Here is a 42,717-nt window from a genome sequence, read left to right as displayed (position 1 = left end):
CGACGCGGCGGCCCGCACCGCCGCGCTGCGCTCCGGCGGCGTGAACTGGATCGAGTACCCGAACCCCGACGACCTGGACAGCCTGAAGGCCTCCGGCGCGCAGATCCTCACCAACAGCTACGACCACCTGTGGTACTGGATCCTCGACACCGCCAAGGGGCCGTGGGCGGACGTGCGGGTCAGGCAGGCGGCGAACTTCGCGATCGACCGGCAGGCCATCGCGGACAAGCTGCTGCACGGCACCGCCGACCCCGCCTACCAGGCCGCGCCGCGGGCCACCGCCGCCTATGACCCGGCGGGCAACCGGTACTCCCACGACCCGGACAAGGCGCGGAAGTTGCTCGCCGAGGCCGGCTACCCGAACGGGTTCAGCACCTCGGTCACGGTGCCCACCGGCGGTTCCGGCAACCTGCTGCCCGTCCCGATCACCGAGGCGCTGCAGCGCGACCTCGCCGCCGTCGGCATCAAGGTGGAGATCCGCACCACCGACTGGACCACCCTGATCGGCGCCGAGGCCAAGGGGCAGGTCGCGCTCGGCTCCGACGCCATCGCCCAGTCCACCACGCTGTTCCAGTCCGAGGCGCTGCTGCCGCTGTTCGTCGGCTCCAACAGCCCGTTCTGGACCGGGCATTACGCCAGCCCGGCGGTCGACGGGCTGATCGCCGCAGCCGCTGCCGAGCCGGACCAGGCGGCCCGGCAGGCCGACTACCGCAGCGCGCTGCGGAAGGTCACCGAGGACGCCCCGTGGCTGTTCGTGGTCAACGACCGCAACCCGCGCGCCCTCGCGCCGACCGTCCACGGGCTCGTCCAGCCGCAGTCCTGGTTCCTCGACCTCACCACCGTCCGGGTCGGGAAGTGACTGGCAGTCAGGCCAGCGACACAGAAGGGTAGTTGATCGACCATGCAGAACCACCGGTCCGCGCCGGCCTGGGGCATCACCCTGCCGCTGCCCGGACTCACCATCGACCGGCACCGCTTCCTGGTGGAACGGCTGCCGGAGCTCGGCTACAGCGACGTGTGGAGCGCGGAGGGCGGCGGCACCGACGCGTTCACGCCGCTCGCCGCCACCGCCGCCTGGTCGCCGCACCTGCGGATCGCCACCGGCATCGTCCCCGTGCACACCCGCGGGCCCGCCGTGCTCGCCCAGACCGCCGCCACGCTCGCCCAACTCGCGCCCGGGCGCGTCCTGTTGGGCATCGGGGCGTCGGTGCCCGCGCACGTCACCGACATCAACGGCATCCCGTTCGACGAGCCGTTCAAGCGCACCCGCGACGTCCTGCGCTTCCTCACCGCCGCGCTGCGCGGAGAGCACGTCGCCGGGGAGTTCGACACCTTCTCCATCACCGGCTACCGCCTGCCGCACCCGCCCACCGAGCCGGTCAAGGTCATCCTCGGCGCGCTGCGACCCGGCATGCTCCGGCTCGGCTTCACCGAGGGCGACGGGGCGATCACCAACCTGCTCGGCGCCCAGGACCTGCCGAAGGTGCTCGACGCGGTCGGGCCGCAGCCGCCCGGCAAGGAGCTCGTCGTCAAGGTGTTCGTCTGCCCCACCGAGGACACCGCGTACGCGCACCGCGCCAGCCGGCCGTTCCTCGCCTGGATCCTCAACCGGGAGCCCTACCGCAAGTTCCACCAGTGGCTCGGCAACGGCGAGTTGCTCGCCGAGACGCACAAGCGGTGGGCCGACGGCGACCACGAGGGCGCGCAGCGGGCGCTGCCCGACGAGGTGGTCGACACGCTGTTCCTCAGCGGCTCGCCCGAGGAGTGCCGCGAACAGATCCTGCGTTACCAGCAGCCCGGCGTCACCGCCATCCAGCTGTACGTCTCGCTGCCGCCCGAGGTGTTCACCAGCCGCACCCGACTGCTCGACACCCTCGCCCGGCTCGGGCCCACCGCGAGGTGACCGCCGCCTGTTCCGCCGCGGGCCGCGGTCCCGCGGCCCGCCCACCACCTCGATCCGTCCGACCTGGAGACCCTCGATGGAACTCGAACTGCGCGGCGGCGTCCGCGCCGCCGCTGTGCTAGGCGACACCCCCGCCGAACGGCAGGCCCTGCGCTGGGCGCCCGACCCGCGCGACCGCACCGCCGACCCTGCCCACATCAGCCGCACCGCAAGGGAGTTGGAGGAGGACGGCCTGGACAGCGCGCTCGTCGTCCAGTCCTCCTCCTGGCCCGACCCGTGGCTGGTGGCCGGCTGGGCGCTCGCGGCCACGAGCCGCCTGCGGATCGCCGCCGCCCACCGCATCGGCACCACCTCGCCCACCACCGCCGCCCGCGCGCTCGCGACCCTGGACCGGCTCTCCGGCGGCCGGATCAGCGCCCACCTGATCATCGGCTCCAGCGACACGGACGTCGCCCGGGACGGCGACACCCTGCCCAAGGCGGAGCGCTACCGGCGCGCCGAGGAGTACCTCTCGGTCCTCACCCGGTACCTCGCCACCGAGACCGATCTCGACCACCACGGCGAGTACTACACGCTGCGCGCCTCCAGACCCGGCCTGCGGCCCGCGCCCCGCGGCGAACTGCTCTCCTTCGGCGGCTCGTCGCCGCAGGGCGTCGAACTCGCCGCGAAGTACGCGCAGGTGTACGCCGTGCCACCGCTGCCGCTGCCCGACACCCGGCGGCGGATCGCCGAAGCCCGCGCCGTCGCCGCCCGGCACGGGCGCACCCTGCGCATCTGGCGGCACGTCACCGTCGTCCTCGCCGACACCGACACCGCTGCGCAACAGCACCTGCGGCGCCTCCGCCGCGACGCGATCCGCCTGGCGGCGGGGCCCGAAGCGGCCCGTCATCTCGACGCCGTCGCGCTCGACCGCGACCGCGAGCGGGGCCTCGCCGGCCCCGACCAGATCGCCTCCTACATCCGCCGCAACCTCGCCAACGCCTACACCGGCTCCCCCGCGACCGTCGCGTCCCGCATCAACCTCCTGCGCGCGGCCGGCGTCGACATCGTGCAGCTCGACCTGCCCACCGAGACCGCGCAGGACCGGGCGCTCCGCCGGGAGTTGGTCAACCACCTGCGCAACCCGCTGGCCGCACGCCGGAGTTGGTGAGAGCGGCCTGCGGCCTGCCTGCGGCCGGCGAGGGTGGATTCAGGGGTGGGGCGGCGCGCGGGAGTTGGTGGGAGCGGCCTGCGGCCGACGCGGGGGATGGAATCAGGGGTGGGGCAGCGCGCCGGAGTTGGTGAGAGCGGCCTGCGGCCTGCTTGGGGTGGGTGCAGGGGTTTCGGCCTGCGGTCGGCGCGCGGGGGATTCAGGGGTGGGATGGCGCGGAGGAGTTGGTGACAGCGGGTTGGGGCCTGCCGGAGGGGTGGGTGCGGGGTTGTGGCCTGCGGCCGGCGAGGGTGGATTCAGGGGTGGGGCGGCGCTCGGGAGTTGGCGGGAGCGGGCTGCGGCCGGCCAGGGGGTGGATGCCAGGGCGAGGCGGGGCAGCAGGGGCGGTGAGGGTGGTCAGTGGCGGGGGAGGGTGCAGGTGATCTGTTTGCCGAGGGGGGTGGGGGTGACGGTCCAGCCCGGGGCGAGGGCGTCGAGGATCCAGAGGCCGCGGCCGGTGTTGGCGCGGGGGTTGTCCGGGGGCTCGGTGGAGCGGCAGGGGAGGGCCGCCGGTTCGGGGTCGTGGACCTGGACGACGACGTCCTGCTCGGTGTGGGCGAGGAGGACGACGACGGGTGCGTGCGGGCCGCACAGGCGTACCGCGTTGCCGACGAGTTCGCTCGCCACCAGCCGGGCGGCGTCGGCGAGTTCCTCGGTGCCGCCGGCCGAGGTGACGGTTTTGAGGACGTGGGCGCGCATGTCGACCAGGTGTGCGGCACTGGCGTTCATGTGCAGGACGAATCCGTCGGGGCGCGGCGAGAGGTAGAAGCCCTGGGTGGAGCCGGACTTGTGCGGTGAGGGGGCGAGGTCTTCGCGGATGGCGGGCTCCCGGGCGGTGGAGCGAGTCGTCGGCCACCAAAGGGTGATGGCTCGCTCAAGGGTTCGGCGGTCGTGTCGGCGTCGGGGCACGCGGCGTTAAGTGCCACGAGGAGCGACAATGAGGTCACTGCGCGCTACCGGGAGTCAGCATGCCTCCATGATTACCGACTGGGCAATATGCCCAGCCCGATTTCCCTCGATCTAGTTGCTGTGCGGTCTCGGCTCGGTGGAGACTGCGGCCCATGGCGAAGAGAAACCCCACGCCCAAGTCGGTTTACCGTCGTCAGCTCGCGTCCCGGCTCAAGGAGTTGAGGGACGAGCGGGAGTTGACGCTGAGTCATGTCGCCGAGGTGGTGGAGGTCAACCAGAGCTCGCTGAGCCGGATCGAGAACGGCGACCGGGGCACCACCCCGCTGCTGGTGAAGGCCCTGCTGGACTGCTACCGGGTCACCGACCCGGCCGAGCGGGAGGACATCCTCGACCTGGTCCGCGCCGACCAGGCGCAGCGTCAGCAGTGGTGGAAGAAGTACTCGGCGGTCATCAACACCACGCAGTACGGCGGCTATCTGGCGCTGGAGTCCAGCGCGACCAGCCTGCGGTCGTACGAACCGCAGCTGATGCCGGGCCTGCTGCAGACCGCGGACTACGCGCGCCGGGTGATCGCCGAGATGCGGGTGGATCTGACGGACCGCCAGATCGACGCGCTGGTCGCGGTGCGGATGGAACGGCAGGAGAAGCTGCTGGACCGTGAAGGCGCTCCGAAGCTCTGGGCGGTGATCGACGAAGCCGCGATAGCGCGGATCGGGAGCAACCGAACTGTTTTCAAAGGGCAGTTGGAGCACCTTCTGGAGCTCTCGCCGCGTCCGGGCATCACGCTTCAGCTGCTGCCGTTCGCGGCCGGCTTCCATCCCGGACTGTACGGATCGTTCATGCTGATGGGTTTCCCGGATTCGAATCCGGAGGTGGTTTGGGTGGAGAATCTCACCAACTCGGTGTACTTCGAGGGATCTGAGGATGTGGAGCGCTACACCGAGGTCTTCGACCATCTGCGGGCCCGTGCCCTCGGCCCACCCGAGACCCGCAGCCGGATCAGCAAGATTCTCAAGGAGCTGTAAGAGTTGAGCACCACCAAGCCCGTCCCCGCCGAACTGGACTACTCAGCGGTCGTCTGGGAGAAGTCCCCGTTCAGCGGGGGCAACGACAACTGCGTGGAGTTCGGCGTGGTCGGCGCGTTCATCGCCGTCCGTGACTCCAAGCGGCCGGAGCAGACGCCGCTCGTCTACACGCGCGACGAGATCCGGGCCATGGTTCAGGGCGCGAAGGCCGGGGCCTTCGACCACCTGGTCTGACGGCAATAGGCCCACCGGCCGACGGGCGTCCACGGCCCCGTCCGACCGCACCACACCACAGGCGCGGCCGGACGGGGCCGTTCCCGACGAATCGTCAGTTCGCCCGTACCGGTGAACTTTTGGGCAACCGCCGCCGCATGCGGGAACGAACGGTGCGAGCCGGGTTTCGGATCGTCATAGCCCAGGTAAACAACGCGGATCGACGCCGCCACGAGGCTCCGCGTTCTAACCTGACCGGATGGCAGGTCGATCGAGCACGGTGGTGCTGATGTGCGGGCTTCCCGGAGCGGGGAAGACCACCTACGCGCAGGATTTGGTGCGGCGCGGTTTCGTCCGGCTGTCGATCGACGAAGTGGTCTGGCAGCGGCTGGGGCAGCGCGATGCCGGCCTGGTGCTGGAGGCCGATGCGTACGACCGGCTCAAGGAAGAGGTCCGCCGCCTTCAGCGGGACGAACTGGTCGCACTGGTGCGGGCCCGGCGCGACGTGGTGGTGGACTACAGCTTCTGGAGCCGCGCCGCCCGTGACGACTACAAGGCGTTGGTCGAAAGCCACAGCGGCCGTTGGGAGTTGATCCACCTCAAGGCCGACCGGGCGACGCTGGAGCGCCGGCTCGCCGTGCGCAACGGCGAGCAGGGCGCCAACTCCGTGACGGTGGATCAGAAACTGCTCGACCGGTACGTGGCCGACTTCGAGGAACCGGACGGAGAGGGCGAACAGGTTTTTGTGCAGTCCGCGACCTGAGGCCCCGGAGCCCGGCCGGCGTGGGTGGCGAGGAGCCGTGGCGCCGGCCGGGGTGGGTGGGTCAGGGGTGGCGGGCCGGCCACCAGAGGTGGGGGCCGGTGTGGAGGGTGAGGGCGGTGACGAGGACGGAGCGGACGATCAGGGTGTCGAGGAGGACCCCGAAGGCGACGGTGAAGCCGAGTTCGGCGGCGAAGACGAGGGGGAGCGAGGCCATCGCGGCGAAGGTGCCGGCGAGGACCAGGCCGGCGGAGGTGATGACGCCGCCGGTGGCGGTGAGCGCGGTGCGGGCGGCGCGGCGGGTGCCGAGGGTGCGGGCGTCCTCGCGGATGCGGGTGACCAGGAAGATGTTGTAGTCGACGCCGAGGGCGACCAGGAAGACGAAGGCGAGGAGCGGGAACGAGGCGTCCGTCCCGGCGAAGTGGAACAGGTGGCGGAAGACCAGGGCGGAGACCCCGAGCGCCGCGCCGAAGGAGAGCACCACGGTGCCGATCAGCAGCAGCGGAGCGACGGCCGACCTGAGCAGGACGGCGAGGATCAGCAGGACGGTCAGCAGCACCACCGGGATGATCAGGGCGTCGTCGTGGGCGGCCGCGTCCCGGGTGTCCAGGGCGATCGCGGTCGTCCCGCCGACCAGCGCGTCCGCGCCGGGCACGGCGTGCACCGCGGTGCGGGCGAGGGCGACGGTGCGCATCGCGTCCCGGCTGCTCGGGTCCGCGGACAGTTCGGCCGACAGGAGGATCTGCGAGCCGGCCGGGAGCGGCGGGGAGACGGCCCGTACACCGGGTACGCCGGCCAGTGCCGCGCGGACCGGCTCGGCGGCGTCCGCCCCGGCCACCACGTACAGCGGGTCGCCCGCGCCGGCCGGGAAGTGCGCGGACTGGATCTGCTTGCCGACGGCGGTCTGTGGATGTCCGGTGAACTGCTCGGTGTCGGCGAGGCCGTCCGCGCGCAGCGAGAAGGAGCCGAGGGCGAGCGCGCCGAGGACGAGCGCGGTGCCGATCCAGACGGTGCGCGGGCGGCGGGCGATCGCGTCGCCCAGGCGGGTCCAGACCCGGCCGCCGTCCGGTGCGGCCGCGCCGAACTCGGGGCGGCGCGGCCAGAACGCGCGGCGCCCGCAGGCGACCAGCAGGGCGGGCATCAGGGTGAGCATCGCCAGCCAGCCGACCAGGACGCCGATCGCACAGGCCGGCCCCATGCCGCGGGTGGAGTTGAGCTCGGCCAGGACCAGCAGCAGGAGTCCCGCCGCGACGGTCGCCGCCGAGGCGGTGATCGCCGGGGCACAGCGGCGCAGCGCCCGGGCCATCGCCTCGTGCGGATCCTGATGGACCGCCAGTTCCTCGCGGTAGCGGGCGATCAGCAGCAGCGCGTAGTCGGTGGCCGCGCCGAACACCAGCACCACCAGGATGAACCCGGTCTGCTTGTTGACGACCAGTCCGGCGTACCGGGCCAGCAGGAACACCGCCGCCTCGGCGACCGCCAGCGCCCCGCCGACGGTGACCAGCGACAGCAGCGGCAGCCACGGACTGCGGTAGGTGAGCAGCAGGATCACCACCACCACGATCGCGGTGATCGTGGTCAGGCCGCCGCCCGCGCCGAACGCCTTGATCGAGTCGGAGGCGTACCCGGCGGGCCCCGTGACGTGGAACCCGAGGCCGTCCGCGGGCGCGGCGCCGATCGCGGTCAGCGCGTCCACGCTGCGGCCCAGCCCCTCCCAGCCGTCCTTGCCCTTGCGGAGCTGGACGACCGTCTGCAGGGCCTTCCCGTCCGGCGAGGCGACCGGGCCCTGCACGGCGCCGACCACGGCCCCGACCGAGCCGAACGCCGCAGCGTCGGCCTGTGCTTTCGTCAGATCGGAGGCTGTGATGCCGGTCGGACGGTCGTACAGGACGATCGCCGGAACGGTGTCCGCCGCTCCGAACGCGGCGGCCCGCTGCACCACGGCGGTGGACTCCGCCCCACTCGGCAGCCATGCCGCGTTGTCGTTCTGCTCCGCCTCGCCGAGCCGCCCCGCCAGCAACAGGGCCGGTACCAGCAGCAGCGCCCACAGCGCCAGCACCACCCACTTGCCGCGCCGACCGGCGGGCACCGTCAACCACGCGGCGGCCCGGCTCGGGCCGGAGCCGTTCGCGCCGGACCCCTTCGCGCCGGAGCCGTTCACGTCGGAGCCCTTCGGGCCGGACCCGCGCACGTCGGACCCCTTCACACCGGTGCCCTTCACACCCGCGCCCTTCACGCCACGCCTCCGAGCTTGTCCGGGTTCGACACCGCGTAGATGCCGGAGATCCGGTCGCCGTCCGGTACCAGGTCCAGCACCAGCACCGCGAACGTCCGGCCGAAGGCCGAAAGCACCACCGCCGGCGCGCCGTTGACGGTCCGCCAGTCGAACTCCAGGCCCCGGCCGGTCTTCGGCGCCAGACCCGCCAGCAGCCGCGCCACCTTGGACCGGCCGGTGAGCGGACGCAGCCCCCCGGGGGCCTTCCCGCCGCCGTCGCCCCACAGCGTCACCTCGGGCGACAGCAGCTCCAGCAGCGCCGCCAGGTCGCCGCCGAGGGCCGCCGCCAGGAAACGCTCCGTCACCTGCCGCCGCACCGCCGGCTCCGGCTCGTACCGGGGCCGCCCGGCCTGCACGTGCTCCCGCGCCCGTTTCGTCAACTGCCGTACCGCCGCCGGGCTGCGGCCCAGGATGCCGGCGATCTCCGTGCCGCTGTACCCGAACACCTCGTGCAGCACGAACGCGCTGCGCTCCAGCGGCGACAGCGTCTCCAGCACCACCAGCAGCGCCATCGACACCGACTCGGCCCGCTCCACCTCCGCCTGCCCGTCCCCGACCGCGCCCGGCTCCGCCGCCGGGCCCACCAGCGGCTCCGGCAGCCACGGCCCCACGTACGTCTCGCGCCGCCGGCTCACCGCCGCCTGCTGCGCCAGCGCCCGGTTCACCGCCACCCGCACCAGGTAGGCCTTCGGGTGCTCCACCGGCTCCGCCGCCGCGTCCGCGCGCCGCGCCACCCAGGCCAGCCAGGTGTCCTGCAGCACGTCCTCGGTGTCGGCGACGCTGCCGAGCAGGTTGTAGACCAGGGAGAACAGCAGCTCCCGGTGCTCCGCGTACTCCCGCGTGGCGTCGTCGGAGGCCGTCCGCGCCGCCTGTGCCGCCTGCTCCTCGGTCATCCCGGGTGTCCTCTCCGCTGATCGCTGCCGATCACTGTTGATCGTGTTGGAGGTGAGAGCACTGCCGGACCGCGAAAAGTGACACGGCGGCGCGCAATGTGGCTCAGCTCACAGTGGGGCGGGTTCGGAGCGCCGTGCGGGGAAGCGGTTTCCGGTCGAACGGACGTATCTGCACCTCCAGTAGGCTGACGGCCGCCGGAGACGTCCGGGGGGACGGGCCGCGCGGGGCGAGAGCCGCCGGGCCGTGCCGCCCCGAGGGTGGGGCCGGCACACGGGGACGGACAGGACGCGAAGGACAGCGCAACAGTGAACGGCGCCGAACAGCACACCGGAACGCAGGGCCAGGGCCATGGGCAGGACGGGGGCGGCGCCGTCTGGCGGTACCTCCTCGACGAGGGAACGGACCCGGCCGGACGGGTCCCCGTCCATGCGGTGCAGGGCAGTTGGCCGCCCGGCCCGGACGCCGCGTACCGGCCGCACCCGCGCCACGGCCGCCCGCTCGCCGACCCCGTCCCTGCCGCCGCCCCGCCGCCCGGCCTGCCCCCGCTCGGGGCCGGCCGCCGGCCCGCCGGCCGGGCCCTGCTCGCCTGGCTGGAGGACGCCCGCGGCCCCCGCCTGTGCCGGGTGGCCGGCTCCTCCGGCAGCGGCCGCACCCACCTGCTGACCTGGCTGGCCGCCGCCTGCCCGCCCGACCACCCGCGGCCCGGACGCCGGGTCCACGCGTTGCTGGACGTCGAGGGGCTGACGGTCCGTTCGGCCGCCACCCGGCTCGCCGACCTGCTCGGCCTGACCGCCGGCACTCCCGCCGACCTGCTCGAAGCGCTCCAGGACGGCACCCCGCGCACCGTCGTCGTCACCGACCTCGACCGGGCCGGCGGACCGGGCCTGCCCGGCACCCCCGAGCGGGTGGCCGCCGAACTGCTCGCCCCGCTGCTGTCCGTGCCCTGGCTGCTGCTGGTCGTCGAAGCCGCCCACGGGCCCGCCGCCGACCTGCTCACCGCCGCCGCCCCCGGCGGCGCCGTCCTCGACCTCGACCAGCCGCAGTGGACCGACCCCGCGCAGTACGCCGCCTGGTGCGCCCGGCTGACCGGCCATCAGGTCGACCCGGCCACCACCCACCCCAGCCCCGGGCTCGCCCAGCTCGCCGCCCGCACCCTCGGCGCCGTCCTCGACCCGGCCCGGACGCCCGCCGAACGCGCCACCGCCCTCGCCGACACCTGGTGGACCGCCCTGCCCGAGGCCGAACGCGGCGCGCTGACCGCCCTGTCCACCGCCGACGGCCCGCTCAGCACCGAACTGTGGGCCACCCTCCCCGGCGCAGGCGGCGAACAGGTCGTCAAGTCCGCCGCCGACCTGCTGCCCCCGCCGCCGATGGCCGACCGCTGGCAGCTGCGCCCCGACGAGGTCGCCCACCGGGTCGCCGCCGACCGGCCGCCCGTCGACCACGGCGCGATGATGTGGGAGGTGGCCGGCGGCATCCCCGTCCGCGCCGACGGCGGCCCCGACCTGGCGGGCAGCGACCCCGAACGCCTCGCGCTGCTGCTGCGGCACGCCTCCGCCGCGGACCCGGCCACGCCGATGCTGGACGAACTCGACCTGCTGCTGCACGCCGAACCCGCCACCGTCACCGCAGCGTTCCAGCGCGCCGAGGACGCCGGCGCACCCGTCACCGCCCTCGCCGAGGCCTGGCGGCTCGCCGCCCCCGACCGGGACGCGCTGGCCCGCCCCGCCGACCGCGCGGCCGTCCTGCACGCCTGGCTCACCGGCCGCGACGACCAGTCCGCCGCGCACTGCGCCGACCTCGCCGCCGCCCGCTGGCACACCGTCTGGAACCGCCCCGCCGCCGGCCCCTGCATGACCGCGCTCGGCGTCGGCCCGACGGCCGGCTCGCTGCTGCTCGCCGACGGGACCGCCCTCGGTCTCGCCGACCCCGCCACTGGCGAAATCGTCGGCACGACGAGTGAACTGACGGAGCCTCACCCACGCTCGCTCGCCGCCACCCCCTTCGGCGGGGCGCTGCTGCTCGACGCGTCCGGCGTCCTGCGCCCGCTCACCGTGGACGGCGCGGTCGGCGCACCGTCCGGCGTTCTGGACGCGCTCGGCCCCTGCACGGCCGTCGCCGGCCACCACGACGCCCTGGTGCTCGGCCACCCCGACGGATCCACCAGCCACCGCACGCTCTCCACGGGCGTCACCCACCGCCCCGGGACCCCGCTGCACGACGGCCCCGTCACCGCGCTCGGCGTCACCGACGCGGACGGCGGCACCCTGGTGGTCAGCGGCGGCGAGGACGGCCGGGTCTGGACCTGGATGCCCGGCCGCCCCCCGCTGCCCGCCCCCGTCGACCGGCGTCCCCACCCCGTCACCGCCACCGCCCTCGGCGCCACCCCCGGCGGCCTGCTGCTCGCCGCCGCCTGGTCCGACGGCCTGCTCCGCCTGCGCCGCTGGGGCGAACGCCACCGCGGCGCCGACATCCGCCTCGGCGCGCCCGTCCGGTCCCTCGTCGTCACCTCCGACGGCCTGGTGGTCGTCGCCCTGCCGGAAGCCGTCCTCGCGCTCACCCTGGTCGGATAGCGCGTCGGCCCCGGGCGGACAACGCGTCGGCCCCGGGCGGTCGAGGACCGTCCGGGGCCGGGGGAGCGGGTGTGCTCAGAGCACGGCGCGGGTCACCCGGCGGTACACCAGCACGACCAGCGCGGCCGTCAGCACCAGCAGCACGCCCGACTCGACCAGCTGCATCGGCACGAAGTGCGACACCGGGTGGTACTCGCCCCACACCGTCGGCGCGTCCTGGCAGGCCTGGTAGTTGCGGGAGCAGTCGGCCTCGGACAGCCGGGTGCCGTCCGCGAGCACCGCGCCGCTGTTCACCAGCCACGACTGCGACGGCTGGATGAACATGCCGAGGTGGTTGCGGCTGTTCGGCGCCGAGCCGTGCACCAGCGGGAGGAAGTACGGCCGGGCGAAGCGCATCAGCAGCTCGGCGAGCAGCAGCAGCACACCGCTGACCAGGATGGACGCGATCGTGCGCCGCAGCAGCACGCCGACCGCCGTGCCCAGCGCCAGCCCGAACAGCGACCAGGCCAGTGGGGCCAGGTCGAGCGCGTGGTAGGTGAAGCCCGGGAACGGCGAGTCGAGGAAGAACCGGTGGCCGGCGATGCCGGTGCGCCACACCCAGGTGGTGAGCGCCGACAGGACGCCCGCCGACAGCGCCACCACCACCGCCGGGACGACCAGCCGGGCCGTCAGCCAGCGCGCCGGCGAGACCGACTGCGCCCGGATCAGCTGCACCGTGCCCCGCTCGTACTCCTGGGCCAGCAGCGGCGCGCCCACGAACATGCCCACCAGCACCGGGAGGGCGACCATCGCCGGCTGCACCACGTTGGTGAACACCGTGTTCAGCATGAAGATCCGGGAGTTCAGATCCGCGCAGTGGTTCGGGAGGGCGCACAGGCTGCCGGCGAGGCCGCGGTCGGCGTCCAGCAGCAGCAGATTCATCGTCACCAGGCCGACCGCGGCGACCAGCAGCACCCCGACCGCCACCCGGCGCAGCGGACGGCTCTGCCGCCAGGCCGGCCAGAACGGGCCGCGCGGACGCAGCACGGACAGCCGCGACGGGGCGGTGCTCCCGCGGGACAGCTCGACGGTGGTCATGCGGCGGCCTCGCAGGTGCTGGGGGCGGACGGAACGGGGGCGTCGGGGTTGCGCAGGTAGCCGAGCAGCAGCTGCTCCAGCTGCGGGCGGCTCGGCTCCCACGCGTCCGGCACCGGGGAGTCGGTGCGCAGCAGGCCGGTGACCTGACGGCCCGTCACCCGCCACTCCACCGCGTCGCCGGGCGGGCGAGGCGCGTCGGCGAGTCCGGTCACCAGCCGGTGGCCGTCGAGGATCTCGTCCAGGTCGCCGGCCAGCCGGACCCGGCCGGACTGCACCAGCAGCACGTGGTCGATCGCGCCGTCGAGCTCGGCCAGCAGGTGCGAGGAGATCATCACGGTGGTGGCGCGCTCGGCGGCGTCCGACAGCAGCAGGCCCATCAGGTCGTGCCGGGCCAGCGGGTCCAGATCGGCCATCGGCTCGTCCAGCAGCAGGAGTTCGGGCCGCTTGGCCATGGCCAGCGCCAGCGCCACCCGGCTGCGCTGCCCGCCGGACAGCGAACCCACCCGGGCGCGGGGCGACAGGCCGCCCAGCTCGATCACCCGCTGTGCGCAGGCCTCGTCCCAGCCCGGGTTGAGCTCCCGGCCCAGCCGCAGTGTCTCCTCGACGGTGAACGACGGGTACAGCGGCCTGCTCTGCGTCACGCTGCCGATCCGGGCGCGCAGCGCAGGCGTGCCCGCGGGCTCGCCGAACACCCGCAACTCGCCCTCCGACGGCGCGAACAGATGCGCCATCAGCCCGAACAGCGTGCTCTTGCCCGCACCGTTCGGACCCACCACGCCGCACACCCGGCCCGCCGGAACGGCGAACCCGCAGTGCCGCAGCGCCCACTGGCCGCGACGGTAGCTCTTGCCCAGCCCCACGGCGTGCACCGCGGGCGCGGGGCCCGTGACCTCGGTCATCGCTCCCCTTCACTCCTCGTCTCCCGCGCCACCGGGGGAACCCCCGACTCGAAGCGCTGATCCAGCACGGAGGCCACCAGTGCGCTGATGTCCTCCCGGTCCAGCCCGGCCTGCCGCGCCCCGTCCACCCAGGCCGTCAACTCGGCCCGCAGCGGCCCGTCCTCGGCCGTGCCCGGCCGGGACAGCGAACGGAGCACGAAGGTGCCCAGCCCCGGACGCGGCTCGACCAGGCCCTCCCGCTCCAACTCCCGGTACGCCTTGAGCACCGTGTTGGGATTGACCGCGGTCCGCTCCACCACCTCCCGGGCCGTCGGGAGCTTGTCCCCGGGCTGCAGCGCGCCGAGCCGCAGCGCCTGCTTGGTCTGCTGCACGATCTGCTGGTACGTGGGGACGCCGCTGCGCCGATCGAGGCGGTACTCGATCACGCCGCACCACCCTTTCACTAGTTGATTAGTGGAATGGTGGCGGACGGGGGCGCGGCGGTCAAGCCGACACCTTCGGGAGATGTCAGGGGTGGCGCAGCAGCACCAGGTCGCCGTCGTCGACCACCACCCGGTACCCGAAGCGCTGTTCGTAGCCGACCAGCATCCGCCAGGTGTCGGCGACCGGGCACGGCACGTGCACGCTCGGGTCGGCCAGGTCCACCACCACCCACTGCGGGCCGCCCTCCCGGACGCCGTCCGGCCGCAGCGCGCCGAACGGCGGCTCGGGCTCGCGGCACACCAGGGCGACGTCGGTCCGTCCGGCGAGCTGCGCGGCCAGGTGATTGGTCGCCACCACGCTCGCGCCGTCCGGTATCCGCGCCAGCGCGGCGCGGATCTTCACCACCCGCTCGGACGTCCCCCAGGCGGACGGCAGCACCGCCTCGCGCAGCGGGTACAGCGGCAGCGTCAGGACGGCGGTGAGCGCGGCGAGGGCCAGCGTGCGACGCGCCCGGCGGCGCTCCATCCGGGTGACGGTCTCCACCAGGCCGGCCAGCAGCAGCGGCATCAGCACCGCGCTGTAGTGGTAACTGACGCCCCAGTAGTGCTGGTTGTCGGCCAGCAGCCGCCACGCCAGGGTCGGCGCGCAGATCAGCACCAGCGGCGAACGCAGGCCCGCGAACCCGGCCGTCGCCGCCAACAGCCCCAGCAGCAGCCACTTCAACGGCGGCCAGAACGGCCGCAGCACCACCGTCCACGGCGCGGACGCGGCCTGCCCGGCGGAGAGCTGGCCGCCGTAGTCGAAGCCGCCGTGCGGGTTGAAGGCGGGCACCACCAGCCAGACCGTCACCACCGTCGCCGCCACGCCGAACAGCGCCGCCGCCACCGCCAGTATGCGGGCCCGGCTGCCGGCCGGCGCGCGCCGGAAGGCGAGCAGGGCGACGGCCGTGAGCGTCAGCCCCAGGTCCTCCTTCACCAGCACCAGCGGCAGTGCCCAGCACACCGCCGCGACCGGCCGGCGGCGTCCCAGCGCCACCGCCGCGAACGCCAACATCGGGACTGCGAAGGCGATTTCGTGGAAGTCGTCGCCGACCGCGGAGGCCACTCCCCAGGACAGCCCGGCCAGGCAGCCGACCACCGCCCCGAGTCGCCGCCCGCCCACCTCGCCCGCCCAGCGGGCCACCGGCACCACCGCCAGCGCCATCAGCACCGCCTGCGCCACCAGCAGCGTCCGGGCGTCCGGGAACAGCCGGTACACGGGCGCGAGCGTGGCCAGGATCGGATGGAAGTGGTCGCCGAGCAGGTGGTAGCCCGGCCCCTTCAACGCCACGACCGGCGCCCGCCCGTGCGCGTACGCCCGCACCGCCTGCTCGAAGATCCCCAGGTCGTACGCCTGACTCTCCAACCGGCGGTACCGATTCAGCGAGACGCAGCAGTACACCGCCGCGAACAGGACGCCAAGTCCCCACGCCAGCACGGCAGGTGAGACCCGCGCGAGCACCAGGCGCAGGACGCCGACGGGCGGGGGAGCGGCGGCGGCCGGTGGAGGCAGGGGGGTGGAGACGGCTGAAGGCATCGCGAAAGTACCCTTCCACTAATGAATTAGTGGAAGGGTGGTGGAACCCGAAGCAGCCCGTCAACCCCGGCCGGCAACCGCCGTCGGGGCCTCTGACCTGCCCTGATGCCCCGGAATCGGACGGGGTCGTCCGGTGTGCTGGTCGGCGGCGCTACGGTCGGGGCATGTCAAACAAGATCGCGAGCGCGGGCAGGGCCGACGCGTGGCTTCCTGCCCGCCGGAAGCGGCTCGCGCCGGGGCCGTTCCGTGCGGTGCTCGGTGCATCCGTCCTGGCCAATACGGCGGACGGCGTCTTCCGGATGGGGCTGCTTCTCGTGGCGGCCCGGCTCACGCATTCCAGCAGCGCGTCCTCCCTGGTGATGGTGGTGACGACCCTGCCGTGGCTGATCTTCGGAGTTCCTGCGGGCATGCTCGCCGACCGGACCAGTCGCAAGGTGTCGATGGTCGCCGCCGACGGGGCCCGCGCCGTGCTCATCGCGACGGTCGGCATCGCCGCGGTCGCCCATGTCCTGACGCTGCCAGTGCTGCTGGTACTGGCGTTCCTCGTCGGCATCGCCGAGACGGTGTTCAACACCAGCAGCGAGACCGTGCTCCCCACCATCGTCGCGCCCGATGACCTCACCAAGGCCAACGGCCGACTCAACACCTCCATGCGAGTGACCAGCCAGTTCGTCGCCCCCACCCTCGCCGGTTGGCTGACCGCTGTCGCCATGCCCCTCACCTTCCTGGGCGCCGGCGCGGGCTACCTCGGCTCGATGCTCCAACTCGCCCTGCTGCCGAAGGACGTCGGACGCGTACCGTCGCGAGAGAAGGAGCCCACGAGGATCTGGACCGGGGTCGCCTTCGTGCTCCGCCACCGGACCATCCGGATGATCACCCTCACGGGCGCGCTGACCACGCTCGCGAACACCTCCTTCCTCGCCCTGCTCGTGGTGTACGCGACTTCGGGTCCACTGCATCTCGGCGACGCCGGCTACGGATTCCTCCTCAGCTCCGTCGGAGTCGGCACCGCCCTCGGCTCCCTGACCGCGCACCGCGCCGAACGGCGGCTGGGCAGCGCGCCGGTGCTGTGCGCCTCCCGGATCGGCTGGGGCCTGATGTTCGTCGCGCCCGTGCTGTTCCACGGCCCGTGGCTCTGGGTCGCCATGACCGCGGGCAGCGGCCTCGGCGGCATGTGGGGAGTCGTCACCGTCTCGCTGCGCCAACGACTCACACCGCCCGGGATCCGGGGCGCCGTCGGCGGGGCGTACCGCACGATCATCATGGGATCCATGCCCGTCGGAGCGGCGATCGGAGCCCTCGTCCAGAGCCGGCTCGGAACCCCCGGCACCTTCCTGCTCTACGGGGCCGGGATGGCGGTGCTCGCTGTCCCGGTGTACCTGTCCATGCCCGGGAAGTCGCCCGCGCGCAGCTCACAGCCGGCGGAGCACCTCATCGATGACCGGGAAGCCGGGGCTCAATGAGACGTGGCGAGACCACGACCCTGCGGCTCGACCCACTCCGGGACGATCGGTGATTCCCTGGCACACCGAGCCGGTTGGTCGTACGTCGGCCGCGTCGCGGTGAAGGACGGCAACGGACGGTCCCGGCCCCGGCTCGCCGGGTCGGCGGCGCGACGGGCGGTGGCGACGAGTACGCGGACCGGCCGGAACGCGTGTGCTGCGTGTACAGGCGGGGCGGGAACGGGTAACCAACCTGAAGGCCTCCCCGTTCGATCACCGAGAAGCGCCCTTCACCATGTCCGATTCGCAGGCCACCGCCGGCTTGGTCCTGGAGCCGCAGGCGCGGGAATTCGCCGAGGCCACCGCCAACCCGCCGTACCTGTTCGACCTGGGTCCGGAGGAGGGCCGCAAGGCCGTCGACGAGGTCCAGTCCGGGGAGATCGAGCTGCCGGCGATCGACGAGGAGTGGATCACCGTTCCCGGCGGGCCGACCGGCTGCGGGCGCGGATCGTCCGCCCGGCCGGGGCGACCGGCACACCGTCATGTCCCGTTCCTCCCGCACCCGCTGGAAGGACATCCCCTCCTACGCCATGGTGGCCGGCCAGGACTACAACATCCCGCCGAAGGCCGAGCAGTGGATGGCCGACCGCGCCCACGCCAGGACCGTCACCATCGACAACGCCTCCCACGCCGTCGCCGTCTCCCACCCGGCCGCGGTCGCCGACCTCATCCTCCGCGCGGCCCGCGACACCCGCTGAACCACCACGGGCCGCGTCAGCGACCAGCCCCTGTCAGACCTCGCCGAACCCGCCCGTGACGACGGCGCCGACGAACGCGTCCCACGCCTCGGGGGCGAACGTCAGGACGGGTCCGGCAGGGTCCTTGGAGTCGCGGACGTGGCCCGGGTTGGCGTCGTCCACCTCGATGCAGCCGCCGCCGTCGGTGTTGCTGTAACTGCTCTTGCGCCAACGGCGGTTCGCGTGGTCATGAGACATTGGTGGTCAGTCCTTCCAGTACGGATCCGATCAGTTGCACGGACTCCCGGCGGGACAACGCCTGAGCCCTCAGCAGATCGTAGAGCGCCCGGCGTTCCGCGACGGCCTGGGTTTCTTCGAAGATCGTTCCGGCGCGGCTGCTCTCCTCGTACGCCATCTGGTGACCGTCGGCCAGCGTCAGCAGCCAGAGCGATGAGGTCTCCGAGTGCCCTCCGGCGGTGAACGGCAGCACCTGCACGACGACGTTGGGCAGGGTCGCCGCGTCGAGGATCACCCGCAGCTGCTCGGCCATCACTTCGGGGCCGCCGTACGCCCGGCGGAGAGCGCCCTCGTCCAGGATGAACCAGTACCGGCACTCCGCGCTGCGCATGCGCAGTTGCCGGCCCAGCCGGGCGCGAACCCGCTCCTCGACTTCGCCCTCCGGCGCGTAGGGAAGTCCGATGCGCAGGGCGTGCCGGGCGTACCGGTCGGTCTGGAGCAAGCCGTGCACGATGGGGCTGTAGGACTCGTCGACGACGGCCCGGTCCGCCGTGGTCAGGATCTCCCGGTACTTGGCCGGATGGGCCTCCCGCAGGACGAGCGGGAGGAGGCGGACGAAGAACCCGCCGGTCCCGAACACTCTGTCCAGTTCCTCCGAGAGGCCGTCGGGGACCCGGATGTCGCCGTTCTCCACGCGCGACAACGTGCTCTGGGAGAAGTGGACTTCACCCGAGAGCCGGGCGAGCGACCAGCCGACCTCGGTACGTCGTCGCCTGGTCTCGGCCCCGTAGAAGTGGCGCGCACTTCTGCTCGGATCCACCTCGCGTTCCTGCCAGCCCACGGCTGCTCCTCCATGTTGCGGGACGTTCTGCGCAACGGCACCGAAGCGACCGCACGTTGCGGGATCAGTCCCCAACATGCCGGTGCTGTTCAGCGTAGCGTCGGACGGCGACGCTTGGAGCACGGACGGTGACCGCCGTTCGGTCGGCAACAGCAGTGCGGAGCAGTGAGCATGACGGAACATCAGCCGGACGCCGAGCCCGTCGAGTCCGAGGAGGTGGACCCGCCTGCGGGCGGCGCGGCCGAGGGCAGTTTCGACCTGGCGGAGGCGTTGCACCGGTGCGACTTCAACACCCGGGCCGGCGCGGCCGGGCGGAGGGCGGGGTGATCGGCCTGCCGGAGGAGCCGGGGGCGTCCAGGCCGGTTCGGCTCCCGCTCGCCGTCCGGCTGACCTTGGGTCTGGTCGTTCTCGGCGGCGCCGCGACGGCGGCGTTCCTGTTCGTCGCGGAGTACTGTGCGGACAGTTCGCCGGACGTGCAGGTGCTCGTGTTCGGGGCGCTGTTGTTCTCCGAGGTGCTGGCGGCCATGTCCGTGATGGCGGAGGCGCGGCGGCCGGACGGCGGCGGCGAGCGGCCGTCCTGCTGAGCGGGGCGGGCGGGGCCTCGTCAGCTCTCCCAGTCGACCGAGGCGACCGCCCCGTCCCGGGTGGCCCTGACGGCGAGGATCTGGTCGCCGAGATCGGGTTCGAACGTGTAGTCCAGGACGACCGGAGGCTCGTCGGAGAGGCCGCTCAGCCACAGTCCGACGGAGCTCAGGCGCATGGTCGCCACGAAGGCGTCCGCCCCGACCTCCTCGCCCGCCGCCTCGCGGACCAGGCGGTCGACCGTCTCGCTGCCGTCGAGCTCGTCGAGGTGGAAGTCGATGAAGCCGCGGTCCTCGTGCAGGTGCGCCCGCAGGGCGTGGCGCGCCGCCGTGTCGAGGGCGGGCAGGTCGGTGAGGCGGGCGGCGAGTGCGTCCAGTTCCTCGGCGTCCGGCGCGCTGGAGGGTCCCGCCCACAGGCGGACCTCGACCTCGCCGTCCGCGAGCTGCGCGGTGCCCTGCCAGACGACGTCCGGGTCGTGGAGCGCGCCGGTCTCCAGCCGTCCGAAGCGGGCGTGCTCAATGGTCGTCATGCGGGGGACTCCGCTCGTCGGGGTGGGGTGATCAGGTCGGACTCCGGGTCAACGGATCGCGGAGCGCCCGGTGTTCCGCAACAGTCCGGGCAAAGCGGTTGCCGGGCGGCGGACCGGTCGGATAGGAAGTTTGGATGCTTCGAGGCGAGAAGATCGGGCTGCGGGCCCGGCACGAGGACGACCAGCCGATCCTTCAGCGCGAGCTCTCCAATGACGTGCTGGTCTCGGCGCGGGCCGAGGGCCGGCCGTGGCGGCCCGTCGCCGTCGGGGGGCCGGAGTCGCGGATCAAGGACGACGATCCGAGCGCGGTGGTCTTCGCGGCGGTGGAGCTGGAGACCGGCGCGCTGATCGGGACGGCCAGTGTCTGGGGGATCGACAACCACAACCGGTCGGCGCACCTGGGGCTCGGGCTGCTGCCGTCCTGTCGCGGCAGGGGGTACGGGACGGACGTGGTCGCCGCGCTGTGCGAGTACGGGTTCACGGTGCGCGGGCTGCAGCGGCTCCAGGTCGACACGCTGGCGGACAACCACGCGATGATCCGGGCCGCCGAGCGCAACGGGTTCGTCCGGGAGGGCACCCTGCGGTCCTCGGCCTGGGTGATGGGGGAGTTCCTGGACCAGGTCCTGCTGGGGCTGCTCGCCCGCGACTGGACGGCTGCCCGACGGGGCTGACGCCCGGTCATGTGATCACCCTATGGTCGTTCGTTCCGGGTCGGCCCCGGGTGTCGGCCGCATCCTCTGGGTTGGTGTACGTACGGTTCAAGAGGTTCGCCACCGCTGAAACAGGGTCAGGTGGAGGGCTGTGTTGAAAGAGTCCGACAACGCAGCGATCTTCAACCAAACACAGGGAGCCCCACCATGTCCGGTTGCGGGGGGACCGAGTTTGATCACCGGAAGGACCTTGGCGTCAACGGATCCGCCTGTCCTTCCCCTCGGCGGATGAGGCCCTACACACATCAAGTCCGACAGGAAATGAGGAACCGATGACTGAGTACCGTGGCGGGGTCGATCAGGTGGAGAAGGAGTGCGCAGCCCTCGCGGGCCTGCCCGCATCCCAGCGACTCACCGAACTCGAACACCTCTGCCGGCGGACGGAGAAGATCCTCGGCCTCGCCGTCCTGGACACCGCGAGCGAGGTATACGAGCAGGGCGACGACGCCGCGCTGCACCGCTCCCCGTACGCCTACGGCTACCTGCGCCGCACTCTCGGCTTCGGGACCGAACACCGAACGGACGGCTGACCGTTGTACACCTACCTGTGCCGGACCCGCTGGGGCGACATGGACGCCTTCGGGCACATCAACAACCTGAAGGTGCTGCAGTACGTGCAGGAGGCCGTCTACTGCCTGCTGTACGACGAGAGCGAGGGCCAGGGGTTGTTCGAGGACGGCTTCATGATCGCCCGTCACGAGATCGACTACCGCACGCCGCTCTACCACTGTCCCGCCCCGCTCCCCGTCCAGATCTGGGTGGAACGTCTCGGCAGGGCGTCCATCGGCACCACCTGCGAGGCGCGCCGCGACGGCGAGCTGGTCTTCGAGGCCCGCACGGTCACCGTGCCGACCGACGCCGGGACCGGCCGCAGCCGCCCCCTGCGCGACGCGGAACGACGGCACCTGAACCGCTACCGGGTCCGCCCCATCGGACCGCTCTCCACCGTCTCCCCGGTCGGCCGCGTCCCCGTCCCGACCACCGCCCGGCTCCGGGTCCCCGCCATGGGCGGCCGCGCTTCCTGACCATCCCCGAGGAAAAAATTGGGAAAACCCTTTCTGCTCCCTCGGGGAATGGCGCAACGGCCCGGACCCGGCCCCGTGCAGGACGTCCGACCCGGGGCCGGGCCCGGTTTCAGCAGGAGGCCGGCGGCACGCCGGCGGGGCCCACGGCATCGGGCCCGACCAGGTTCGGAGGCCGCCCCCACCGGCGCGCCGCAGTCGGCTGCGGCGAGGCTCCGGGAGGGGGTGGCGCGGGGGGTGGCGGAGCGGCCCGGGAACGGGGTGGCGGGGTCACCATCGGGTAGTACGAAGGATCGTTCATGCCACCATTGACCACGCGGCAGCCCCCGCCCGCCGAGCAACCCGCTCGGCCGCTCACTCCGCCGGCCCCGCCCGCCACCGCCCCGCGGCTACCCGCCCAGGCGGGTGAACCGGCCCTCCAGGCGGGAGAGTTGCGCGGAGGTGGCCGGCGAGCGCAGCGCGTCGTGCCGCTCCCGGAAGCTCGTGTACGCCCGGCGGGCCTGGTGGATGTTGCCGGCGTCCAGTTCCAGGTGGGCCAACTGGAGCAGCGACACCCCGATGGTGCGGTGCTCCTCCGCCGGCCGGGCCCGCAGCGAGGCCCGCAGGTAGGACAGCGAGAGCTCGGTGGCCCGCAGCGAGTGGTGGACCTGCGCGGCCTGGTACAGCAGCGCGGGCTCCGGGTACCGGTGCGGGCCGCCCTCCGACGCGGACCGGGTCGCCCACTGCTGGGCCGCCTCCAGCAGCCGCAGCGCCTCGTCCGACTGCCGCAGCCGGGCCGCCGCCACCGCCTGCTGCGCCAGCACGAACGCCCGCACCCCCGGCGCCGCGTCCGACGGCAGGTGCTCGGCGGCCGCGTCCGCCAGCCGGGACGCGTACGCCTGATGACCCAGCGCCCCCGCCTGGGTGCTCTGGTCGCGCAGTGCCATCGCCTGCGCCTGCCCGTCCTGCGCCTCCGCCGCCAGCCGGTACGCGAACCGGTAGTGCCGCTGCGCCTCCCCGTGCCGGTTGTCGTCGGTGTACGTCCGCCCCACCAGGCGCACCAACTGGGAGGCGGCGACCAGGAGTTCGCGGTGCCGCAGATCGCCGGCCGAGGAGGTCAGCCAGGGGAGCACGTGGTCGCGCAGGTACCCCAGCAGCGGGCTGCGGGCGATCGCGCCGCCGTACCCGTCGTAGTGCCGCGCCCCGAACGCCGTCATCTCCCGCACCGCCTCCACCTGCCGCGCCCCCACCCGCTCCGGGCCGGAGCGGCGCAGCGCCGGCGCGAACCGGGAGGGCGGCACGGCGGGGCCGGCCGGGACGCCGGAGGGCGTCGGCGGGGGAGCGCTGCGGGGGGCGGGCAGCAGGCGGATTCGGAACAGCGGAGGCTGAAACGTTTCGTCCGAACAGTCGCCGGAATGCGGCCGGGAGTGCAGTCGGCGCAGCCCCGCCAGCACGTCCGCCGGCTCCGGCTCGCCGTCCTCGCCGCCGGTCGGGTCGGCCGGCCGGAGGCCGAGCTCGGCCCGGGCCACCGGACGGCCCAGCCGCCGGGCGAACGCCTCCTCCAGCAGCTGCGGACCCGGGTGCCGGGGCTGGGTGCCCGACAGCCAGTGCGCGACGGTGGTCCGGTCGTAGCCGACGCTGAACCCGCTCTCCCGGGCCACCTTCTGCAGGGCCGCCGCCAGGGCGGGCCCGTTCCATCCGGCCTCCGCCATGCGGCTGCGCAGCGCGAGATTGGGTCCACGGACGTGCGGCATCGACAACTCCTCGGGCGGACCGCCGAGAGGCCGGCCCTCGGATCTCGGGAAGTCGTACGGTCGGCGTCGGCGGCGGATACCAGGTTTCGGAAAGCGCCCTGTTCAACGCGCGGGAGCGGAAATCGGTGCGGCGACGGCGGTACCGGGGCTCACTCCGGGCGGGGCCGGTCCTCCAGCAGGTGACGCAGCAGCGCCCCGGTGTCCAGGTGCTCGTGCTCCGTCCCCGGCGGCACCAGCAGCTGTGACAGCAGCAGGAAGTCCCGGACGGGCGCGGCCGGGGTGCGCAGGACGGCGGTGTGGCCGGGCGTGTTGAGCGCGATCGCCAGCAGCTCCGGGTCGGACTCGGACCGACGGACCGTCACATCGCCGATGCCCGCCCGCCCCCTCAGCCCCTCGGCGAGCAGCTCGCGGCCGAACAGCCAGGTGATCGGCTCGTCCAGGTCGGCGTGGCAGTCCAGGTGCACCGCGTACGGGTCGGCCCGGTGGTAGCGCAGCCGGGCCGGGACGGAGACCCGCAGCCCTGGGCACGGGGAGACGACGACGTCCAGTCGCAGGACGCAGTCCGGGCCGTCGGCGGGGCGGAGCCACGTGCTCGACGTGTAGTGGCGGGTCACCGGGTCTCCCTCGGGTGGACGGACGCGGACGGGGCGGCGGGTGCGGCGGCGTGTTCCGGGGGCGTGGTGCGACTGGACCGGTGCCGGAGGGGCACCGGCCCGGCATGGAGGGGGGCCTGCTGAATCGTTTCGCCACGAACGCCCGTCGGGGCCAGGGGGTCGGCACTCATGTCCGGGGATAACGACCGAACCCGGGGGCGGTCACGGCGCTCGTCGGTCCGGCCCGGTTCGGCGTCCGCGCGCGGCGTGCGGGCGCGGCGCAGGGGGCGCGAACCGTTCGGCGCGCGCCTGGGGTCCGGTGGGCGTCAGCCGATGGCGGCGTGGGTCGCGGCGACGGCGCGGGCGTGGTCGAAGGCGCGCACCGGGTGCGGGGTGGAGGTCCAGGGGTGGGCGCCGCACCAGGGGCCGAGCTCGCGGAACTGCTCCAGCGCCAGCGCGGGCTGCCGGGAGACCAGCGCGAAGTGCGCCAGCAGGTGCCGCAGCAGCGGGAGTTGGTCGTGCCGCGGCGGGACGGCCGCCAGCGCCGAGGCCACGGCGGGCAGCAGCTCGTGCAGCCGGCCCGCAGCGGGCAGGCCGAGCGGGCCGTGCCGCTGCTCCAGCTCGGTCAGCGCCTGCAGGTACAGCCCGGGCAGCACCGAGCCGGGCGGGGCGGTGCGGACCGCGTGCTCGGCGAAGCGCAGCATCCGCGCGTCGCTGCCGTGCCACTTGCCGCACCAGTACTGCATGGCCTGCCAGTGCCCGGCCACGTGGTGCGGGGCGCGGGCGGTCAACTCCTGCCACAGCGCGCGGAATCGGCGGTGGCTCAGCGGGACGCCGCGGGCCGTGGTGATCAGCACCACCCACGGGCCGGGGTCGCGCGGGTCCAGCTCGGCGGCCTCCCGGGCGGCCGCGTTCGCCTCGGCCAGCCCGGCCTTGAACCCGGTCGGCCCCTCGGCGTCGCTCGACCGCCCGGTCGGGGCGCGGAGCGCGAGGGCGCTGTCCCGGGCCTCCCAGGCCCGCTGCACCAGCAGCCGGGCGTACACGGTGGCGGCGGCGCACGCCTCGGTGCCGGACGCCCGCCACTCGGTCAGCCAGGCGTCGCGTTCGGCCGCCACCCGGGTCAGGAAGTCCAGCCGGGACCACCGCTCGTCCCAGTCCTCGCCGGCCGCCGCCACGTACGCCGCGGCCGCCCGCCAGCCGCCGGCCAGGCAGGAGTCGGCCAGCGCCTCCAGTTCCTTGCGCCGCAGCAGCGGCAGGGGCGGTCCCGCGCGCCCGGGGTCCAGCTCCGCGCTCGGCACCAGCCCGTACCGCCCCGGATCGAACCCGTCGGGGGTGGGGGCCGTCGGCGGTTGCGCCGGCGCCGGCGCCGGGATCCCGCCGTTGTTCCACCGCCGACGGGTCAGCAGCGAGAGCAGCAGGGCGATGCCGAACACCAGAACGGGGGTCATGTCGAGAATGATCTCCCACCGCCGCCGGCCGCCGGGTACGGGGCCGTGTCCCGGCGGGGTCCGGCCGGGGGCTACCGTGGGGGCCGCGCACGGGTGGTGTTCGTCCGACGATCTGTCCGGAACGCCCGTCCGTTACCCCGGTCCCGTGAGTCACGACAGCGACGACGAGCGACAGCGACGACAAGCGACGGCAGCGACGCCGGCGACGAGAGCGAGCCCCTGATGCCCCTTGCGGCCCCCGATGTGGCGCGACTGTTCACCCCGGGCAGCCAGTACGAGCTGGGAGGCGACCGCACGGCCACCGTGTTCGCCCTGCCCGAGGCGCAACTGGCGCTGCCCACCGGGCGGTTGGTGGCGTGCGACCCGGTGGCGGGCCTGGTGGACGAGAACGAGCCGTTCCTCGCCGTGGTGCCCCCGGGCAGCTACCCCGTCACGCTCGCCGTGGTCGAGGTCCGCAACGCGTACGGCCCCGGCTCCTCGGACACCCGGATCGCCGCCGCCCGGCTGCGGATCGGCGAGCAGGCGGCCGTGCGGTGGCAACTGGCGCTGAGCGAAGGCCAGGACGAGGAGCGACTGGGCCCCGACGACTTCTTCGGGTACGGCGTCGACGCGGGCACCGGCTGTTTCCTGGACGCCTCCGCCGTCGGCCCGATCGGCGAACTGGTCGAGCAGGACGCCGACCCCGTCATCGACGCCATACACGACGCCCGCCACCGCCCCGCCGTCGTCACCGACCCCGGGACCGGCCACACCATGGCGGCCTTCACCACCGGCTGGGGCGACGGCCACTACCCGACCTGGGTGGGCCGCGCCGCGGACGGCCGAGTGGTGGGCTTCGTCAGCGAGTTCTTCGTCGTCCCGCAGCCCGGACGGGGCCCCGTGGCGGGGTGACCGGTCCGCGGGACGACGCCGAACCCCGGGCGGCTCAGCTCGGGACGGCTCCGAACCGGGCGCGGACGGCGTCGACCACCGTGGGCGGGGCGGTCTTCGTGGAGCCGGCGGTGTAGGGCGGCTGCGGGTCGTACTCGGTGAGCAGCTGGATGCCCTGGGCGGTCTCGGCGCCGTGGATCCGCCCGACCAGGTGCAGGGCGAGGTCGATGCCGGACGAGACGCCCGCGGCGGTCGCGTACTTGCCGTCGAACACCACCCGCTCGTCCACCGGTTCGGCGCCGAACGCGGCCAGCGCCTGCGGCACGAACCAGTGGGTGGTGGCGCGGCGGCCGGTGAGCAGCCCGGCGGCGGCCAGCACGATCGAGCCGGTGCAGACCGAGGTGGTCCAGGTGGTGGTGGCGTCGACGGCGCGCAGCCAGTCGAGCACCTCGGGCTGCTCCTGCTGCACCTGCGAGCCCGGGCCGCCCGGGACGAGCACCAGGTCGGCGGAGGTGACTTCGTCGAGGGCGGCGTCGGCGGTGAGCGCGAGGCTGCCGAGGTCGGCGCGGACCGGTCCGCGCTTCGCGGCGGTGAACACCACCTCGGTGTCGGGCATCCGGGCCAGGATCTCGTACGGGCCGACGGCGTCCAGGGCGGTGAACCGGTCGTAGAGCAGGATGGCGATCTTCATCAGGTGCCTCTCCGTGATGGGTTGACGTTCCAGGGACCGACGCTCCGTCACGACGCGGTGCGGAAGCGGCGGCGGTAGTCGACGGGGCTGACGGCCAGCGTCCGGGCGAACGCGCGACGCATGGCCTCCGGGTTGCGGTAGCCGCTGCGGCGGGCGACCTGTTCGATGCCGTCGTCGCTGTCCTCCAGCCGGCGGCGGGCCACCTCCAGCCGCACGCCGTCCACGTAGCGGCCGGGGGTGGTGCCGGTCTCGGCGGTGAAGACCCGGGCGAACTGCCGCGGCGACAGCGAGGCGCGACGGGCCAGGGCTTCGACGGACAGGTCGGCGTCCGGGTGGTCGGTGATCCAGCGCTGGACGTCGCGCAGCGGCCGACGGACGGCGAGCTGGGCGGCCAGCTGGGTGGAGAACTGGGCCTGGCCGCCCGGACGGCGCAGGAACATCACCAGGTGCTGGGCGATGCTCAGCGCGAGTTCCCGGCCGAGCTCCTCCTCGACCAGCGCGAGCGCCAGGTCGATGCCGGCCGTGACCCCGGCGGACGTCGTCACCCGCCCGTCCCGGACGTGGATCGGATCCGGGTCGACCGTGACGTCCGGGAACCGACGAGCCAGCGCCTCGCAGTGCGCCCAGTGCGTGGTGGCCCGCCGCCCGGCCAGCAGGCCCGCCTCGGCGAGCAGGAACGCCCCGGTGCAGACGGATGCCACCTTCTCCGCGCCCGCAGCCAACTCCGCGATCCGGCCGACGAGTTCGGCCGCAGGCTCCCGGGTGCCCGGCCCGCCCGGCACGAGCAGCGTGTGCGGCGGCGCGGCGGCCGCCAGGTCCTCGTCCGGCATCAGCCGCAGCCCGCTGCTCGTCCGCACCGCGAGCCCGCCCGGCGAGGCGGTCCGGATCCGGTACCCGGCCGCCGCGAGCACCTCCAACGGGCCGGTGACATCGAGGCTCTGCACCCCGTCGAAGAGCACGAACAGCACACTGCGGTCGGTCATGCGTCCAGCCTCGCAGCGGCCCGCGATGGCAGCAATGACGCATGCCCCACCTTTTCTGCCATGGCCGGGCCTCCGGGACAGGACCCGGCAGGTCCGGCCGTCGGGGGTGGCGGGGCGTCAGGCGGGCCGGCGGTTGCGGCCGTGGGCGGCGAGGGCGTGGAAGGCGGCCTTCGGCTCCCAGGGCAGGCCGGGGTGGGTGGTGGAGGGGCGGCCCGGCGGGAGGGGGCGGACGATGCCGAAGGAGGCGCGGTCGAAGTCCCGGGCGGGGTCGTCGGAGCCGGGCAGGTGGTAGTGGGCGAAGGTCTGCACGAAGGCGGCGTCCAGGCCGGACTGCTCGAAGACGGCGAGCAGGTCGAGCAGGTAGGCGGCCTGCTCCTGCTCGTCGCGGGTGAGCGGCTCGGCGAACCGGACGGCGTGGCCGTGCTCGTCGAAGACCACGGCGCGGTCGCCGCGGGCGCCGAGCGCGGCGGCGCCGGTGAAGCTGCCGCAGCCGAACTCGGTGACGGCGGCGGGCCGGCCCTGGCCGGTGAGGGCGCGCAGGCCGGGGGCGAGCTGGTCGGCGTTGGTGGCGTCGCGGTAGCCGGCGTCGGTGGCGACCACGTCGAACGCCGTCCAGTCGACGCCTTCGAAGGGCAGTGAGGCGTAGCCGACCCGACCGCCGAAGCGGGGCCGGACGGCGGCCAGGACGCGGGCCAGGAAAGCGTTCACCGAGTGGTGCAGCGAAGGCAGCAGGGCGCGGAAGCGGTCCTGGTCGGCGAGCACGCCGGCCCGGGCGAGGTGGTCGCCGCCGGGCAGGAAGCCGTCCGTGAAGAGCGAGATCTCGGAGCCGGTGAGCAGCACCACCTCGGCGCCGCCCGCCCGCAGCTTCTCGGCGCGCTCGGCGCAGTCGACCAGCAGGTCGAACAGCTGGGGTTGGGTGAGTCCGTTGGTGAACGGCGAGAACCAGACCTCCAGCCCGGCGTCGGCGGCGTACCGGGCGGCGGTCTCCAGCCGGTCCGGCTCGGCGCCGGTGATCCGCACCGCGTCGCAGTGCAGTTCCTGACGGATCACCAGCATCTCGCGGCGGACCGTCCCGGGGTCGAAGGGTTCCCGGGTGGTGGTGTCGGCGGTGCTGCGGAAACCGGTGTCGTAGGTGATGCCGAAAACGCGCACGGCGAAGCCGTCCTCTCCTCGCGAAGTAGGGTACGGGACGTACCTTACGGCGAATTGGGTACGGCCGGTACCCTGTTCCGGCAGGGGCGTAGCATGCGCTCGGAGGCCGGCAGCGGGCAGCGGACGGGAGGTGGCGGGTGGCGGCGACCAGGCGGCGCGGCGCCGAACTGGAGGATGCGATCCTCACCGCCGCCGGCGAACTCCTGCTCGAACAGGGCGTGGCCGGGCTCACCATGGACGAGGTCGCCCGCCGGGCCGGCACCAACAAGAACGCCCTGTACCGGCGTTGGCCCCACCGCACCGCGCTCGGCATCGCCGCGTACCGCCGCCTCGCCGCCGCCGAGACCCGACCCCCCGACACCGGCAGCCTCCGCGACGACGCCCTCGACCTGCTGCGCCGCGCCAACCGCACCTGGTCCTCCCCGTACGGCGAGATCCTGCGCGGCCTGCTCGCCGCCGCCGGCGGCGCACCCGAACTCCTCGCCGAACTCCGCGACCCCGACCGCCCCGACCCGCTCGACGAAGCCTGGCTCACCGTCCTCACCCACGCCGCCACCCGCGGCGAGGCCCCCGCCGCCGCCGTCCACCCCCGGGTCGCCGCCACCCCCATGGCCCTGCTGCGCACCGAATACCTGCTGCGCGGCGTCCCGGCCGTCCCGGACGAGATCCTGCGGGAGATCGTCGACGAGGTGTTCCTGCCCCTGGTCCGCGGCCGCGCCTGAACACCCCGGCGGACGGCACGAGCCGGTCGACACTCTGCTCGGGCTGCTTGAACGCGGGCGCGGGGCGAGGTGGTTGTGGGCGAAGGAGGACCGGGAAGCCGGAGCCGAACGGGAGGTGCTGCGCCGGTATGTGCGGAGTGGTCGGTGGTGGCGGGGCGTGCTGGACACTCTCGGTGAGCGGTGGCCGGTGCCCTGGTGGGGCGATCTCGCCGAGGTCGCGGTGGGCCGGCTCGACGGGGCCGAGCCCGACTGCCCGAGTAGTGAACCCTGGTTGAGCTGGCGGGAGTTGGTGCCTGAACGGCGGAGGTCGGTGCGGCACGTGAAGGCGCTCGCCCCGGGGAACGCCCGGCTGCTTGCGGTGCTGGCCGACGGCGGGAGTTCGGTGTCCGCGCGTTCGGCGGCCGTGAGTGCGCTGGCCTGGCGGCCGCCCGTGCCCGAAATCCTGCCACTGGTGCCGGAGTTGTTCACCGCGGTGCCCGCGGAACTCGGTGCGCGGCCGTTGCCGCGGCTGGGTCGCGTGGTGGAGCGCCTCGGAGTGCTCGCGGTGGGGGAGGCCCGGGTGTGGGTCGTATCCGATCGGCCCTGGCTGGCCCGGCTCGGCCTCGCTGTGCTGGCCGACACGGCGAGGTGCGTGATCTCCCGCCGCTGGTGGCCGAGTTGGAACGGCAGTGGGCGGCGGGCCAGTGGTGCGGGTCGGACGACCTGGCGGACGGCCTGGCCCGGTTCGGCCCGGCGGCCGCCGATGCCACGCCGGTGCTGCGGCGGTTCTGGGAGCAGACTCCGCACAGCTATGAACGGCCGTCGTACTTACGGGCGTTGGCGGCGATCCGGCCCGGCGCGACGGGCGCCGAGCTGACCGAGTCGCTGTGGGACTGCGAGGAGCAGTCCCGGCTGTTCGCCGTCGAGCATGCGCCCGACGGGCCGGAACTGCGGTGCCGGCTCGCCGAGTTGCAGGGGAGCCAGGTGGAGTCGGAGGAGCTGTGGGCGGCGACCGCCCGGAGGCTCGTGGGCGGAAACCGTTGACGGGCAGCCGCGGATGGGAGACCGCGACTGCCCGTCAACAGGTGGGGGGTGGGGGCTAGAACTGAGTGGCCACGGTGACGTTGGTGAAGTCGGTGGCCGCGTACAGGCTCAGGTACCGGTAGCCGGCCTGCGGGTTGGTGACGGTGATCGTCTGGGTGGTGCTGTTCGGGGTGGTGGAGGACGCGGTGAAGGCGCTGGGGGAGGCCCAGGTGGCGTCGTTGTAGTACAGGTAGGCGGTGCCGGTGCCGCCGGTGGTGGTGATCTTCAGGGTGCTGGTGCCGGCGGGCAGGTAGACGTACAGGTAGTCGACGTTGCCGGCGGTGCGGGTGCGGCCGGTGCGCTGGCAGTTCTGGGCCATCGCGTCGGCCCGCGGGTCGGTGCAGGTCGGCAGGGTGGTGCCGCCGCCGTTGCTGCCGGTCTTGACGGTGACGCTCGCCGGGGTCGCGGTGGAGCGGCCGGTGGAGTCGGTGACGGTCAGGGCGACGGTGTAGGTGCCGGCCGCGGCGTAGGTGTGCGACGGGTTGCGCTCGTCGGAGGAGCTGCCGTCACCGAAGGTCCAGTGCCAGGAGGTCAGCTTCGCCGGGGAGTTGGTGACCACGGAGCGGTCGGTGAGGGTCACCGTCGCGCCGTTCACCGACTGGTCGAACAGCGCGGTCGGGCCGGTGGCGAAGCACGCGCCGGCCGCGCACTGGGTCAGCCAGGCGTCGAAGTCGGCGTCGTAGGAGGTGCCGAGGTTGTTGTAGACCGCGTACCCGCCCTGGTAGTCACCGGTGCGGAAGTGGCCGAGCATGTTGGTGACGTCCGCCGGGTGCTTCTCCATCATGTAGCGGACGGCGAGGTAGCCCCACGGGTAGACCCGGGTGGAGTCGGAGTTGTAGTAGGTGTTCTGGAAGATCGTGCTGAGCTTGTAGGTGTGCTTGCCGGCCTCGGTCATGGCCTGGGTGTCCGTCACACCGCGGTACCCGTACGACTCGTACTCGGCGACGCCTTCGATCCACCAGATGTCCGGGACGGACGTCTCGGTGGTGAAGTTGCCCTTCATGTCGTAGATGTTGTCGAGGTAGTGCGTGTACTCGTGGTTGAGGTTCCACACGTTGCCCGCGAAGTCGTCGTTCCACGACTTCTGGTACATGATCGACACCGGCTTGTTGGTCGGGTCGGTCGGGTCCATGAGGGTGACGCCGCCGTTGTCGGTGGAGTTGTTCCAGATGGCCCACGAGTAGTTCTGGTAGTCGGCCGCGCTGGCGAACACCGGCAGGTCCAGGGTGGAGCCGAACTGGCCCGGGATCGGGCCGTTGTCCTTGACCAGGTTGTGGAAGTACGCGTCCTCGCCGCGCAGGCTCTCGCACACCGGCCCCAGCTGGGCCACCGTCAGCGCCTGGGCGCGCAGCGTCTTGTTGTCGCAGGCGAGGACGTTCGGCAGGACGGCGTTGATCAGCTTGTTCGGCAGGTCGCAGATGCCGAAGGCCGAACACTGGGCGCGGTTGAACTCGTTGGACTGGTACGCCGTGTGCACGTACAGCGGCCCGGTCGTGCCGACGATCGGCGTCGAGTCGAGGATCTGCTTGATCAGCGGCCGGGTCACCGCCTCGACGGTGGTGCTGACGCCGGACATCCGGGCCAGGTCGTTGCCCGCGTTGACGTCCAGGAAGGAGTTGCCGGTGCCCAGCAGGTCCTTGTGGTTCAGCGCGAAGTTGCCGAGCGTGGTGACCAGGCTGGTGTCGGCGTTCAGCGCGTTGACGAAGTCGGGGTTCCAGTTGGCGCGCCACAGCGGGGCGAACAGCACCGCGTTGACCGCGTTCACCATCTTCGGGTACGCGTTGTAGCTGTTGCTGTAGCCGTTCAGCACCTGCTTGTACGTGTTCAGGTAGCTCGCCTGCACGTTGGCGCTGTCGGTGAGCACCAGCACGTCGTACAGCACGATGCCGTTGGCGTCCGAGACGTCCTTCCAGCGCTGCCCGGCGAAGAACGCGTCCAGGCCGGCCTTGGTGGCGGCGGTCAGCGACGAGTCGTAGCTGCCGACCGCGCCCGAGTTGTAGGACTGGACGTAGTAGCCGGCCCGCAGGAACTGCACCAGCTGAAGGATGTTGGCGTTGTTGGTGCCGTCGTACGAAGCCGCCAGGTCCTTGAAGGCGTTCGCGACGGTCAGCATGTTCGCCTGCTTGAAGATCGCCCCGGCGTCACTGCCCGTCACGTTGTACAGCGTGCCGATGCAGGCCGTGGTCGACCCCTTGACGTAGCCGACCAGGTCCGCGCCGGAGCGGCTGCCGAAGTCGGCGGGGGTGCAACTCTGCGCGGCCGCCAGGCTGCTGAGCGCCTTCGGGCCGGTCTGCTTGGCGGCCGGACGGGGCGTGGTCTGGACGGTGGTGCCGGCCGGCTGGCCCATCACCACCTGGCCGAGCAGGGCCGGCGGCAGCTTGGCCGAGACCGGGGCGGGGGCGTCCTGGGAGGCGGCCGCGACGATCGGGCCGAGCGGCTTCGGGACGGCGCCGCCGGGGGCGTTCGCATCGATCGCGGAGGCGACGGCGGAGGTGGCCGGGGTGGCGGCGGCCTTCGACTGGCCGCCGGTGGCCGCGAAGGCCGGGGCGGGCAGCAGGGTGGCCGCCGTGGCGCAACCGGCCAGCAGACCGGCTGCCAACGCGGGGAGGGACATGCGCACGCGCACTGCTTCTCCTGGGGGAGTGGGGGTGGGGGTTGCTGGGGGAGTTCACCGAGCAGGGGATGGGGGAGGTGCGGTCGAACGCATGCATCGTGGCACCGGAGGGAGGGTCAGAACAATGTCACAGGTCATATGACATTGCACTGCGGCGACATAACATCCAGGAGAACTTCTTGGGCGTCCGGCCGGCCGTCGGAACGTCAGCGGGCCCGGGGCGGACGGAACGTCCGGCTCGCCCAGGCGTGCAAGTGCGGTGCCTCGGCGGCGAGTTCGCGGTAGGCGGCGGTGGCCGCGCCGAACACCGTGTCGGCGAGCGCCGGACCGAGAGCGGCCCGGCGCCACAGCAGCACGTACCGCAGCCACAGCGGAGAGCCCAGCAGCGGCTTGATCAACGTGCCCGGAGCGGGCGGCGTGCTGGCCGGGACCAGGGTCGCCCCCAGCCCCGCCGCCACCAGGTCGAGCACCTCCCGCCGCCCGTACGGGAGCTGACGCACGGCAGCGGCCGGCGCGAACGCGGCCGAGTCGCGGGCCGCCCGGAGGACCGCCCCGTCGGCGACCGGCAGCAGCCAGCTCTCGGCGGCCAGATCGGCGAGAGCTGGCTCCGCGTGGTGGCGGAGCGGGTGGGCGGCGGGCAACGCGACGAACACCGGCTCGGTGGTGAGGACGCGCGCGGCGAGAGCGGGCGTGGGGCGCAGGCCGGAGTCCGGGCGGTCCAGGACCAGCGCGAGATCGAACGGCTCGTCGGGGGCGGTCGGCAGCGAGAACCGGAGCTCCGGGCGGAGCTGTCTGGCGCGGGCCAGGGTGCCGGGCAGCAGCGCCGGGCAGTCGGTGGCCAGTCGCAGTTCGCGGTGCGGACTCGCGCCGTTGGCGGCGACGGCGTCACCGAGACGGTCCACCCGGGAGAGCACCTCGCGGGCGGCGGCGAGGACCTCTGCCCCGAAAGTCGTGGGCACGACGCCGGTCGCCGTCCGCTCGAACACGATGGCGCCCAAGTGGCGCTCGATCCTGCGCAGCTGGGTACTGGTCGCGGGCTGCGACGCGCCGATGGCCGCAGCCGCCCGCCCGACACTGCCGGTGTCGGCGATCGCGCACAGCACTCGCAGGTGCCGCAACTCCAACTCCACGGGCCCGGCCCTCCCCTCGCGTTCAGGCCGCCACGAGTACGCCGCGGAGTGACGTGGGGCTGCCGGTGTTATTTCACACGCAACATGTCAGATGGTGCGGCTCACCTTCGCTTCTCGTCGCTGCCACGTCAAGGCCCAAGGGTCTGAGGGGAGGTGGTGGGTCCGCTGCGCTGGGGGAGGGGTTCAGGCCTGGGGTGGTGTGGTGAAGGAGATCCAGACGTCGGGGGGCAGGTCGGGGCGGCCGGGGACGGGCTTGTGGGTTTCGGTCCAGGTGGGGCCGGCGAGGTGGGTGGCGGCGGTGCGCCAGAAGTGGGCTGCGGGGGTGTTGGCGTCCTGGAAGGCGACCTGCCAGGGGCCCGGGTGCCTGGTGGTGAGTTGGTGGACGGCGTGCAGCCCGAGGCCGGAACGCCTTGCGCCGCGGGCGATGAAGAAGCTGTTCAGGATGCGGGTCGGGCCGGCCAGGTCGCGGACGAAGGCGAATCCGATGGGGCGGTCGGTGTCGGTCGTCAGGAGGTAGGGCGCCCAGTCCGGGTCGTCGAAGGCCTGGTGGAGGCGTTCGTCGCGGAAGGTGCCGTCGGGGTTGGGGAGGTGGCCGTGGAACTCCGACATGTCGTGGCTGAACATCAGCCAGAGTCGTTCCACGGTGGGGCGGTCGGCGGTGTCGGCGAGGCGGAGGGAGAGGTCGGGCATGAGGCTCCTTCACGGCGGCGGTCAGCGGGCGGGTGCCGCATGTCGACTGTCTAGCAGATGAGTTGGGATCGGATGGGACTGGTACCACTCGGTCCGCATCAGCCGCTCGCGGACGCCCGGCGGGGCCGAGGCGAGGCGGCCGGGGAGGGCGCCGCGGACGACCTCGGAGTGGTGGGCGAGGACGGCGGCGAGTTTGCGGGGGAGCCAGGGGGTGGCGTCGAGGGTCTCGACGGTGGCGTCCGGGACGCTGTACCCGGTGCGGCCGGGCCTCAGCAGCAGGGGGCCCAACTCCTGTGCGGCGCTGTGCGGGTGGGTGGCCAGCAGGAGGCGGCGGACCGCCCAGGGGTCGCCGAGTTCGGGGTGGAGGCCGGGCAGGGCCGCCGCGTGGACGGCGAGCACCGTCAGGCGGTGGGTGTGCCGGTGGTCGGGGTGGCCCGTCAGGCCGCCGTACGCGTCGTGGGTGACCACCCAGTCCGGTCGGAACTCCCGCAGGTGCCCCACCAGTTGGCCGACCACCGCGTCCAGCGGGGCGTCGAGCAGCCGGGCCCGCCCGGGCGCGGAGCCGGGGACCTTCGCATCCGCATGGCCCAGCAGCCGTGGCCGCCCCGCGCCCAACTCGTCGAGGGCCCGAGCCAGTTCGGGTACCCGGTGGGTGCCCTCCGCCCACGTCGCCGTCACCACGGCCGTCCGGGCGCCGGTTTCGGCGTGCCGGGCGAGGAGGCCGCCGGCGGAGAGGGATTCGTCGTCCGGGTGCGCGAACACGCCGAGCACGCTGGGGAGTTCCACGTCGTACCGCCTTCGTCGTGCGGGATGTCCGTTCTTCCGCAGGGTGTCCGGTTCGTCCCCGAGTGAAACCGTACCGAGGGGGAGTCGGGCGGCGCGCTGGTTGGGCTGGCCGCCGTCAGGGGGCGGGCGGGGCGTCGATGGAGGGGATTCAGGTTTTCTCGCGTACTGCGGATTCCGGCGGTCCGGAGCAGAGCCGGGTGGTGTCCGGCCCGGACACGGCGGTCCGGCTCGATGCGGTGAGCAAGGTGTACGGGCACGGGACGGGGGCCGTGCCCGCCCTGCGTGAGGTGTCGATGGAGTTCCCGCGCGGCGGGTTCACGGCGGTCATGGGGCCGTCCGGCTCCGGGAAGAGCGCCTTCCTGCACTGTGCCGCCGGACTCGACCGGCCGACCTCCGGGGCAGGTCCGGCCGGCCGGGCAGGACCTGGCGAGGCTGACCGCGAAGCAGTTGACGGTGCTGCGCCGGGAGCGGGTCGGCTTCGTCTTCCAGGCCTTCAACCTGCTGCCGTCGCTGACAGCGGAACAGAACATCGCCTCAACGGCCGAGATCCTGGGCGGGCCTCCCGGCCGGGCCCGTGGAGGTGGTCGGCATCCCTGTCAGGGGTGTTGGGGGCAGCGGCAGAGCAGGTCGTGGGCGGTGGCGCTCGTCGTCGCCAGATCGTCGGCGACGGTGTGCGGCGACTCGCCGGCCAGGACGCGGCGGCGCAGTTCGCGCAGTGCGGCGCGGTGGGTGGCGGCGAGCGCGGCGGCCAGGAACGGCGTGGCGGGGGACGGCGGCAGCGCGGCGGCGAGAGCGGCCTCGGCGTGCTCGGCCATCTCGCGTTCGCGGGCGCGCAACGCGGGGCTGGCCTCGACGGCGCGGAAGAACGCGGCGGTGCCGGGGTGCAGGCGGAGCGCGGGACCGGCGGAGCCCGCCAGCGTGGCGCGCAGGTCGTCACGGAGGGCCGCCACGGGGCAGGCGCCGGGCGGGCGTTCGCGGACCACGGTGGCCAGGTGCGCCTCGACCTCGGCCTGCCGGTCGAAGAACAGGTCCTCCTTGGTGGCGAAGTAGTTGAAGACCGTATTGGTGGAGACGTTCGCGTGCCGGGCGACCTCCGCGACCGTGACCTGGTCGAAGCCGCGGTCGAGGAACAGCGGCAGCGCGGCGTCCGCGATGGCGGTCCGGGTCTGCTGCTTCTTGGTCTCACGAAGGCCCATGCCGCCCATGCTAGGCCGGGCAGGCCCTGGGCCCGGCCGCCCCAATGGTAGAGTCACTGAAAAATTGGTGCCACACCAAAAATATCGACCGAGGGGGCCCCATGGGCGACGTGCGGCGGCAGTTCAGGTTCGGCATCTATCCGGGGGCGCTGCTCGGCGACGAGCAGGGGATCGTCCACCCCGTCAGCCCCGACGACCCGCAGCGGGTGGCGGAGGCGCTGGACGACCTGCAGGGCGCGGAGCCGGAGTTCCTGGTCCGGGTCTACCGGTCCTTCGCGTCCACCGTCACCGCGCCGGGGCAGACCCCGGACGGCTGGGAGGCGTACCTCGGGCGGCCGGGGCGGAAGGTCGACCTGGTGCTGCAGTTCCGCGAGCCGACCGGCAGTCGCGACGGCTGGGAGCGGTACGTGCGCGGGCAGGTGCGCGCTCTCGGGGCGCGGCTCGGCTCGGTGCAGATCTGCGAGGAGCCCAACGCGGACCTGCCGGTGCTGGACGGCAGCATCCCGGGCGTGCGGGAGGCCCTGGTGGCGGGCGTGGTCGCCGCCAAGGAGGAGGTGCGCACGCTCGGCCTGTCCGCCGAGGTCGGCTTCAACGCGGTGCCGTCCTTCGGCCCGGCCGCACCGTTCTGGGACGCGCTCGGCGCACTCGCCGACGCCCGCTTCCTGGACGCCCTCGACTATGTCGGCCTCGACTTCTTCCCGGACGTGTTCACCCCCGTCCCGGCGGTGCGGCTGGCGGACGGCGTGGCCTGGGTGCTGCACGGCTTCCGGCACGCCGACCTGCCCAAGGCCGGCATCCCGGCGACGGTGCCGATCCGGATCTGCGAGAACGGCTGGCCGACCGGGCCCGGGCGATCGGAGCAGGCCCAGGCCCGGACGCTGGAGACAGTGGTCCGGGTGGTCGCCGGGCAGGCGGCGGCGCTGAACCTCGACGGGTACACCCTGTTCGCACTGCGCGACGCCGACAGCCGCGGCGGCTCCCTGTTCCACGGCTTCGGCCTGCTGCGCGACGACCACACCCGCAAGGCCGCGTTCGAGACCTACCGCCGGCTGATCGCCGAACTCGGGCCGGCGACCCGGGGCGGAAGCGGATCCTGACCGGTCGGTAGATGAACGGGCGTCAACACCTGGGCCGCCGACCGATACCGGCGATTCCCGGACGGTTCGGGACTATTCCGGCCGTTCATGTTCAGTTTCCGTGAAGTTGTGACGGGGTCACTGCGCAGTGTGCTGAGGGGAACGCTAGACTCCGAAACGGCTCGGCCGGCGGCCCCTGACGGATGGCCCGCGAGCCGCTCCGGCACTGGTCGGGTCCTCAGGACCGGTGCAGGAGCAGGCAGTTCGCGCGGTCCGGTACGGGTCGGCGGTGAACAGTCGCCGAGCAGCGTTGAGTTGATCCTCGGGCGGCTCATCGCGCCTGTCCGGTAAGGGTGTTGGGGAACTGTCGCAGTGCCGTGCGGGCACCGAGCCGCCATGGCGGCTTTTGGGCTGTTATGGGGGTGATACTAAGATCCCTCCGTCAGAGTCCTCATCAGATTCGACCAGTTCTGAACGACTGGCGTCGTCTCCAAGGAGAATGTCCTGCGCACGCGCGCGCCTCGGCGGATCACCAAGGGCCGGCTGTCGCTTCGGGCGACCCTGCTCGTGCTGGCCATCGTTCCTGCGGTGGCGCTGGCCGCCCTGTGGGCGGTCACCAGCGGACAGCTCCTGTACTCCTTCCAGCGACTTGCCGCCCAGGGCATGCTCGCGGAACAGGCCGGCCAGCCGTCCAACATCGTGTACTACAACCTGCAGGAGGAACGGCGCCTGAGCGCCGAAGCCCTGGCCGGCCGCGCCGGGGTCACCGACGCGCTGCGCAGCCAGCGCGCCAAGACCGACCAGGCCGTCGCCACGTTCCAGAAGCTCTCCGGCGCCGAGGCCGGCAGCGCGCCGCAGGAAGTCCGCGACGCCGTCCGGGACGCCCGGGCCGCGATCAACCAGCTGCCCGCGCAGCGCGCCCTGGTGGACAGCGGCAGCGACCAGCAGCAGGCCGTGGTGTACGGCTACTACACCGACCTGATCGCGGTGGACCTGCGGCTGTTCGGCGCCCTCAGCCACGTCGACGACGGCCGGATCACCACCGTCTCCGCGCCGCTCGTCGACCTGTTCTGGGCCAAGGAGATGATCTCCCGCGCCGACGCGCTGCTCGCCCGCGGCTGGTCGACCGGCTCGCTCAGCGTCGAGGACTACCAGCAGGTCCGGCAGGCCATCTCCGAGCAGGGCTTCCAGTTCGGCACCAAGGTCACGCCCAACCTGGAGGCCGACCAGGCCGCCATGTGGCAGAAGATCGTCGACAGCCCCGCCTGGCAGGCCAAGACCCGCGCCGAGCAGGACCTGCTGAAGCCCGCCGCGCCCGACCGCAGCGGCCGGATCGTCCTCGCCACCGACAAGGACGCCTGGCGCCAGTCGATGGACGCCGTCAACCCGCAGCTCGTCGACCTGATCGAGCACCGCACTGAATTCATCGTGGCGAAGGCCAAGCGCATCACCCTCGACCTCGCCGTCCGCCTGGGCCTCACCACCCTCGCCGGCCTGATCGCCCTCGTCTCCGTCGGCCTCACCAGCTGGCGCCTCACCCGCACGCTGCGCCGCCGCATCGGCGGCCTCCAGCAGCAGGCCGAGGAACTGGAGAACACCCTGCCCGACGTGGTCGAACGGCTCGGCAACGGCGAGCAGATCGACGTCGCGGCGCAGGCCCGCGCCATCGAGCCCGACCCGTGGGCCCACACCGAGGACGAACTCGCCAAGCTCGGCGAGGCGTTCAACCTGGCCCGCACCAGCGCCCTGCAGGCCGCCGTCGCCCAGGCCGAGCAGCACCGCGCCTACGAGCGGCTGCTGCAGCGCATCGCCCGCCGCACCCAACTGCTGATCGGTCAGCAGCTGAAGAAGCTCGACGAGCTGGAGCGCAAGCACGAGGACCCGGAGATCCTCGACGGCCTGTTCGACCTCGACCACCTCACCGCGCGCCTGCGCCGCTACGAGGAGAACCTGGTCATCCTGGCCGGCGGCACCCCGCACCGGCGCTGGCGCAAGCCCGTCCCGCTGCTGGACGTGATGCGCGCCGCCCAGGGCGAGGTGCAGGACTACCGACGGGTCGTCATCGACCTGGACGGCAGCCCCTGGGTGTCCGAACGCGTCGTCGGCCCGGTCGCCCACGTGCTCGCCGAGCTGATCGAGAACGCGCTCAGCTTCTCCCGCCCGCCGAACCCCGTCGAGGTCCGGGCCGGCCGGGTCAGCCGCGGCGTCGCCATCGAGATCGAGGACCGCGGCCTCGGCATGGACGAGGAGCAGATCGACCACGCCAACCTGCTGATGACCCGTCCGCCCAAGGCCGACGTACTGGCCCGCGGCGACGACATCCGCCTCGGCTTCTACGTGGTCGCCCGGCTCGCCGACCAGAACGGCCTGCGGATCGAGTTCCGCCAGTCCGCGTTCGGCGGCACCCGCGTCGTGGTGCTCATCCCCGACGAGCTGATCGTCCCCGCGCCGAACACCCGCCCCACGCTGGTCGCCGCCCCGCAGACCGGCGGCCTGCCCACCCGGGCCCGCGGCCAGGCGCTGGCCGCCGCCACCGCGCTCGCCGGGACGCCCGACCAGGAGAACGCGCTGCTGGAACTGCACGCGGCTCCCGAGGAGACGCCGTTCCCGCCGCTCGGCGACCCGTACCCGCCGATCGAGACCCCGTACCCGCCGGTCGGCGGGCCGGCCACGCCGATCGAGGCGCCGTACATCACCGGCGACCCGTTCCCGCAGCACGAGCTGTTCGGCGGGCCGGGCGAGGACCGCACCGCGGCCGGGCAGGAGCACCCGTTCCCCACCGAGCTGCCGCCCGCGCCGATGGCGCCCGCCCCGTACGGGCTGCCCGAGCCGTACCGGCCCGAGCCGGCCACGCCGTTCCCCGCCCCCGGCCAGACCTACCCCGCCCCGGCGGCCCCCGCCCCGTACGTGCCGCTCACCCCGGCACTGCCCGGTGCCGAACCGCCACTGCCGCGCCGCGTCCGCCAGGCCAGCCTGGCCGACGAGCTGCGGATCGACCCGGCCACCGCGCCGGCCGCCCCCGCTCCGCCGCGCTGGGACGAGAACCCGCTGTTCCGACCAGCCCCCCGACGGGCCGGGGCAGCGGTCGGAGCGTTCCAGCGGCGGTCCAGAGAGGCGCGGGCCGAAGCCGCCAAGTCGACTGCGGACACCACCCCGCAGCCCGGCGAGCGGCCCGAGCCCGGCGACACCTGGAACACCCACATCATCCCGACGAGAGAAGACCGGTCATGACGCGCACAACCGCCACCCACCAGGACCTCGACTGGCTGCTGGACGGCCTGGTGGACTCGGTGGCCGGGACGAGGCTCGCCGTCCTGCTCTCCGACGACGGTCTCGTGGTCAGCCACTCCCGCACCATCGAACGCCCCGACGCGGAGCGCCTCGCCGCCATCGCCACCGGCCAGCAGAGCCTGGCCCGCGGCGTCGGCCAGCTGTTCACCGGCGGCACCGTCCACCAGGTGATCGTCGAACTCGCCGACCTGTGGCTGTTCGTGATCGCCGCCGGCCAGGGCACCCACCTCGCCGTCGTCGCCTCCCAGGACGTCGACGCCGAGGTCATGTCGCTGGCCATGCACAACCTGGTCCAGCAGGTCGGCCAGAAGCTCAGCACCCCGCAGCGCGGCGACTTCGACGCGTTCGCCGCCCGGAGCGGGCAGCGCGGGTGAACCGCTACTGGGACGAGGACGAGGAGGACGACGGCGCGGACAGCATGGTCCGCCCGTACACCATCACCGCCGGCCGCACCGCGCCCGAGCGGGACGACTTCACCCTCATCACCCTGCTCACCGCCGTGCCCGAGCCGGTCGACGCCTACGGGACGCCGATCCGGCCGGGCCGGCTGCAGCCCGAGCACCGGCTGATCCTGGCCCGGTGCCGGACCCCCGCAGCCGTCGCCGAGGTCGCCGCCGACCTCGACCTGCCGGTGTCCGTGACCAAGATCCTGCTCGGCGACCTCGTCGAGCAGGGCCTCCTGACGGCCCGCGCCCCGATCTCGGTGGCCCGGGCCGCGGGCGGCGCCGACCGGGGCCTGCTGGCCGCCGTACGTGAGGGACTGAGGAGGCTTTGAGATGACGATCACTCAGGCGGGCGCCGCCGCGGTCAAGATCCTGGTCGCCGGCGGCTTCGGCGTCGGCAAGACCACCATGGTCGGCGCCGT

42 protein-coding genes and 2 pseudogenes are annotated in these 42,717 nt (G+C 73.4%); 23 read left to right on the top strand and 21 right to left on the bottom strand.

Annotated elements, in window-relative coordinates; translation table 11 throughout:
* From IEZ12_RS02785 to IEZ12_RS02775, 3 genes are all read left to right on the top strand, one after another.
* Positions 1–859, top strand: an 859-nt coding sequence (locus tag IEZ12_RS02785; protein ID WP_229847177.1) for an ABC transporter substrate-binding protein, incomplete at its 5' end; no start/stop codon positions are given.
* Positions 860–901: 42 nt separating this feature from the next.
* A complete protein-coding gene (locus tag IEZ12_RS02780; RefSeq protein ID WP_043910687.1) occupies positions 902–1,903 on the top strand; it encodes an LLM class F420-dependent oxidoreductase in 1,002 nt (333 codons plus the stop codon).
* 76 nt (positions 1,904–1,979) lie between these two features.
* A complete protein-coding gene (locus tag IEZ12_RS02775) occupies positions 1,980–3,053 on the top strand; it encodes an LLM class flavin-dependent oxidoreductase (protein WP_189270580.1) in 1,074 nt (357 codons plus the stop codon).
* Between the two features lie 396 nt (positions 3,054–3,449).
* Here IEZ12_RS02775 and IEZ12_RS02770 read toward each other — a convergent pair whose 3' ends face one another.
* Positions 3,450–4,001, bottom strand: a complete 552-nt coding sequence (locus IEZ12_RS02770) for an ATP-binding protein (RefSeq protein ID WP_229847176.1) — start codon at positions 3,999–4,001, stop codon at positions 3,450–3,452.
* A 152-nt stretch (positions 4,002–4,153) separates the two neighbouring features.
* Here IEZ12_RS02770 and IEZ12_RS02765 point away from each other — a divergent pair, with 152 nt between their 5' ends.
* From IEZ12_RS02765 to IEZ12_RS02755, 3 genes are all read left to right on the top strand, one after another.
* Positions 4,154–5,026 carry a helix-turn-helix domain-containing protein gene (locus IEZ12_RS02765; protein ID WP_189270579.1) on the top strand — a complete coding sequence of 291 codons (873 nt, stop codon included), beginning with the start codon at positions 4,154–4,156 and terminating at the stop codon, positions 5,024–5,026.
* Positions 5,027–5,029: 3 nt separating this feature from the next.
* A complete protein-coding gene (locus IEZ12_RS02760; RefSeq protein ID WP_100586335.1) occupies positions 5,030–5,260 on the top strand; it encodes a DUF397 domain-containing protein in 231 nt (76 codons plus the stop codon).
* 238 nt (positions 5,261–5,498) lie between these two features.
* The gene (locus IEZ12_RS02755; protein WP_189270578.1) at positions 5,499–6,002 is read left to right on the top strand and encodes a P-loop nucleotide/nucleoside kinase family protein; all 504 of its coding nucleotides are present in this window, start codon (positions 5,499–5,501) and stop codon (positions 6,000–6,002) included.
* A gap of 61 nt (positions 6,003–6,063) precedes the next feature.
* Here IEZ12_RS02755 and IEZ12_RS02750 read toward each other — a convergent pair whose 3' ends face one another.
* A complete protein-coding gene (locus tag IEZ12_RS02750) occupies positions 6,064–8,190 on the bottom strand; it encodes an MMPL family transporter (protein ID WP_229847175.1) in 2,127 nt (708 codons plus the stop codon).
* A gap of 41 nt (positions 8,191–8,231) precedes the next feature.
* A complete protein-coding gene (sigJ, locus tag IEZ12_RS02745) occupies positions 8,232–9,167 on the bottom strand; it encodes an RNA polymerase sigma factor SigJ (RefSeq protein WP_189270577.1) in 936 nt (311 codons plus the stop codon).
* Between the two features lie 306 nt (positions 9,168–9,473).
* Here sigJ and IEZ12_RS02740 point away from each other — a divergent pair, with 306 nt between their 5' ends.
* Positions 9,474–11,741, top strand: a complete 2,268-nt coding sequence (locus tag IEZ12_RS02740; protein ID WP_189270576.1) for a hypothetical protein — start codon at positions 9,474–9,476, stop codon at positions 11,739–11,741.
* Positions 11,742–11,816: 75 nt separating this feature from the next.
* On the opposite strand, the gene IEZ12_RS02735 is transcribed toward IEZ12_RS02740, so the two are convergent.
* The 4 genes from IEZ12_RS02735 to IEZ12_RS02720 form a co-directional block, all read right to left on the bottom strand.
* On the bottom strand, positions 11,817–12,818 hold the full coding sequence (locus tag IEZ12_RS02735; protein ID WP_189270575.1) for an ABC-2 membrane transporter-related protein: 1,002 nt from the start codon (positions 12,816–12,818) through the stop codon (positions 11,817–11,819).
* Positions 12,815–13,717 carry an ABC transporter ATP-binding protein gene (locus tag IEZ12_RS02730; protein ID WP_189270574.1) on the bottom strand — a complete coding sequence of 301 codons (903 nt, stop codon included), beginning with the start codon at positions 13,715–13,717 and terminating at the stop codon, positions 12,815–12,817. The genes IEZ12_RS02735 and IEZ12_RS02730 overlap by 4 nt, the downstream gene beginning before the upstream one ends.
* A complete protein-coding gene (locus IEZ12_RS02725) occupies positions 13,714–14,142 on the bottom strand; it encodes a GntR family transcriptional regulator (RefSeq protein ID WP_043910699.1) in 429 nt (142 codons plus the stop codon). Before IEZ12_RS02725 ends, IEZ12_RS02730 begins: the two co-directional genes overlap by 4 nt.
* An 82-nt stretch (positions 14,143–14,224) precedes the next feature.
* A complete protein-coding gene (locus IEZ12_RS02720; protein WP_189270573.1) occupies positions 14,225–15,715 on the bottom strand; it encodes a DUF2079 domain-containing protein in 1,491 nt (496 codons plus the stop codon).
* A 164-nt stretch (positions 15,716–15,879) separates the two neighbouring features.
* On the opposite strand from IEZ12_RS02720, the gene IEZ12_RS02715 reads away from it, so the two are divergent.
* Both IEZ12_RS02715 and IEZ12_RS02710 read left to right on the top strand, forming a co-directional pair.
* Positions 15,880–17,178 (top strand): MFS transporter, encoded by a 1,299-nt coding sequence (locus IEZ12_RS02715; protein WP_189270572.1) that lies wholly within the window; start codon positions 15,880–15,882, stop codon positions 17,176–17,178.
* A gap of 251 nt (positions 17,179–17,429) precedes the next feature.
* Positions 17,430–17,915 carry an alpha/beta fold hydrolase gene (locus IEZ12_RS02710; RefSeq protein ID WP_189270865.1) on the top strand — a complete coding sequence of 162 codons (486 nt, stop codon included), beginning with the start codon at positions 17,430–17,432 and terminating at the stop codon, positions 17,913–17,915.
* Positions 17,916–17,948: 33 nt separating this feature from the next.
* Here the strand turns inward: IEZ12_RS02710 and IEZ12_RS02705 are convergent, their stop codons facing one another.
* Together IEZ12_RS02705 and IEZ12_RS02700 are read right to left on the bottom strand one after the other, a co-directional pair.
* On the bottom strand, positions 17,949–18,152 hold the full coding sequence (locus tag IEZ12_RS02705; protein ID WP_189270571.1) for a DUF397 domain-containing protein: 204 nt from the start codon (positions 18,150–18,152) through the stop codon (positions 17,949–17,951).
* Positions 18,142–18,972 carry a helix-turn-helix domain-containing protein gene (locus IEZ12_RS02700; RefSeq protein ID WP_189270570.1) on the bottom strand — a complete coding sequence of 277 codons (831 nt, stop codon included), beginning with the start codon at positions 18,970–18,972 and terminating at the stop codon, positions 18,142–18,144. The genes IEZ12_RS02705 and IEZ12_RS02700 overlap by 11 nt, the downstream gene beginning before the upstream one ends.
* A gap of 171 nt (positions 18,973–19,143) precedes the next feature.
* On the opposite strand from IEZ12_RS02700, the gene IEZ12_RS02695 reads away from it, so the two are divergent.
* Positions 19,144–19,299 carry a hypothetical protein gene (locus IEZ12_RS02695; RefSeq protein ID WP_189270569.1) on the top strand — a complete coding sequence of 52 codons (156 nt, stop codon included), beginning with the start codon at positions 19,144–19,146 and terminating at the stop codon, positions 19,297–19,299.
* Positions 19,296–19,556: a hypothetical protein gene (locus tag IEZ12_RS02690; RefSeq protein WP_189270568.1), complete on the top strand. Its 261-nt coding sequence runs from the start codon at positions 19,296–19,298 to the stop codon at positions 19,554–19,556. The genes IEZ12_RS02695 and IEZ12_RS02690 overlap by 4 nt, the downstream gene beginning before the upstream one ends.
* A 20-nt stretch (positions 19,557–19,576) precedes the next feature.
* Here IEZ12_RS02690 and IEZ12_RS02685 read toward each other — a convergent pair whose 3' ends face one another.
* On the bottom strand, positions 19,577–20,083 hold the full coding sequence (locus IEZ12_RS02685) for a DUF2004 domain-containing protein (protein ID WP_189270567.1): 507 nt from the start codon (positions 20,081–20,083) through the stop codon (positions 19,577–19,579).
* 134 nt (positions 20,084–20,217) lie between these two features.
* On the opposite strand from IEZ12_RS02685, the gene IEZ12_RS02680 reads away from it, so the two are divergent.
* The 3 genes from IEZ12_RS02680 to IEZ12_RS02670 all read left to right on the top strand — a co-directional run bounded on the left by IEZ12_RS02680 (position 20,218) and on the right by IEZ12_RS02670 (position 21,818).
* The gene (locus IEZ12_RS02680; RefSeq protein ID WP_189270566.1) at positions 20,218–20,754 is read left to right on the top strand and encodes a GNAT family N-acetyltransferase; all 537 of its coding nucleotides are present in this window, start codon (positions 20,218–20,220) and stop codon (positions 20,752–20,754) included.
* 311 nt (positions 20,755–21,065) lie between these two features.
* The gene (locus IEZ12_RS02675; protein WP_043910708.1) at positions 21,066–21,323 is read left to right on the top strand and encodes a hypothetical protein; all 258 of its coding nucleotides are present in this window, start codon (positions 21,066–21,068) and stop codon (positions 21,321–21,323) included.
* Between the two features lie 3 nt (positions 21,324–21,326).
* A complete protein-coding gene (locus tag IEZ12_RS02670; RefSeq protein ID WP_189270565.1) occupies positions 21,327–21,818 on the top strand; it encodes an acyl-CoA thioesterase in 492 nt (163 codons plus the stop codon).
* A gap of 386 nt (positions 21,819–22,204) precedes the next feature.
* Here the strand turns inward: IEZ12_RS02670 and IEZ12_RS02665 are convergent, their stop codons facing one another.
* The 3 genes from IEZ12_RS02665 to IEZ12_RS02655 all read right to left on the bottom strand — a co-directional run bounded on the left by IEZ12_RS02665 (position 22,205) and on the right by IEZ12_RS02655 (position 25,589).
* Positions 22,205–23,548: an NsdA family TPR-like regulatory protein gene (locus tag IEZ12_RS02665; protein WP_189270564.1), complete on the bottom strand. Its 1,344-nt coding sequence runs from the start codon at positions 23,546–23,548 to the stop codon at positions 22,205–22,207.
* Positions 23,549–23,697: 149 nt separating this feature from the next.
* Positions 23,698–24,162 carry an SsgA family sporulation/cell division regulator gene (locus IEZ12_RS02660; RefSeq protein WP_189270563.1) on the bottom strand — a complete coding sequence of 155 codons (465 nt, stop codon included), beginning with the start codon at positions 24,160–24,162 and terminating at the stop codon, positions 23,698–23,700.
* 305 nt (positions 24,163–24,467) lie between these two features.
* Positions 24,468–25,589: a hypothetical protein gene (locus tag IEZ12_RS02655; RefSeq protein ID WP_189270562.1), complete on the bottom strand. Its 1,122-nt coding sequence runs from the start codon at positions 25,587–25,589 to the stop codon at positions 24,468–24,470.
* Between the two features lie 222 nt (positions 25,590–25,811).
* On the opposite strand from IEZ12_RS02655, the gene IEZ12_RS02650 reads away from it, so the two are divergent.
* Positions 25,812–26,480, top strand: coding sequence for a DUF4241 domain-containing protein (locus tag IEZ12_RS02650; protein ID WP_043910711.1), 669 nt, complete (start codon positions 25,812–25,814; stop codon positions 26,478–26,480).
* A 34-nt stretch (positions 26,481–26,514) separates the two neighbouring features.
* Here the strand turns inward: IEZ12_RS02650 and IEZ12_RS02645 are convergent, their stop codons facing one another.
* The 3 genes from IEZ12_RS02645 to IEZ12_RS02635 form a co-directional block, all read right to left on the bottom strand.
* Positions 26,515–27,150, bottom strand: coding sequence for a DJ-1/PfpI family protein (locus IEZ12_RS02645; protein ID WP_189270561.1), 636 nt, complete (start codon positions 27,148–27,150; stop codon positions 26,515–26,517).
* A 47-nt stretch (positions 27,151–27,197) separates the two neighbouring features.
* Complete coding sequence (locus tag IEZ12_RS02640; RefSeq protein ID WP_189270560.1) at positions 27,198–28,133, bottom strand: GlxA family transcriptional regulator; 936 nt, start codon at positions 28,131–28,133, stop codon at positions 27,198–27,200.
* Positions 28,134–28,250: 117 nt separating this feature from the next.
* Entirely contained in the window at positions 28,251–29,285 is a 1,035-nt protein-coding gene (locus IEZ12_RS02635) for a glycoside hydrolase family 113 protein (RefSeq protein WP_189270559.1), read from the bottom strand.
* A 137-nt stretch (positions 29,286–29,422) separates the two neighbouring features.
* Here IEZ12_RS02635 and IEZ12_RS02630 point away from each other — a divergent pair, with 137 nt between their 5' ends.
* Together IEZ12_RS02630 and IEZ12_RS02625 are read left to right on the top strand one after the other, a co-directional pair.
* A complete protein-coding gene (locus IEZ12_RS02630; RefSeq protein ID WP_189270558.1) occupies positions 29,423–30,007 on the top strand; it encodes a TetR/AcrR family transcriptional regulator in 585 nt (194 codons plus the stop codon).
* Between the two features lie 627 nt (positions 30,008–30,634).
* Positions 30,635–31,030: a hypothetical protein gene (locus tag IEZ12_RS02625; RefSeq protein WP_189270557.1), complete on the top strand. Its 396-nt coding sequence runs from the start codon at positions 30,635–30,637 to the stop codon at positions 31,028–31,030.
* A 55-nt stretch (positions 31,031–31,085) separates the two neighbouring features.
* Here the strand turns inward: IEZ12_RS02625 and IEZ12_RS02620 are convergent, their stop codons facing one another.
* The 4 genes from IEZ12_RS02620 to IEZ12_RS02605 all read right to left on the bottom strand — a co-directional run bounded on the left by IEZ12_RS02620 (position 31,086) and on the right by IEZ12_RS02605 (position 36,289).
* Positions 31,086–33,683: a collagenase gene (locus IEZ12_RS02620; protein ID WP_229847228.1), complete on the bottom strand. Its 2,598-nt coding sequence runs from the start codon at positions 33,681–33,683 to the stop codon at positions 31,086–31,088.
* Between the two features lie 206 nt (positions 33,684–33,889).
* Entirely contained in the window at positions 33,890–34,813 is a 924-nt protein-coding gene (locus IEZ12_RS02615; RefSeq protein WP_189270555.1) for a LysR family transcriptional regulator, read from the bottom strand.
* Between the two features lie 183 nt (positions 34,814–34,996).
* The gene (locus IEZ12_RS02610; RefSeq protein ID WP_189270554.1) at positions 34,997–35,503 is read right to left on the bottom strand and encodes a GNAT family N-acetyltransferase; all 507 of its coding nucleotides are present in this window, start codon (positions 35,501–35,503) and stop codon (positions 34,997–34,999) included.
* A gap of 21 nt (positions 35,504–35,524) precedes the next feature.
* A complete protein-coding gene (locus IEZ12_RS02605; protein WP_189270553.1) occupies positions 35,525–36,289 on the bottom strand; it encodes a PIG-L deacetylase family protein in 765 nt (254 codons plus the stop codon).
* Positions 36,290–36,426: 137 nt separating this feature from the next.
* Here IEZ12_RS02605 and IEZ12_RS40480 point away from each other — a divergent pair.
* Positions 36,427–36,630 (top strand): annotated as a pseudogene (locus IEZ12_RS40480) (ABC transporter ATP-binding protein); the annotation flags it as partial.
* A gap of 255 nt (positions 36,631–36,885) precedes the next feature.
* Here the strand turns inward: IEZ12_RS40480 and IEZ12_RS02595 are convergent.
* The gene (locus IEZ12_RS02595; RefSeq protein WP_189270552.1) at positions 36,886–37,485 is read right to left on the bottom strand and encodes a TetR/AcrR family transcriptional regulator; all 600 of its coding nucleotides are present in this window, start codon (positions 37,483–37,485) and stop codon (positions 36,886–36,888) included.
* A 101-nt stretch (positions 37,486–37,586) separates the two neighbouring features.
* Here IEZ12_RS02595 and IEZ12_RS02590 point away from each other — a divergent pair, with 101 nt between their 5' ends.
* The 5 genes and pseudogenes from IEZ12_RS02590 to IEZ12_RS37580 all read left to right on the top strand — a co-directional run.
* Complete coding sequence (locus tag IEZ12_RS02590) at positions 37,587–38,582, top strand: hypothetical protein (protein WP_189270551.1); 996 nt, start codon at positions 37,587–37,589, stop codon at positions 38,580–38,582.
* Between the two features lie 546 nt (positions 38,583–39,128).
* Positions 39,129–41,792, top strand: a complete 2,664-nt coding sequence (locus IEZ12_RS02585) for a sensor histidine kinase (protein ID WP_229847174.1) — start codon at positions 39,129–39,131, stop codon at positions 41,790–41,792.
* Positions 41,789–42,226 carry a roadblock/LC7 domain-containing protein gene (locus IEZ12_RS02580; protein WP_043910731.1) on the top strand — a complete coding sequence of 146 codons (438 nt, stop codon included), beginning with the start codon at positions 41,789–41,791 and terminating at the stop codon, positions 42,224–42,226. The genes IEZ12_RS02585 and IEZ12_RS02580 overlap by 4 nt, the downstream gene beginning before the upstream one ends.
* A gap of 44 nt (positions 42,227–42,270) precedes the next feature.
* A complete protein-coding gene (locus IEZ12_RS02575; RefSeq protein ID WP_043912529.1) occupies positions 42,271–42,627 on the top strand; it encodes a DUF742 domain-containing protein in 357 nt (118 codons plus the stop codon).
* Position 42,628: 1 nt separating this feature from the next.
* Positions 42,629–42,717, top strand: a pseudogene (locus tag IEZ12_RS37580) (ATP-binding protein); the annotation flags it as partial.

It is taken from the genome of Kitasatospora griseola (assembly GCF_014648555.1).
Classification (GTDB): domain Bacteria; phylum Actinomycetota; class Actinomycetes; order Streptomycetales; family Streptomycetaceae; genus Kitasatospora; species Kitasatospora griseola.
The sequence above is the reverse complement of the archived record's forward strand: the minus strand, read 5'-3'. Positions and strand labels throughout refer to the sequence as shown.

Excerpts from the sequence above, each read along its gene's own strand:
- IEZ12_RS02765 (WP_189270579.1), top strand. The coding sequence starts at position 4,154 with ATGGCGAAGAGAAACCCCACGCCCAAGTCGGTTTACCGTCGTCAGCTC.
- IEZ12_RS02620 (WP_229847228.1), bottom strand. The coding sequence starts at position 33,683 with ATGTCCCTCCCCGCGTTGGCAGCCGGTCTGCTGGCCGGTTGCGCCACG.
- IEZ12_RS02720 (WP_189270573.1), bottom strand. The coding sequence starts at position 15,715 with ATGCCTTCAGCCGTCTCCACCCCCCTGCCTCCACCGGCCGCCGCCGCT.
- IEZ12_RS02780 (WP_043910687.1), top strand. The coding sequence starts at position 902 with ATGCAGAACCACCGGTCCGCGCCGGCCTGGGGCATCACCCTGCCGCTG.
- IEZ12_RS02755 (WP_189270578.1), top strand. The coding sequence starts at position 5,499 with ATGGCAGGTCGATCGAGCACGGTGGTGCTGATGTGCGGGCTTCCCGGA.
- IEZ12_RS02610 (WP_189270554.1), bottom strand. The coding sequence starts at position 35,503 with ATGCCCGACCTCTCCCTCCGCCTCGCCGACACCGCCGACCGCCCCACC.
- IEZ12_RS02675 (WP_043910708.1), top strand. The coding sequence starts at position 21,066 with ATGACTGAGTACCGTGGCGGGGTCGATCAGGTGGAGAAGGAGTGCGCA.
- IEZ12_RS02715 (WP_189270572.1), top strand. The coding sequence starts at position 15,880 with ATGTCAAACAAGATCGCGAGCGCGGGCAGGGCCGACGCGTGGCTTCCT.
- IEZ12_RS02575 (WP_043912529.1), top strand. The coding sequence starts at position 42,271 with ATGGTCCGCCCGTACACCATCACCGCCGGCCGCACCGCGCCCGAGCGG.
- IEZ12_RS02685 (WP_189270567.1), bottom strand. The coding sequence starts at position 20,083 with ATGACGACCATTGAGCACGCCCGCTTCGGACGGCTGGAGACCGGCGCG.
- IEZ12_RS02595 (WP_189270552.1), bottom strand. The coding sequence starts at position 37,485 with ATGGGCCTTCGTGAGACCAAGAAGCAGCAGACCCGGACCGCCATCGCG.
- IEZ12_RS02695 (WP_189270569.1), top strand. The coding sequence starts at position 19,144 with ATGACGGAACATCAGCCGGACGCCGAGCCCGTCGAGTCCGAGGAGGTG.
- IEZ12_RS02730 (WP_189270574.1), bottom strand. The coding sequence starts at position 13,717 with ATGACCGAGGTCACGGGCCCCGCGCCCGCGGTGCACGCCGTGGGGCTG.
- IEZ12_RS02705 (WP_189270571.1), bottom strand. The coding sequence starts at position 18,152 with ATGTCTCATGACCACGCGAACCGCCGTTGGCGCAAGAGCAGTTACAGC.
- IEZ12_RS02645 (WP_189270561.1), bottom strand. The coding sequence starts at position 27,150 with ATGAAGATCGCCATCCTGCTCTACGACCGGTTCACCGCCCTGGACGCC.
- IEZ12_RS02665 (WP_189270564.1), bottom strand. The coding sequence starts at position 23,548 with ATGCCGCACGTCCGTGGACCCAATCTCGCGCTGCGCAGCCGCATGGCG.
- IEZ12_RS02775 (WP_189270580.1), top strand. The coding sequence starts at position 1,980 with ATGGAACTCGAACTGCGCGGCGGCGTCCGCGCCGCCGCTGTGCTAGGC.
- sigJ (WP_189270577.1), bottom strand. The coding sequence starts at position 9,167 with ATGACCGAGGAGCAGGCGGCACAGGCGGCGCGGACGGCCTCCGACGAC.
- IEZ12_RS02590 (WP_189270551.1), top strand. The coding sequence starts at position 37,587 with ATGGGCGACGTGCGGCGGCAGTTCAGGTTCGGCATCTATCCGGGGGCG.
- IEZ12_RS02655 (WP_189270562.1), bottom strand. The coding sequence starts at position 25,589 with ATGACCCCCGTTCTGGTGTTCGGCATCGCCCTGCTGCTCTCGCTGCTG.
- IEZ12_RS02735 (WP_189270575.1), bottom strand. The coding sequence starts at position 12,818 with ATGACCACCGTCGAGCTGTCCCGCGGGAGCACCGCCCCGTCGCGGCTG.
- IEZ12_RS02650 (WP_043910711.1), top strand. The coding sequence starts at position 25,812 with ATGCCCCTTGCGGCCCCCGATGTGGCGCGACTGTTCACCCCGGGCAGC.
- IEZ12_RS02580 (WP_043910731.1), top strand. The coding sequence starts at position 41,789 with ATGACGCGCACAACCGCCACCCACCAGGACCTCGACTGGCTGCTGGAC.
- IEZ12_RS02680 (WP_189270566.1), top strand. The coding sequence starts at position 20,218 with ATGCTTCGAGGCGAGAAGATCGGGCTGCGGGCCCGGCACGAGGACGAC.
- IEZ12_RS02640 (WP_189270560.1), bottom strand. The coding sequence starts at position 28,133 with ATGACCGACCGCAGTGTGCTGTTCGTGCTCTTCGACGGGGTGCAGAGC.